Raw genomic sequence first — 57671 nt, 5'->3', positions numbered from 1 at the left:
ATTCCAATCCAAATTCTTTACTTCATATCCTTTTGCAAGCAGATCTTCCAAAAGGTTCGTTCCAATAAAACCCGATGCACCTGTCAATAATATTTTTTTACTCATTTTATTTACCAACTTTCCTCATAAACATATCAAATACAATATTAGAAATACGATGTAGCACATATCCGCTAACCACAGTAACGGAAACAATTAAAATCCAATTCAGCGGAAAGACATAATTCCTGAACAGATGAATCCATGGGAATTGAATATAATAAATTTCCAGTGAGCATGAACTCACGAGAAAGACCACCTGCTTTAGGATGTTATCTGGGAATTTTTGTACTTTTTCTTCCAATTCTCTTAAAAAGCAGAATACGCAATAAGCAAAGCCAACATAAATAACGGGAAGAGAAATCATCAAAACTGTTTCTGCTCCTCGCTTTTCAAAAAGCTTTACTACAAAAAAGGCAATCATAAAGATAAAAATACCGCCTATGTACAGCCATTTCTTTTTTCCTTTTTGCTTTGTTTTCAAACTGTCATACCGCTTTCTAAGTTGAAAACCTACCAGCATTGAAGTCAGCCAAATCGGGAGCGAGATAATATAAGGTGTTTCGATTCCAAACGAATCAGCAATTTGTAATGTTTCCAAGCTAAACATTCCAACTTTACTCTTCGTGACAAACATTACTAAAAAAGATATTGCAACGAATATATCGACAATCCAAATTGATGACATGCCCTTTTTTGCATATAAAAATTTGACAATCCAGTAATATACCAAATAGAGAATAATCATCGATGCACCAAACCAAGATGCTGGAAAAATAAACTCTCTAAAGAACTGCCCCACCGTTTCAATTTTCAGGTATCCAATAAGCATTTCAATCAATTTCAAAATAACTAACGGTATGTATAAACGAACGACTTTCTTTGTATACCAGGATGTCAGTTTTGCATTCGGTTTAATATTTGCCAATAGAAAACCGCTGATCATATAAAACAGTGCTAATCCAAAGCCACCACCAAACGACAACAGATCCGTTGGATAAACACCTTTAAAATGTGAGTTAGCAATAAGCATAGTAGCTATTGCCCTTACAACTTCTATAAATTGAATCATCTTAATCTCTATCTCCGAAATATACTAATTAGATTCCTCCAGCCCTTCTGTACTAACAATGGAACGACTCGAATCACAGCTTCAGAATTTCTTCTGCATACTTCTGTACACTTACGTTTCTGGTCAGATTCTTCTCCAGATTCTCACGGCCTCTGGCTCCCATCGCCTTCAACTCGCTGCTCCCTGCATTATCAATGAACCAGCGGATGTTTTCTTCTACCTTGTCATACTCACCCGGCTCACAGCATAGTCCGCCCTTTGTGTCCTCAATCAAGCATCGAACCTCTGAGCCTGACTCCAGAACCCCTAAAATGGGCTTCGAAGCGGCCATTATGCCGTATGCCTTTGACGGGCAACTCACGCCTTTAATGCCCTTTGCGTTCACGCACCAGTGGACATCACCGGCGTTCAAAGAATATATAAGGTCAGCCTTATCCTGATACGGGATAAAGACCACATTATCCATGTGATGCTCTTTTACATAAAGCACCAGCTTGTCCAGCACAGAACCAGCACCGACAAAAGCAAATACAACCTCTCGACCATCGGCAGTCTTAGTGCCCGGTTTGATTCTCTCCACAACCTTGATCAGATTTTCAAGGTCGTAGTACAGACCAATGTTGCCGGAATACATAATGACAAATTTGCCATCCAAACCGTATTTTTTCTTGAAGGCAAGAACCTTTTCATTATTCTCATCCAACGGATAAATTTCGTTTTCATCAATCCAGTTGTTGATCATAACGGTTTTCGGGACTTTCTTACCCTTGAAGCGATTTTCTACCGTTTCCACCAAATCGCGACCGACTGTAATTACAAGGTCACTGCGCTTGCAGCTGAACTTGTCGAACCACATCATGGCATCAGTGATAATCTTGCTCTTGGTATAGCCAACAGCCAATACCTGCTCTGGGTTAAAATCCTGAATGTTATAAATGTACTTGGCGTGTTTCACCCATTTACCCCAAACGCCCAACAGGCCGCCGAGGATCGGAGGCTGGGAAATGGAAAACACATAATCCATCTTTCCAACCTTGAAGGTTGCCCCCATTGCCCCAAAGAAATAGGAGACAATGTTCTTCACACGGCTCTTCTTATTGGTCTTGCTGAACTCCGGCACACGGATTCTCAGCACTTTCACGCCGTTGATTTCTTCTTCGTAATATTTCTGTGTCTTATATTTATCTTCAATAGTTCCCAAGTAACTCGGCACCACGCAGATGACTGTTATGTCGAATTTATCCAGCATACCCTCCGCCAGTTCACGGAGGATCTGCCCCGTTGACGCAGTATCTGGAACATAGTAATGAGCATAGATCAGGAGTTTTTTCTTATTTGACATTTCGCTATATTCCTCTCACAAGTTTTTATATCTAACCGCCGATGCAGAACACCGGCGGGCTTTATCTATATCAAGCAGTGTGTTCATCACACTGTAGTTATCATTTTTCTCACAGTGATCATCTTTTTTTTCGACCATCACTGAATCTTTTATGTAGACCTATCATGGTCTACTCGCCCAATTTGCTTCAACTGAAACTTTATGGTAGACACCTTCATACCAGCTCACCAACAAAGTGTCCGGTCTTATTGTCATAACTCGCTGTCGCACTTCTCCATTTTTCAAAGTGCTGACCCTTATTGTCATGACCTTCACATCAACTTACTTTGTTAAAATTGTACAAGTTCATACTGTTTCTTTGTTGCAACATGAACAATCATCTACCACCCTCTACCTCTAATTCCCCAGAAAAATGCAGTTATCATGTCCTTCTTCCGTCTGCAATAAACTTTTCCAGAAAAATAGATTTTGGGCTTTTCAGCACTTTCAACCTCCACCTCTAATTCTTCGGAAAAATGAAGGTATCATGTCCGTCCCTTGCTCCGCAATAAAACAGGCTCGCAGTAGGGGTATTTTGCATGAGTTTTATACGCCACCGTAGACCATCATGCCGCCACTGAAAGTTTGAGGTAGACATTCAAAGGCTTGTAATCCTTGCAGTCCGGCTACCAAGGCTCTGTGCCCTGACTGTCAAACACATAATCCGTGCTGATGTAGGTCATTTTGCAGTCCAGTTTCTTGCAGACATCTGCAATGTTCTGAGTGCCGCCAGCATTGATGGCACGGACTTTTGTGACTTATGGCCTATTAAAACAGCATTTAGCCTTAGTCCAATAATATCATGTACATTCTAGCTTATTTGCTCCAGTTTGTAAACATTATGAAGCAACTTTCTTCACAGAATGTCGAACTTTTTCCTATTTGTTTCTTTTATCATTACCATTGCTTTACATAATCTCTATTCGCACAAAAAAAGGATTAGCAACCTTTCGAAAATGACACGTTCCTAATCCCCTTTTATTTTCCTATCCTATTCCATTTCTTTCCTTCTCAAAATATCAAACCTATCCAATTCCACGCCAAGATCAATCCACAATTTCTGCTTCGGATGCGGCGCACTCTCCATCTGGTTCCCTTCATCATCCCAGATCCCCTTCACCGTAACGCAGACATTCTCCCCATCCGGTTTCATCACTTCAATCTCTTCCCCAACTGAAAACTTATTCCTCTGCTCAATCGCATATCTGCTTTTTTCATTCTTCTCCCCGACAATCCCCAGATACGTATACTCCTTCACATACGTATTACTATCATAAATCTGGCTCTCATGATCCGGCTTCCCATAGAAAAATCCCGTAGTAAACTGCCTGTACGTACAGTTCGAAATCTGATCCCGATACCACTCCATATTCTCCTCATACTTCTTAGGCTCTCCAGATAATCATCAATCGCCTTCCGATACGTCCTTGCCACCGTCGCCACATACAGCGCCGTCTTCATTCTTCCTTCAATCTTATAACTGTCAATTCCCGCATCCAGCAAATCCGGGATATGCTCAATCATACAAAGATCTTTCGAGTTAAAGATATACGTCCCTCTCTCATTCTCATACACCGGCAGATACTCCCCCGGTCTGGACTCTTCCACGACCGCATACTTCCACCGGCACGGATGTGTACAAGCCCCCTGGTTTGCATCTCTTCCCGTGAAATAATTGGACAGCAGACATCTCCCCGAGTACGAAATACACATCGCCCCATGAATAAACGTCTCGATCTCCATCTCCTCCGGAATATGCTCCCGGATCTCTTTGATTTCCGCCAGCGACAGCTCTCTTGCCGTCACAACGCGTTTCGCCCCCTGCTCATACCAGAACTGATACGTTCCGTAGTTCGTATTATTCGCCTGTGTACTGATATGCCGCTCAATCTCCGGGCACACTTCCATCGCAATCCGATACACTCCCGGATCCGAAATAATGAGCGCATCCGGCCCGATCTCTTTCAGCTCTGTAAAGTAAGCGCGCACACCCTCCAGATCCTGGTTATGCGCCAGAATATTCGCGGTCACATACACTTTTACACCATGCTCATGCGCAAACTCCACGCCTTCTTTCATATCTTCCATCGAAAAGTTCTTCGCCTTCGCCCTAAGTCCGAAGACTTCGCCTCCAATATATACGGCATCTGCGCCGAAGATCACTGCTACTTTTAATACTTCCAGACTGCTGGCTGGAACCAGTAATTCCGGTTTTCTCATGTTGTTTCCTCTCTCTTCTCATGGCTTTTCATCGTGATCGCGATTCCATCTCCCAGCGGCACGACCGATGTCAGCAGCCCTTCTTTGTGTGTCAGTTCAAATAAGTATTCCCGCATCCGTTTGTGGATCGTGCGGTTCCGGCGTTCCACGACGAAGCGGGATTCGATGACGTCGCCGTCCTGCAGCACATTGTCGGTGATCAGCACGCCTTTTTCGTCGAGCAGGCGCAAAACCTCCGGCAGAAAATGAATGTACTGTCCCTTAGCCGCATCCATAAAGATAAAGTCATACGGCCCGTCCAGGGTTTTAAGACTTCGGCGGCATCTCCCGGAATCAGGGTAATACGGTCGGCAAAGCCGGATTTTTCGAAGTTCTCCCGTGCGATCGGGATGCGTTTTTCGTAATTTTCTATTGTGGTAATCTCTGCGTCCGGTTCGCCGTACTGTGCCATGAAAACAGCAGAGAATCCTACGGCAGTTCCTACCTCCAGGATTCTCTTTGGCTGTTTCATCTTTAAGAATACTTTTAAAAAGCTCTGCATTTCACGGCGAATGATCGGCACTTTTGTCTGTTTGGCCGTCCGCTCCAGATTTTCCAGAAACGGGGTGTGGCCGGTGTCCAGAGAATTGATGTAGGTTACCATTCGTTCGTCTATTATCATGTAAGATTCCTCTTGTTTTGCAAACGTGCGTTATTCCGCAGACGGCTGTCCTTCGGTGTTGATGCCCGCCAGGATTTCCAGCATTTCATCGACGGTCTGTGCGGTGTTCAGCACGTAGGAACCGTCCTTGATGCCGCCGTAGTAGCCGGACAGGCGGTACTGGACTTCGAAAACCAGAAGGCTTTCGTCGATCAGTCCGTTGTCTTTCAGGAGTTCGCCAAGTTCTTTCGCCTCCATCCCGGAACGCACCTGTACGGTGACTTCCTTTCCTTTTCCTCTGGATGCGACTGGCTCCTCGGCAAACACGTCATGTCCAAACTGATATGAAGTTTTCGCTGCCAGAATGATCACAAGAATCACGCAGACGTAAATGAGCAGGCGCACGGTTCCTTTCGCACCTGTCAGCGCTGCGCGGTATCCGGCATCCCTTTTCTTTTCGGACATGGGCGCTCTCCTTTTGATTTTCGGTTTTAGATTTCCGGTACGCCGATGCGGATTTCTTCTGAAATACGGTCCTGCACCTTCTGTACCATCTTACAGACCTCAAGCTCCGCCTCAAGATAAGCGTTTGCCTTCTCGCTTTTGCGGAGTGCGTAGGAATCCCGCTCGAGGGAATCTACCGCATCGTAAAGGTCTACGTTTTCGGACTGCTGCAGTCGGTAGTTGCGGATTCGATAGTCGTCGACCCGGCTTTTTAAGTCCGGGTCTTTTTCAAGTTTCTCTTCCATCCACAAGTAATTCTGATATGCCCTGCTCTCCCTCATTTCTTCGATGAGCGCATCCAGACATTCTGTTACTTTGTCCATGGTATTTATGCCTCCATGATGATCGGAAGGATCATCGGTCTTCTCTTTGTTTTCTTCCATACATAATCGCCGAGGGCATCTTTGATCGTGGATTTGATCTTGCCCCAGTCGGAGATATTTTTGGAAAGGCAGCCATCCAGTGCCTCTTCTACAACTTCTCTTGCCTCGCCCATCAAATCCTCGGATTCGCGTACATAGACGAAACCGCGGGATACGATGTCCGGGCCGGCCAGAAGCTGGTTCGTTCTCTTTTCGAGAGTCAGTACAACGACCATGATTCCGTCCTCGGACAGATGCTGGCGGTCACGCAGGACGATATTTCCTACATCACCAACGCCGAGTCCATCGACCATGATGGCTCCGGTGTGGACTTTGCCAGTTACTGCTGCGCCGTCCTCATCGAGTTCCATGACATCACCGGAATACATGAGGAAGATGTTCTCTTTCGGGATACCGAGGCTCTGTGCTACTTCTGCGTGTGCTTTTAAGTGGCGGTATTCGCCGTGTACCGGGATCGCGTATTTCGGTTTTACCAGGGAGTAGATCAGCTTGATTTCCTCCTGGCAGGCATGTCCGGATACGTGAACGTCCTGGAATACGACGTTGGCACCCTGTGCAGACAGTTCGTTGATGACGTTTGAAACGGCTTTTTCATTTCCCGGGATTGGGTGGGAACTGAAGATCACGGTGTCGCCCGGCAGGATCGAGATCTTTTTGTGCAGGTGTGCCGCCATACGGGACAGTGCTGCCATGGACTCGCCCTGGCTTCCGGTGGTGATCAGGACAAGCTGCTCGCCGGTGTAGTTTTTCATCTGCTCCACATCGATCAGGGTATTTTCCGGGATATTGATGTAGCCCAGCTCCTGCGCGATGGAGATGATGTTGACCATACTGCGGCCTTCGATGACAACTTTACGGCCGTATTTATAAGCAGAGTTGATGATCTGCTGCACACGGTCGACGTTCGATGCGAAGGTTGCGATGATGATTCGGGAATTCTGATGCTCGGCAAACAGGCCGTCGATCGTCTTTCCTACGGTCCGCTCGGACATGGTAAAGCCAGGCCGCTCTGCATTGGTACTGTCGCACATCAGTGCCAGAACGCCTTTCTTTCCGATCTCTGCGAATCTCTGCAGGTCGATGACATCACCAAAGACTGGTGTGTAGTCGACTTTGAAGTCTCCGGTGTGGACGATGATGCCAGCCGGGGAGTAGATTGCCAGTGCTGCTGCATCTGCAATACTGTGGTTTGTTTTGATAAACTCAATGCGGAATGCGCCCAGGTTGATGGACTGTCCGTGTTTGATGATTTTCCGTTTTGTGGTACGGAGCAGGTTGTGCTCCTTTAATTTGTTTTCGATCAGGCCAATCGTCAGTTTGGTGGCGTAGACCGGCACGTTCACTTCTTTTAAGATGTAAGGCAGGGCTCCGATATGGTCCTCGTGGCCGTGGGTGATGACGAAGCCTTTGACTTTGTCGATGTTTTCTTTCAGATATGTTACATCCGGGATGACCAGGTCGATACCGAGCATGTCGTCTTCCGGGAATGCAAGTCCGCAGTCTACGACGATGATACTGTCCTCATACTCGAAAACGGTGATGTTCATACCGATCTGTTCCAGACCGCCAAGCGGTATAATTTTTAGTTTACTTCCATTATTCTTTTTCAAATAGCACCTCCGCGCATGTTTTCCAAACGATTCCGTTACCGGTACGGCTTCACGCACGCATCCCCTGAGCGTCACTTCAGGCTGATGGAGCATGTCCCGCACCTGCAGGATTTGCCCTTTAAAGCGCTGTCCCGGTCCCGCTTTGTCTGCGTCCCGGTATGGCTTCAAAACGGCTGGTTCAATAGGTGATGTCTGCCTCGTCATCCAACATGGAAGCAAATACGCCGGAAACGGCATCGAATTCGGTGTCGTCTTCTACCATAACATACTCTGCCTCTGCGTCGGTATCGGTGGAGATATCCTTCAGAATATAGGCATTTGCCTCATCGTCCTTTGAATCGGATACCAGAATATAGTTGACTCCGTTGATTCTGGTCTGCTCCTCCACGTAAAATTCTTCTTTGCCGCCATCATCTGTTACAAATGTTATTTTTTCCATACAATATTCCTTTGTTCAGTTTTCCTGTGATTCCTTCTGATGGGAAAGATAGTCCAGATATCCCTGCAGGATAAAAACAGCTGCAATCATATCTACGTACTCCTTGCGGTTTTCCCTGCGGATTCCGGTTTCCATCATGGTGCGGTCTGCTTCGACCGTTGTCAGCCGCTCGTCCCACATGACAACGGGCAGACCTGTCCGTCTCTCCAGCATTTCTTTGAACTCGAGAGATTTTTCGGCCCGCTCTCCGATGTCGTTGTTCATATGTTTCGGGAAGCCGAGTACGATTTTTTCCACGCCGTACTCTTTTGCTATCTCTTCAATCCGGGCCAGCGTCTGACGCAGCTTATTCTCCGATTTTCTGCGGACAATTTCGATTCCCTGCGCAGTAAGACCCAGGGTGTCGCTGACTGCCACCCCTACTGTTTTTGAGCCGTAATCTAATCCCATTATTCTCATAGTAATTACGCTCACTTCCAGGATTCATTTTTGATGTACTCTTTTAACAGTTCCTCTACCAGTTCATCACGCTCTACTTTCATGATCAGGCTTCTGGCCCCCTTGAAGCTTGTAATGTACGTCGGATCGCCTGACATGATATAGCCTACGATCTGGTTGACTGGATTATACCCTTTTTCTACCATGGCTTTGTAAACGGTTTCGAGTACCTCTTTTACCTGAATCTCCGGCTCTGTTTTTACTTTAAAATATTGTGTGTTACTTAATCCTGACATTTTTTTCACGTCCTCGTATTTATTGATATCATTTATATTCTAATACATGTTATGGGAAATTTCAATCGTGAAATTGCCCAACTATTTGAATGTTACAGTTCACTGCATCTCAGCGAACTGTAACATTCAAAGCCCGCATGGAAAATTTCGCTTTGCGAAGTGGCGGCAGCTATTTCTGATGTTATTTTATCCCTGAAAACGCCGCATTATTCATATGAATTGGAAGTAAAAATCATTTCCAGGATTCTCTGGGCACAGGCGGTCAGGTCTTTTTCCTCGAGATACTGGTCATTTTCGGCACTCAGCGCATCCAGGATTTCGCGGCGGTCGGTGTCGGTTCCCGGCATCACAAGATCGTTTCCGGCAGCGATGCATTTTGCGGCAGAGGAGCCTCCGTCAGCGTTTGTTGTGGTCCAGTCTGTCATGATGATGCCGGCAAAGCCCCATTCCTTTCTTGCAGCGGTTGTGCACAGATCGTAGCTGTTGGCGGTGTGGACACCGTTTACCTTGTTGTAGGAGGTCATGATCGCCTTTGGCTGGGATTCTTTGATTGCAATTTCGAAGCCCTTCAGATAGATCTCACGCAGAGCGCGCTCGGAGACGATGCTCGATACGCCGCGGCGGTTTTCTTCCTGATTGTTGCAGGCGTAATGTTTGATGGTCGTTCCGACCCCGTACCGGCTCTGGACGCCTCTTGTGAGGGCTGCCGCCATTTTTCCGCTGACAAGCGGATCCTCAGAATAATATTCGAAGTTGCGTCCGCAGAGCGGATTGCGGTGGATGTTCATGCCCGGTGCAAGCCAGAGGGTCACGCCGAACTCCTCCAGCTCTGCGCCGATCATGCGGCCTACTTCCTCGAGAAGCTCTGTGTCGAATGTCTGCGCCAGAAGCGTTCCGACCGGGATCGCACTGCAGTACTGATAATAATCTTCTCCGTCGGTGTGGAGGAATTCGGTTCCGAAAATACGGTTCTCGAGACGCTGATACATGTTCATTTTGTAAACACTGCCGTCCGACGGATTTTTCTGATAATGGGAGGTGATGCGGATGCCTGCCGGCCCGTCAGCCAGAATGACATTGGCAACACCGTATTTTTCCAGCAAGGAGGCGGTTGTCTCCCCGGCTGCACCCGGTACGGTAACGGCAGCGGCTCCGATGATTTCTTTGCTTCCGCTGCTGCGGCCGCAGACAAGAGCCGTTTTTTCTTCCGGTGTCAGCTTCCGAGCGAGTTCGGCGGCTTTTTCCATTGCCCTGCGCCGTCTTTCTTCCCATTTCGGCTGTTCTGCTCCACATTTGCAGTTTCCGGCGTCCTCTTTCGCTTCTGTTGTTTCTGCTTCAAATTCACAGCCGTTGGCATCGCATTCCTTTGCTTCTGCTGCATTTGTTTCTCCGAATTTCAGAATTTTATACATTTCTTCGGCACTCTTTCCATCGCGGATCAGACCTTTTTCATCCAGGAACAGCAGCGGGATTTCTGCTTTCTTTTCTTCCCACATCTGCTCCCGTTCTGCTCTCCAGCGCTCCTCTTTTTCCTCTTCCGGCTGAATTTCCTTTAATGCGTCGAGCAGCGGGCAGATGTTGGTCAGATGCTCGGTTTCCACGGTTTTATCAAGTGTCAGTCTCGCAGCCAGGGTTACATCCCGGCTTGAGGTTCCGACCAGAAAATCATAGTCTCCGGCCTCCATACAGTATACGGCTTTGCCTGTCCGGTAGGATTCCAGCAGGACAGTTGGTACCTTAAGGTGCAGTGTCTCGGATTCTCCCGGCTGCAGCAGTGCTGTTTTTCCAAAAGCGACCAGACGTTTTCTCTCTTTTTTCAGTTTTCCAAACGGGCAGGCAGCGTAAATCTGTACAACTTCTTTTCCGGCACAGGAGCCGGTGTTTGTTACTTTTACGGTTACTGTGATTGTTTTTGGCTCTGCATCCGGCTTCCACGCTGCATTTTCTGTTGCTACGTCAAAGGTCGTATAGGACATTCCATATCCGAACGGCTGACGACTCCCACGGGCAAGCCCGTGGGGTTCTTACTACCAAGTTTAGCTTGTAATCGTACATCATTCTCAGACTTTGGAATACAAGTGTAAGTCTATTTGAGTAAGGACTTTTATTGCCGGGCAGTCCTACGACCACATTGACGGCAAATTTCTATCTTTTGATAAGGAAGTATCGTCAATCTCCCTAACGTATTTCATTTATGCTGTTTTTATTCCACTATTTAAAATTTTAATCTGATTCGCCTGAATCCATTCAATTAAGGCTTTTTCCCTCTTGTAATGTTTTTCAAATTCTGTTCTACATTTTGTTTTATTTATCTCTTCTATTTTATCATCGTAACAGTATAGTAAAAATGAGGAATACCAGTCTCGCTGTACCAATGTTCCATCCACTAAATGATACATTCTATCCGACAACTTCTTTTTGACATAAGCATCTGCGGTATGGTCATATTGACTTGCTCTATAATTGCTCGCCACTTCTATATATCTGCCACCAGACACTTCAAATTTCTTTTCTATTGTCGTTTGAAATCCACCAGGGCATCGATTCTTTATTGATTTACCGAAACGCTTTTTCTTGTTAAACTTACCTTTATTGTTTTTCGTAGTCTCTTTCGCTCGTTTCATAAGTTTACTGGCATTTTTAGGCTCTGTAATCAACACATCTCCAAGGCTTCTTAGATAGTTGGCATCTTCATTTATCGCAAGCTGTCTGTTTCTTTCATTAATACGGCATAATTCTGCGTGTTTCGCTTTCAGTCTTTTATAATGATTCGAGTATTTCCAAATCTTTCGACCTTTTTTAATCGTACCATCCTTATTATAATTCTGTGGATTGGTCGCTCGTCTGCTTCTATCCATTGCACAATAATAAATTCTTTCTAATCGCTCGGATTTTTGAATACTGTTCCCTCTTTCGGATAAGTTTTTAAGACCAACCTCCGTATCCGATGTATAAGCAACGGTCTGCGTTCCAATATCCGCACCAATGATACCTTTTCCAAATTTATGCCTTGGATTCCCAAATCTGTCATATTTCGGTTTTGCTTTCCCCTCAATCGTTAAGTGCAAATACACTCTGTATTTCCCACGAATCAACTTTGGTACAAGCGTAGCATAGCAGGGTCTGTAAGTATTGATACAATACGCTTTCTCTGCAAATATCTGGATTGCTTTCTTATCTATTATTTCAGGTTCAGCAAGGTAATCCAAAACAGCGTGAATTTCATCCGATTGAAATCTATCTTTCAGTTGTATTCCAAACGTAGATTTACCAAATTTAAATTGCAATTGATTCTCTTTCACAGAAATTGGAATCCCACGATTCCTTTGTTTGGCTCGAATACAGGGCAACACTCCATATTTAGAAAAGTGGAGTGTCTTACCATTTGCATATAAGCATTTTTCTATCCCTCTCCAAACATCTTCGGCTTTTGTAAGTGCAAATATAGCATCAATCCCATATTTTTTACCGATTGGTATCATAGATGTTCTACAATCATCCCATGTAACATGATATTGCTTTTGCATTTCATTCAGCTGACGGGCAAGTACTTTTCGTTTCTTTTTCTCTTCTGTAGCACCATAAAGTTTCCGTACTTTCCGATACCTTTTCGTACGGATAAGCTGGTCGTAATTCTTTCTCATAAGACCAACCAGTTCATTTCCTGCTTTTCGAATCTTATCAGAAAGAGCTACCACCTTTTGTATATCAGAAAAAGACATATCGGTTTCTACGACCAGGATATGTCTGTCAGAATGTTTATGAAATTGTCTTAGGCTTTTCTTATATTCCTTCTCATTCATGACTTTTCTGTTCCTCTATATACTGCATTACTGTTGCTTCACTTATCTGTCCCACTGTAGATATAAAATATCCCCTCGACCATAAAACACCACATCTTGCATAAAACCGTTTCAGTGTTGGATATGCCTTAAATAATTCAATCGCACTTTTACTTTTGAGTGTTCTAACCACATCGCAGGGAGCGACTGTTTGTGGCACATCTACAAAAATATGGATATGGTCCGGCATTACTTCAAGTGCTTTAATTCTATATCCGTAATCCTCGCATATTTTTTGTAGTATCTGTTTGAGAGTCATATCTGCTTTCCCATGTAATACAGAAAATCTAAATTTTGGACACCAGATAATATGATATTGTATCAGATACTTGCAATGCGAAGCACTATGATAGGGTTTCCTGCTCATCATTCTGTTCTCCTAACTGATACTTTTCCTGAATTCCTCGACGCATTAAATCAAGGAATGTAATTGTTTTCCCTTCCTCAACAGAATAGATACGAGCAATATTTTCCAGTTCTTTTTTCCACTCCATAGGAATTGAAATGTTAATTTGTACATTGTTTGATTTCGGTCTTCCCATGCACTTAACCTCCTTTTTATCTATGCATATATTATACATCTATTCTATGTAAAAACCAAGTAAAAAATATGTGGCTTTCATCCCACAGGCAAACCTATGGGTTTTCGCCACTAATTTATAACCTCTCAGACACGTATACTGTTATCGAAAAGCTTGTAGATTGAATTTTTTCCGCCATTGCCCTATACTAATAACAAATATGTCAACAACGATTAGGAGGATTATAGTTTTATGCATATGCCAGAAATTCAATCTGTTTTAAACGAGAAGAACATCTCTTTTTCTTATGTCGAAGAGGACAACTGCGGAAGCATCGACTTTGAGCACCGCGGTCTGCGGTATCATATCTGGGAATTTGCAGACGATGTGGAGCCGGTCGGCGTGGAGACCAATCTGCGGTATGCAGGGCGCGATGAGGAAATCGAAGGCGATTACGATACGATTCTCGCAGAACATTTAAAGAAAGAATTTTAAGCGATTTCATTTCATTTTTGGGAAAAGATGTGTATTTTATGACGCCAGTTCTTCAACCACAGCTCGAAAAAGTCACGCTGGAACAGTATGAAATGCTTCCAGAAGAGAAACGCTTCGAAGTTTTTGACGGTGTCGTCTACGACATGGCAAGCCCTTCGCAGGTTCATCAGGCACTGTCCATGCAGCTTTCCACACTCATCAATACTTACATTCTTCGCAAAAAATCATATATTTTCTAACGCTGCCAGAAACAGCTCATAGAAGTCATCTTCCCCTTCAAGCGCCGGGGAATTTTCTCCGCCGCCATTGGTGCTGCGTTTGATTTCTGCGTAAAATTCTTCACCTGCCATGGCAAGATCCATTTCATAGATGGAAACGCCATAGGCATGGCAGATTTCGCAGAATGCGTGGATTGGATTCGGATTTTCCCTTGTCTGAAGCAGTTTTTCACGCAGAATGGGGTCTGCCTTTGCTTTTTTCTGCAGTTCGTCTAACAGTTCAACCAGTTCATTCATTTTGAAAACCTCCCTTTTTGCTAAAAAAACAGCACAGAAATCCCACGGTTTGCGTGCCTCTCTGTACTGCTTCTTTATTGTACGCTACTTTTCTTTTTTCTGTCAAGCTTTTGCCTGCACTGCAGGGAAGTTCTTTCATCGCCATGATTGCTGTTCTCAGACATCTGCGAGCCGTAACTTTTCTCAATCAGTTCGTTTTTTGTCAATAAATGATTTCTTGACGCTTTCAGATCTCTGTGATACAGTAATGGCAGAAACGAGGTGATTGCATGAAAAACACATTTGAGCAGCAGATTTATGAGATCTTTGGAACAACAGATCCAAAGGAGCTGCGCAGGCTTTCCAAGGACGCGGAACAATACCAGCAGTTAGCCCAAAAAGAAGCCCTGCGCCATGCAGCTGGAAGAAAACCTGCTTTTTCGCTGCCACAAATCATTCAGATGGCTGCCATGCAGCAGCAGGGAAAAAGTATTGCCGAGATCGCGCGCACCTTTCAGGTCAGCAGGCAGACGGTATACAATCAAATTGCCCGTGCTCACTGTTTCAGCACGGATCCCGATGTCAAAACGCGGATGTGTTTTCTTTACCGCGATCAGCTTTGCACAACGATTGATATCGACTTCCGTCATGAGAAAATTGCAATCCAGAATTACACAAAAAAAATTCCGCTTCGTGCCTTTGGCGTTGTGGAGCATCCGACCTGGGATGATTTTACCTGGTTTCTGGAAAGCCGCTGTTTTCCCAAAACACGCGATCATGCCAAAGATATTTTAAAAGAAATGGGACTTCCCTTTTATGATCCGCTGCTTATCATTGAAAAAACAGATGGGCGAATGGCCGGTGACGAGCAATGGATCCTGATTCTGAAGAATAAGGAGGCACGCCATGGAACAGATCCGTCTTGATCATCAGCTGCCTGTCAAAAAAACAGATCACACCTCAAAAGGGGACCAGCTCAAGTGGAAAATCGGTAATATCTGGTACAAATCCGACTATATGGGATATGAGGGACTCTCGGAGACACTGGTGTCTCATTTACTGCAAAAAAGCACTCTTTCCCACCCGTTTGTCCTGTATCAGCCTGTTCGGATTGCATACCGCGGCACTCTCCGCAGTGGCTGTTCCAGTCCTGATTTTCTAAAAGCAAATCAGATGCTGATCCCATTGGAAAAACTGTACCGTCAGAATACCGGAGACAGTCTGGCAATCTCACTTGCTGCTTTTTCAGAACCTGCGGAACGCATTCGTTTTCTGGCAGACCAGTTAGAAAACATGACGGGAATTCAGAACTTCGGCGCATATTTGACCGCTATGCTGGAAATTGATGCCTTCTTTCTGAATGAAGACCGGCACACCAACAACATCGCTGTTCTATATGATACAGAAACAGAGCAATATTCTCTAAGTCCTCTGTTCGATCAGGGTTTATGCCTGTTTGCAGACACCAGCAATGACTACCCTCTGGATCTGCCGATGGATGTTTGTATGGAACGCATCGAAGCCAAACCTTTCAGCTCTGATTTTGATACACAGCTGGATGCTGCGGAGGAATTATACGGTATCCAGCTTCACTTTTCCTTTACTACAAAAGATGTCTGCACGGAACTGGCTTCTCTGGCCGATTACTATCCTCTGGAAATCCGCCAGCGTGTTGAGCAAATCATACGCCGACAGATGCGCAAATATGGATATCTGATGCGCAGTTAGAGACAAAGTAAAAACAGTACAGAAAATTCCACACGCTGTGTGTTTTTTCTGTACTGTTTTCTTTTTTGACCTTTTTACACGATCTTATGCTATTTTCTTGAATACCGGAATCGAATCGATTGGTGCGGCGGCAAGAACGGTCTGTCCTCCTTCGTACACTTTTCCGTCTCTGGTATCTTCCCAGCGTCCTGCCGGAAGATATACTTCACGCTCGAACTCGTTCAGATGGAAAATCGGCGCTACCAGGTATTCGCTTCCGAACATATACTGATCCTGCAGCTCCCAGCATTTTTTGTCATCCGGGAACTCATAGAACATGGTACGGATCAGCGGAGAACCGTTTTCGGATGCCTCGTCATACAGCTGTTTGATGTAATCGTGCATGCTGATGCGGATGTCGTAATATTTCTTCATGATCCGGTAATTTTCTTCTCCATAGCTCCACAGTTCATTGGACTGGCCGGTATACAGGTAGCCGCCGCCAAAATCACGGTCATCGAGCGTTGGAATGTTGTGCGGTCCGCGGTCGCCGTGCATACGAAAAACAGCAGAGTAAACGGCAAACTCATACCAGCGGATCAGAAGCTGCTGAAAATCCGGGTCGTTGACATCATCTGTCATAAAGCCGCCGATATCGGTTGTCCACCACGGAATGCCGGCAAGACCCATATTAAGGCCGGCCTGGAGCTGATCATAGAAGGCTTCAAAGGTACTCGGCACATCGCCGGACCATACAACATTTCCGTATTTCTGACTTCCGGCCCAGGCGCAGCGAAGCAGGTTTACAATATTTTCTTCTCCTTCTGCTTTCATGCCGTCATAGAAGACACGGCTGTACAGCTGCGGATAGATGTTGCTGCAGGAAAGAGCCGGTCCGTCGATATAGCGGTAATGGTCGAAATCGTAAACGCCGAAATCCGGTTCTGAGTTGTCCAGCCAGAAGGCATCAATTCCCAAATCATAATAGTTTTTCTTGCAGACTTCCCAGACGTATTTTCTGGTCTCCGGGTTGAACACATCGATTTCCACACAGTCTCCCTGGAAATCATACGTCTGCAGGGCGCCGCGCTCTGTTTTAATCAGCAGGCCGCGGTCCAGCATCGGCCAGAAATTCTCGCTCTTCCGGTCTACGCTTGGCCATACGGAAACGATAACTTTGATTCCCATGGAATGCAGTTCGTCCACCATGGCTTTTGGATCCGGCCAGTATTTTTCATCGAATTTCCAGTCACCCTGCACGGTCCAGTGGAAGAAGTCAATGACAATCTGATCGATTTTGATGCCTTCCTTCTGGTAGCGGCGTGCCACTTCAAGCACTTCGTCCTGCGTACGGTAGCGCAGCTTGCACTGCCACAGGCCCATACGGTCCTCCGGGAATTTCGGCGCGCGGCCGGTCACTGCGGTGTAATTTTCCAGGATCTCTTTCGGTGTATCAGCTGCAGTCAGCCAGTAGTCCATATCTTTCGTCGAGCATGCGGTCCATTCGGTATAATTCTTTCCGAAGGTTACCTGTCCGACGGCCGGATTGTTCCACAGCATGCCATATCCTAAGCTGGATACGGCAAACGGTACACTGATCTGGGAGTTACGCTGCGCCAGCTCCAGGGTACATCCCTTCAGATCCATGTATTTCTGCTGATACTGACCCATTCCGAAAATCTTCTCTTCGTCGTTGCTCTCAAATTTCAGGTTCAGGCTGTATTCGCTTCCGCCGATCACACCTTTCCACTCACGGTTGACCGTTTTTAAGCAGCGGCTCTCTTTGCTGATCGTTCCGTCGTAGCACCGATGATATTCTCTTAAAATTTCCTGATCTTCTTTGTAGAAGGTGATAACTCCTGCAAAGTTGACCACAGCACGGATTTTTCCATTGGTGATCGATGCGCTGGTTCTTTTTCCCATGGATCCGTCGATTTCCAGATGATCGACTTCAAACTGCTCTGCTTTTGCCTCTGTTTTTTCCGGCACTTCGGTCAGTGCCCAGTCCTTTCCGAAAAATCCCGGAAGCATGGTTGCGCGGACACGTAAGGAATCTTTTCCCCACGGCTCAATCCGCAGTGTTTCTCCGTTTGCCTGTGCAATTAACACACCATTTTCTGTCTGAAAACGCATTGTTTTTTCCTCCTTTTTGTTTCAATCCACAGTCGGTAATTTCACAGAGTCTGACATGCCAGCAGAATGCTGACTGTGGTTTGCCTCATGTCAGTGGGGGATACCGATTTCTCTCCGCCCGCCACTGCTGTTAACTTTCTTATTTGCAATTCATCTCACCACCTATAGAGGTGGGAGAATCCTTGCTATTATTTGTTGAAAGGAGAGGTCACAGAAAAATTTGCTTTTCCGTGCCTCTCCCTCCCTATATTCTTACATTCCGATGCTTATGCAACAACAACTTCGCTTGCATCTGCTGCCAGAACAGCTTCTTTCTTCTCATTTCCGACGAAGACTTCTACTTTCAGTTCGGTATGTGCGCCTTCTACGGATACTTTCACTGTGTCGCCGTCTTTGACTGCTTTTACGGTGAATACATTGTTTCCGTGGATATCCGGAACTTTTGTCTCGGCTGCGTCTTTTAACTGATATACGCAAACAGTTGCGTGGTCAGCGTAGTCGTAATCCGGTTTGGTGTCGCAGTTTCCTCTTACTACGATGCTGTTCTCTCTTACATACAGCGGCATGGAGAAGTAGTCGTAGGTTCCCTGATACCATCTTCCGCCCTCTTTTGTCTCGCCGGTCAGAAGCTCAGTCCAGGCGCCTTCCGGCAGGTAGTACTGTGCAACTTTATCCTCGCGGAATACCGGTGCAACCATAAGGGCATCACCTAACATGTACTGCTGATCCAGATACGGAACGGCCGGGTCGTTCATGAACTCGAATACCATCGGGCGCATTACCGGGGTTCCTTCCTCGTGTGCCTCTACAGATTTCTGGAAAATGTACGGCATCAGCGAGCATTTCAGGTTGGTGAAGAATTTTACTACGTCGCAGGACTCTTCGTCGAACAGCCACGGCACACGGTAGCTTGTGGATCCGTGCAGACGGCTGTGGGTAGACATCAGTCCAAATGCGCACCATCTCTTGTACAGATCCGGTGTTGCGGTGCTCTCGAATCCGGAGATATCATGGCTCCAGAAGGAGAAGCCGCTCATGGCGAAGGAAAGGCCGCCGCGCAGCGTTTCTGCCATGGACGGATAGTTTGCAGAGCAGTCGCCGCCCCAGTGTACCGGGAATTTCTGGCTTCCTGCTGTTGCACTTCTTGCAAACAGAACTGCCTCGTTCTCACCTTTTACTTCTTTTAACAGGCTGAATACTGCCTGGTTGTACAGGTATGTATAGTAGTTGTGCATTGCCTGCGGATCGCTTCCGTCGTGGTAAACAACGTCAACCGGGATTCTCTCGCCGAAGTCGGTCTTAAAGCAGTCTACGCCGCAGTCCAGAACAGTTCTCAGTTTATCGGTATACCATTTAACCGCATCCGGGTTGGTAAAGTCCACAAGGCCCATACCTGCCTGCCAGTTGTCGGTCTGCCATACGCCTTTTCCGTCTGCTCTCTGCAGCAGATAGCCGTTTGCAGCGCCTTCTTTGAAGAATGCGGTTCCCTGTGCAATATACGGGTTGATCCATGCACAGATGTGAAGACCTTTGTCGTGATATTTCTTTAAGGTTGCGCGAATATCCGGGAAGCATTTCTTGTCCCACTCAAAATCGCACCAGTGGAATTCGTGCATCCAGAAGCAGTCGAAGTGGAAAACGCTCAGCGGAATATTTCTCTTTTCCATTCCCTCGATGAAGGATGTGGTAGTCTCTTCGTCGTAGTTTGTGGTAAAGGATGTGGACAGCCACAGACCAAAGGACCACGCCGGAGGAAGTGCCGGGCGTCCGGTCAGCGCGGTGTACTCGTTCATGATCTTCTTCGGTGACGGTCCGTGGAACAGATAGTATTTGATTCTTTCGCCCGGTACGGAGAAGCCGACATACTCTACTTTTTCACTTGCTACTTCGAAAGAAACGTTGTCGGTACTGTCAACGAGAATACCGTAGCCGTTGTTTGTCATGTAGAACGGTACGCATTTGTAGCCGATTTCGGATGCCGTACCGCCGTCCTCGTTCCAGGTGTCTACAACCTGTCCGTTTTTTACGAATGGAGTAAATCTCTCGCCAAGGCCGTATACGCACTCGCCGACGCCAAGGGAGAGCTCGCTTACCATATATGGCTGATATTTTTCGGTCATGTAATTCTGGGCTGGCAGCATGGTGCTCTGCTGACGGTCCCATCTGATATAGGAAAGGTTGCGGAAGCCGCTTCCGGTCAGAACTTTTCCATCTGCCTCGAAGGTGTAAGCAAAGACACCTTTTCTCTGTACGCGGACCTGTACGCTTCCGGTATCAAGAACTGCCTCATCCTCGTTGATCGTTACAGTTACGTCCTCGTATACGCTCTCTGTTTTGTCGAAGGACGGAACTTTGTTGTCGTAGGCTTCGTAGTGCCATGCCTCCATGGAGATGGTGTCCGGTGTATGTGCTACGAACTCAACGGTGATGGTCGGCAGGTTCAGGGTCATGCCTCTGTGCTCGATCGGACGTGTGGTAGCCAGGATACGCATACCGCCTGGAATCTGCTCTACTTCATAAGCCTGCATTGCATGGGATGCATTTGCTTTTTCACTCGGAAGCCAGTAACCTTCTGTGAATTTCATCTTTTCATTACCTCCTGATTTGATGCGCCCGAAACAGAGGATGAAAAGCACTCTCTTTTCATCATTTTTTACAGAATTCCTGTTTCAGGCTGACGTTTTTTGGTAATTTTATCCTACCACACTTTTCCTGTCGAAAACAGGGAGGATTCTGTGAAAAAATACGGCGATATTATCTTTTTTCCGGTTTGAACCTTTTTCTGGTTCCAATATGCAAAACGGGAGTGTGTCCCGCAAAAGTATCCTGTTGCATTTCCAGTTACTTTTGCCGGGACACACTCCCATCTCTCTTCTTTTGTTTTTTCTTTATGCCACAATCAGATAGGCAACAACTGCCAGCAGGATCTGCAGGATCACAAAGCGGATCACAACCTGACTGTCGGACCATTTGTATTTCAGGCGGACATGGTCATGCAGCGGTGTTCTTGTATTTTTGAGGATCGCGATTTTCAGGAAACGGAGTAAAAATACTTTGACAAGGCCGATTCCTCCGTCGACGATCATCACGCCTGCCATCAGCAGATATAAGAACGGATGGCGGGACTGCATGGCAAGGATGGCGATGTAGAAGCCAAGTGCTCTCGAACCGGCGTCTCCCATCAGCATGCTACTCGGCGAGGTGTTGAAATACAGGTACGCGAGAAGCGCTGCCACGAACAGGTAATTGGCTACGGTGAAGCTTCCAAGGACATCGTGGAAAATCATACTGAACGCGAAGATAACCACACAGGAAAGGCTCGCGCAGAGTCCGTCGACACCGTCGGAACAGTTTGTAACGTTGATCGAAATCCAGATCAGGATGATGCCGAGGATTATGTAGACCACTTTCGGAATGGTAAGGGACATGCTTCCGAAGTAGATCGTGGTGGAATTGTAATTCACAAAGGTGATGACGGTCACAATGGAGATGACGAGGTCAATCGCGCCTTTTTTGTAATCGCTCCACGGGGTTTCGGATGCATCATCGAGGTAGCCGCTCAGCATGATGCAGACGAGCAGGATCGCGTAGATCGCATACTCGGCGCCAAGAGGCAGGAACAATACGCTTCCGATCAGGAAACAGATGACGATCACAAGGCCGACGCCGCGCAGTTTTCCGCGGGAGAGGCCGCCGTTTACGGCAAATTCTCTGCCGTGATCGCTCGGCAGAAAGGAAAATGGATGCTTTAACGCCAGAAAGGTCAGCAGAAAGGTGACCACGATTCCCAGCATGGCGATCTGGCCGGGATTTAAAAAGTTACTCCATACTTGATACATACGTTTTCTTCCTTCACTTTTCTTTAGATTGAGTTTGCACGAAGCCGTATGTGACGTGGCTTTGTGTTCATTTATTATAACAACTTCATGCAAAAATTGCTATACCCAATTCGGGGGTTTCGTGATAAGATAGTGATACACTAAGTTGAACAAAAAAGGAGTTTTTTATGCCACGCAAAGATCATCTGCCGCGCCAGACACGCCAGGAACACATCACGCTGCAGCCGAACCGCAGCATCGAATTTCGCGTAACCGACGATTTCGGCAGTTTTTCGCCGCCGCACTGGCACGACGCGCTGGAAATTATTTATATTCTGGAGGGTTCCTCCATTGTCACGCTCTCGGACCGCACCAAGACCGTCCTTCCGGGTCAATTTCTGCTGATCAATTCCGGGCGTATCCACACGGCGCGCTGTCCGTCCACGGGAAACCGCTCGATTCTGATGCAGATTCCGGATGCGTTCCTTGCGAACTATCTGCCTGATCCGTCACAGCTCTGGTTCTCGATTGACTACGACAGTACGAATCCGGAAGTGCAGAAAAATATCAGCCAGTTCCGGCGTCTTCTGCTTTCGATGATGCAGCTTCATGAGGAAATGCCCGACGGCTATCTTCTGACGTTCCAGCGGGAGCTTTTTACGTTTCTCGATCTGCTCTACACGAAATTTTCCGAGAAGAGCCCGCTTGCGCACCACCCGATGAGCTCCCGGACGCAGACACGGCTCGATACGATTCTGACGTACACGCAGGAAAATTACCAGCGGCCGATTACGCTGAAGGAGGCTGCCGATGTTGTCTCGCTGCAGCCGGAATATTTCTGCCGGTTCTTCCGCCAGAACATGGAAACGACGTATCTGGAATACTTGAATTCCTACCGTCTTTCCCGCATCTACCGCGACCTGATCGCCACGGATCTGCCGGTCGGCACGCTCGCGGAAAAGCATGGTTTTACAAACGATAAGCTGTTTCACCGCCTCTTCCGCGAGCGGTTTCACACGACGCCGCTGCAGCTTCGGAAGGCAGCACGCGAGAAAGGATCCTGATAGCTTTCGCTGTTTTAATATCTTTGAGAATGGGAGTTTAACACGATGACAAAAGAAGAACTGGCGCTTGCCGTCATTGAACGTTTGAAACAAGAATATCCTGACGCCGACTGTACGCTTGACTATGACCAGGCGTGGAAGCTGCTCGTCAGTGTCCGCCTGGCCGCACAGTGCACCGATGCGCGGGTCAATGTTGTGGTGGAGGATCTCTACGCAAAGTATCCTGATATCGATGCGCTGGCAAACGCGACACCGGAGGAAATCGAGGAAATTGTGCGGCCGTGCGGTCTTGGAAAGAGCAAGGCACGCGACATCAACGCCTGCATGCGCATGCTGCGCGACGAGTACCACAGCCAGGTGCCGGATGACTTTAACGCACTTTTGAAGCTCCCGGGCGTGGGACGGAAAAGTGCGAACCTGATTATGGGCGATGTATTCAAAAAGCCTGCGATTGTGACGGATACGCACTGCATCCGGCTGTGCAACCGCATCGGGCTCGTGCATGACTGCAAGGATCCGAAGAAGGTGGAGATGGCACTCTGGAAAATTGTGCCGCCGGAAGAAGGAAGCTCGCTCTGCCACCGGTTTGTGGAGCACGGACGCGAGGTCTGTACTGCGCGGACGACACCGCACTGTGAACGGTGTGTGCTCGCGGATATCTGTGAGAAGAACGGCGTAGAAAAATAGCATTTTTTTATGCGTTTCCATGCGAAAAAGGCTTTTGCATACCGGACAGATTTTTCTGATTCTGTCCCGGCTGCAAAAGCCTTTTTGTTTCTATTTTTTATATGACCGAAAGAAGTCCGTCAGCGCTTTCAGCGTTTTCCCGAGCACCTGCACTTCCTCTTCTCCGAGTTCCGCCATCACGGCATCCGTCATCTGCTCGTGGAATTTTGCGTGATGATGGAATGCCTGCCGTCCCTTTCCGGTCAGGTGGATGTAGACGATCCGGCGGTCCTTCTCGCTGCGCTCCCGCTCGGTGTAGCCTTTTTTCACCAGACTGTTCATTGACGTTGTCAGCGATCCGACCGTGATGTCGAGCTTTGCCGCGATCGATGACATATTGCCGCCCTCCAGGCCGACGGCCTCGATGATGTGCATATCGTTGTTCGTCAGATCCTTGAAATCCTCGGTAATGATCGCCTCTTCTTCCAGTTTTTGTATCTCGTGAAACAGATGGACCAGTGTCTCATTGATGATTTCTCTGTTATCCACTCCTCTTCCCCTTTCCGTCTGTTCTGTCCCTTCTGAACAGGGTTCCGCTCTTTCTGTCTGTATTGTATCAAAAAAGTTCCGGACAAACAATACCAAAAACTGCCTGGGAAACGGCGGATCGCTCCGTGCCGTTTCCCAGGCAGTTCTGTTATGTTTGATTCAATTACATCTGCCCTTTTTTCTTTAACCGTGCAAAGCAGATCATGAAAAAGCAGATGCCGTATACGGTTGTGATCGGGGTGGACATGCCGACGAAGGTCAGGTTCGTATTCGGCAGGTGTGAGAAGAACAGCGCCAGCGGAATACGGATCAGGCAGGCGGAGGTGATTCCCTGGATCATAACCGGGATGCTGATGCCGCGGCCGTTGAAGTATCCGATGCTGCTGAACAGCACACAGGTCAGAATACATTCCGGTGCGAAACCGCGCAGGTAAGCGGCGCTCTGCTCGATAACGGCCGGATCGCTCGTGAAGATTCTGGAGATGACACTTCCACCGAAGAAACCGATGCAGAAAATCACAACTCCAAGAGAGCAGCCCGTTGCGATTGCGGTGAGGAAGCCCTTCCACGCGCGGTCTTTCTTTCCGGCTCCGGTGTTCTGTGCCACGAATGCTGACACAGACTGCATCACAGAGGACGGGATCAGCATGATGAATGAGGTCAGCTTCTGCGCCACACCGTATCCGGCGGACGGCATCAGACCCATGCCGTTGATGATCGAGTTGATCACAAGGAAGGAAATCTGTACGGTCGTCTCCTGCAGCGCGATCGGCACACCGACGTTCAGGACTTTCTTCAGCTCGTCATGGTCGATGCGGCAGTCTTCTTTTTTGAATTCAATCGGCAGATTGCCTTTTTTCAACACACCCATGGAGGCGATGACAGAAATCAGCTGCGCCAGAACCGTCGCAAGCGCTGCTCCCGCAACGTCCAGTTTCAGCACACCGACGAAGAACAGATCTCCGGCAATATTGGCTGCGCAGGCGATGCCGACGAATAAAAGCGGCAGATTTGCATTACCGATTCCGCGAAGCACGCTGCTGATGACGTTGTACGCGATGATGATCAGAATACCGCCGGAACAGATCCGCAGGTAGAGGACGGTTTTGTCAAAAGACTCCGCCGGGACCTGTAAAATATTGGCGATCGGGCCTGCGAACAGCTCCAGAATCACCGTCATGACGACACCGATGATGGCGAACAGAACAATCGAGGTTCCCACGGTTTTGCCGGCCTTATCCGGCTTGCCCTCGCCGATGTGCTGGCCGATCATAACGGTCGAACCCATCGCAAGGCTGGTGATGATAAATGTTACCATCTGCATGAAGCTGCTTCCGGTTCCGACAGCGGAAATACTCGACGCATCGCCGAACCAGCCGACCACGAGAAGGTCGACCGCACCGTAAGCCGCCTGCAGAATCAGCGCGCCGAGCACCGGCAGCGCAAAACGGATCAGGGACTGGAAAATCGGTCCCTCTACAAACGATACTTCTTTCTTATTTTCTTTTGCCATTGTTTTTCACTCCTTTTATTCCCGGCATCGTTTCCTGCATCCGTGTGATTGCATGCACAAATTCGTCCACCACCGCGTCGTCCAGATCTGGCAGGCGGGATGCCCATTCCCCGTGAAAGTGCGTCACGCGGAGTTCCACAAACTCTTTTCCCTCTTCGGTCAGTGTCAGGTTGATCACGCGCTTATCTTTTTCATCCGCCTGTTTCACGAGAAGATTTCTCTCCTCCAGTTCCTGCACCAGCTTGGTGATGCTCGGCAGCGTTGTGTTCATATAGCTGCTGATGTCGCTGACGCGGCAGAAGCCCTGCTTTTTCTGAATCTCATTCACCGCATCCAGCACATGCACCTGCCGCGGCTTCATACCGTCCGGCAGGTCCGGGAGTTTCTCGATCAGACGCTTTGCATCAAAACACGCATCCAGGAACTGCTTTAATTTTTCCTGTGTCATGGAAAATGGTCCTTTCTTCTTAAAATTTAGTTATCTTTAGTAATTATCTTTGATAAGTATAGCAGGAAATGAAAAAATGTCAAGAGGGAACTGATGCTAAAAAAGAGCTGATTGAAAGTTCTGGCAATGCCAGATTCTTTCATCAGCTCTTTTCCATATCCATTTGTCACTGTTCAATGAGCTGCATTTCGGTGCCCCCCGCCGGATTTTATGCTTCTGATCGTCTTTTCCAGTACCTTCATCTCAACCGGTTTTGAAACATGGGCATTCATACCGGCTGCCAGAGAATGCTGAATATCCTCAGAAAACGCATTGGCGGTCATAGCAATGATTGGAATTGTCTTTGCCAGTTCATGGGAGCTTCTTCGGATTGCTTTTGTTGCCTCATAACCATTCATAACCGGCATCTGTACATCCATCAGGATCATGTCATAATCCCCCGGAGCAGACTGCTCAAATGCCTCTAAGACCCTTTTACCATTTTCACAGATTGTACACTCTGCACCCTCAATCTTTAACAATTCCATCAGGATTTCTGCATTCAGCTCATTGTCCTCTGCACACAGAAACCTCATTCCTTTCAGGACATTGCCAGCCGGTTCATCCTTTTCTGCCTGTTCTGCTGAAGAAACAAATCTATCTTCTGCTATTCTCAGATCTATAAGAACCTCAAAACAGCTTCCCTGGCCCAGTTCACTCTCCACATCAATGGTGCCTCCCATTGCTTCAACCAGATTTTTGGTAATAGCCATTCCAAGACCAGTTCCCTGTATCTTATTCGTCATAGAACTTTCAGCACGAGTAAAAGCATCAAAAATTGTATCTTTGAAATCTGCCGACATTCCCATGCCATTATCGCTGACCAAGAAACGGTACTTTGCGTAGACAGATGACTTTGTCTCACATTCTTCTACCAGAAACTGAATTTTTCCACCTTCCTGCGTGTACTTCACTGCATTAGAAACCAAGTTGCTGAAAATCTGCATCAGATGAACCTGATCTCCGTTCACCCACTCGTGCCGGATGTTTTCTTTTATGATTGTAAGAGTCTGATTTTTTTCGTCTATCTGTGAATGGAATATGGTATTGAGTTCTGTAATAAAATCCAAGATGGAAAAATCGGTATACTTAAAAACTGTTTTTCCTGCCTCAATTTTGCTCATATCCAGAACATTATTAATGATTCCTAACAGATGCTGTGATGAAATGTCTATTTTATCTGCATACTCTATTACTTTCGCTTTATTACCGGCATCATGTCTGATCAATGATGTCATGCCGATAATTGCATTCATTGGTGTACGAATATCATGTGACATATTGGACAGGAAATCTGTTTTCGCCTTATTTGCATTTTCAGCGGTCTGCAAGGCTTCCGTTGTAATGTCCTTTGCTTTTTTCAGTTTTTTATTGGACTCCTCCATTTCCTTCATTGCCTGCGTCTGAATCTCATTATTTCTTTTTTCGTATTCAGCTTTTTGCTCAGCAAGACTGCGTCTGGAAATACTGTAGAACAATCCGGCAAAAAGCAAAAGTATAAAGCCTGCCATGAGTATTGTTTCAAACACTATTGTTTTCTGATAATCTCTTAGTACATTATCTACAACACTCTTTTCTACAATACAGATCAGCATGGTGTTATTATTTTCTATTGGACAGTATCCCAGATAGTAAGGTTTGTCACTTTCCACAAGTTCTACCCCCTGTTCTCTGCCATCCAGCTTTTTTTGAAGAGAATCAGCCTCTTCCTCAGTGATAGCCTGATCTCCTTTTAAATGCTTTAACAAGAAATAGTTCCTGAAAAATTTATCTTCTTTCTGATTTGTATAAGTAATATTTCCGTCGTTATCCAGCATAAACAGATACGCATTCCCGTTATAGCTTTTCACACTTAACATGGAATCTAATTTTGAATGATCATACAAGGTTCCAATTGCCGTATAAGTTTCCCCCTTAATCGTATATTCCTGACATGGAATTGCAACCAGATAACCATCTTTTTTCTTCTGGTTGTAATCAAGAGAAACCAATTTTCCAATATTATATCCGTTCCTCAAATCCAACAAAAGTTTACTTGGCATGTCAACCCGAAGTTTTGTTCCATCAGTGGTTATTGCCTTTCCATTTTCCTGGAGAAATATAAGTGTACTTTCAGATTCTTTCTGCCATGCCTCAAAGAACTTCTTGTTTCTATCCAGTTCAATAGATCTCACTCCCTCTTGAGTAAGAAAATCCTCAAGCATATGCAGCCGACTGTAGTATCCATTCACCTGCAGATCATAGGTCTGCTGTATCTGTTCAACAACTGCTCCCATACTGCTTTTCCCGTTTTCTGCGATATAGCTGTTCATCCTGTTCAAAAGGAGCTTTACAAAAATTAAGTTTAAAAAGATAAGAATTAAAAAGAACAATGGTACTATCATCTTTTTTCTTTTTGTTTTCGCCTGTTCTGTTCCCACTTTTATTTTTCAACCTCTATATAATCTTCCGGTGCTGACGGCTGCTGTCCGTTTGCCATCGCTGCGGTCCATGCACTTGATAATGTTGTGTTTCCAAGCTGCCTGATCTCACATTCCGGATTTATTTTTTTCAAAACAGACATTGTGGTTTCTGTAAGAAGAATAGAGCACTCCTTGTCTTTGTCTATTTTTTTCTTATTTACTTCTATGTCCTTTAATGAGAATCCGTTTTCCTCCTGCCTGACGATTATTTTCATACCGGATGCAATTGGTAATTCATATTTATTGGTTATATGGAATTTCTCATCAGAATCAGCAAGATATTTCTCCGCAAGTTCATAAATCTCTTTGCCATTGATTTTTGCCAGGTATAATGGTGTATCTAAACTCTTTGCTGTCATCAGACCAACCCGGCTGCAGGTACACTCCCCTTTGTAAATGGAGGAAGTAAAATAATAATATGGTGCCAAAGCCAGCTGAGCATTATTTTCTTCTTTAATCGTAGTTAAAATAGAAGATGCCGCATCACGACCGTTTTTATCATTTAGCGAAATGGTATATTCATTTTCAAAATTTATTGTGTTTTTTTCTTTTGAATCCTTACTGTTCATTGTGCTGCGAAAAGCATCATAAGCCTGTGTTTCATCCATTTCCCCTGACAATAATCCGTGAACAGCCTTAAGACTGGCATCAAATGATTTTTGAGCAGAATATCGGATATAAACAGAATTATTATTAATTTCATCTTCAAGGCCAGGTACATCTTCCATCATGTTTGGAACATCTACATTTAATGAAATTACACCCTTTCCATCTGCGATCAATGTTTGTCCTTCTTTTGAAATCATACACTCCAGGACATCGAATGCCAGGTCCAGTTTTTCCTGATCTTTTTCCAGTTCTTTGTTAAATGCAATATTCAGAGAAGGGGTCATATTTATAAAAGCTTCATCCGAAATCTGTGAAAAAAACGGTATACGAGTTAATTCTGCATCCATCTGTTCCTGAAATTCCTGCATAAGTGCCGGATAACCATGAAACATTGCTGCTTTTCCCTCAAGGAACATCTGCGTTGCAGTATTAATATCGACGCTGATATCATCACTTGTAAAATGTGAGTCCTTCAAAAATGTATTGGTTTCTGAAAAAATACGTTTCCATAACGCATCATCAAACGCGATATCCCCTGATGCACTTTCAGCTGAGCTTCTCCATTCGATTCCATCCAGACTCATGAATTCCCCAATTGCACCTGTCTGAATCACCTCATGAGCAGACCAGTCTTCTGCAAGATCCAGGGAATACGGTTTTATACCATTATCATAAAATTGCCGGCATGCCTGTGCATATTCCTTATAGTTTTTCGGTATCTTGATTCCATACTGTTCAAACAATGTCTTGTTGGCAATAATCGTCTGCGGTATACCGCAGATAGGAAGCCACTGAATCTCATTTTTTGAATTTTTGTAATATTGCAATGCATAGGAGTAATACCTGGAAACCACGTCATAAGAAGCAAAATCCATTAGATATGGCTCCAGATCCTGTGCATCTTTTCCAGAAAATCGACGTACGGTTATGATATCCGGCAGTTCACCATGTTCCTCAAAATAGCTATATAAATCGGTATCATTGTTACCGGTAATAAACTCAATATCCTGATCTGGAAACTGCTCATGGATATAGGGTACAATATTTTTCATTAAACGATTTTCCCACAGATACACGGTAAGGTGATCGTCATTTTTAGATACTGCTTTTTGAGATTGTCCACAGCCAGACAAAACAGTAATTGCTAAAAGCACACCTGACAGTAATGCTGTCAGACATTGTTTTGCCTTTTTCATCCTCGTATTTTCCTCATTCTTTCCTGATAAAATCATTAATTCAATAATTGGGAAACAATTACAGCCAGTTTTCCAGAACATCATTCAGCTTATTCATATCCAGCGGTTTCGCGATATGTCCATTCATGCCTGTATTTTTTGCCAGCTGTACATCTTCTGCAAAAGCATTTGCTGTCATGGCAACAATCGGTAGTTTTCCCTGTTCACCCGGAAGGCTCCTGATTGCTGCGGTTGCCTCATAACCATTCATGACAGGCATTTGGATATCCATAAAAATAAGGTCATACAAGCCTTTCGGAGAAGCTTCTACTTTTTCAACTGCAATTTTTCCATTTTCTGCCGTTTCCACTTCCGCCCCGGTCATCTGCAGAATTTCAACAGCAATTTCTCTGTTTAACTCATTATCCTCGACCAGCAGAATTCTTTTTCCTGTGTAATCTGCTTCAGACAGCTCATCCAGATAATTTCTTGCTGTTTTTTCTTTTCTGCCAGAAGTAAACTGCCGCAATGTAGCCGTCAAACGGGAACGGAACAGCGGTTTTGCAATAAAAGCATCTACGCCTGCAGCCTTTGCTTCTTCTTCGATCTCACTGAATTCATAAGATGTCAGTACAATAATGGTAATCTCTTTCCCTATCCGTTTCCGGATCTGTCTGGCTGTTTCAATTCCGTCCATATCCGGCATTTTCCAATCTAAAATAACAGCAAAGTAATCATTTTTTAGCTCATGATGTGCATAACAGCGCTCAACGGCTTCTCTGCCGGAGAGAACCCATTCGCCTGTAATTCCAATCTCCTTCAATGTGGCAACTGTACTTTCACAACATGTCTTATCATCATCCACAACCAGAACAGGTAGATTCATCAGATTTCTGTCCTGTTCTTTTTCTTTTTCCTGAAGTTCCAGATAAATTGTTACTGTAATTTTAGTTCCCTTATGTAAGGTGCTTTCCACTTTAATATTACCATTCATCAGGTTCACAATATTTCTGCTGATTGCCATTCCCAGACCTGTTCCCTGGACTCTGGTTGTCCGATGGTCATCTGCGCGGCTGAAAGGATCAAACATGATTTTCTGGAATTCCGGTGACATACCGATCCCATTATCCTCAATCGTAAATTCATAGCATCCAAGTTCCGAAAATCCATTTGGCTTTTCCTCTATGGAAAAAGTAATATTCCCGCCATCCGGTGTATACTTGACCGCATTACTCATCAGATTCACAAATACCTGCTGGATTCTCAGGCTGTCACCACAGACACTCTCATGTTCAATGTGATTAATGTGTATATCTAAATTGTGTTTATGTTCATCAATCACCGGTTTTGTGAGTGTTATAAGATTATCCACCAGATCTGGCAGATTGAAATCCTCCTGTGCCAGCGTCATTTTTCCACTTTCAATACGTGCCATATCCAGCACTTCATTAATCAGCCCCAGCAGATGACGGCTTGATTTTGTAATTTTACTGAGACATTCAATGACTCTGTCCTGGCTCTCAATATTTGCTCCTGCAATTGCTGTCAGGCCGACAATGGCATTCATCGGTGTCCGGATATCGTGTGACATATTGGAAAGGAATTCTGTTTTCGCACGGTTTGCATTTTCTGCAGACCGGTAAGCCTCTTTCAGTGCCTGACGGGATTCAATCTCTGCTTTCTTCTCCTGTGTCACATCCATGGATGCCAGCAATACCTTTTCCAGCTTTCCATTCTTCCATTCCAAAGGAATATAAGAAGCGATTTTATAAGTCTTTTCATCCAGGCTGCAATACTCAAACTTATAAATATCATTTTCACTTTTCAGTTTTTTCCGAATATTATCCGGGGCTGTCAGGATATCTATAGCTTCCAATGGTTCCAGTGTCTTATATTTTTCAAGAACCTGCATCTGAAAATCATGATAAAATCCCAGAGGTTTATATATCATCTGTCCATTCAGATTGTAGAATTCATATCTGTCATTTTCCAGATCACAGACAACAAAGCGGTCAACCAGACGCACAATACTCTGAATTATCTGCTCCATGGAAGCATTATCCGCTGCCATCTGCAGATGCCGTGCGCTCTCTACCTTTGTCTCTGTGATATCACGCAGAAAGATCATGGCATATTCTGAATCCTCTATTTCGCCACGTATGACCACATTGCGGACCCATCGTTCTTCTCCATTCAGAGTGATACGGCACTCTAAAGCCAATTCGGTTTCCAGACCCTTCAGCCTTTCTGCAATATAACCACGGTCGTAAAAAGAGGATACCGCCTTCTTATCTGTCTCCACAACATAGGAATCCACAAAATGACGGATCAGTTCATCCCATGTATGACTCTGTTCAAAGACTGTCATCAGGGACGGTTCAACCTTAAAGGTATCAAAAGTATTCGCTTCCAGATTTACATAATACTCACACAGGTCTGCTTTCGTAAAAGCCCGGTGGAAAGCAGCAGATTTTTGTGCCTGCATGGCCTCTTTTTTTTCCGCATCAATATTAATAAAAATCCCGGCAATCCTGCTGGCAGAACCATCCAGACGGCGTATTACTTCTGCCGATGCCCGAAACCACTGGTATTGATTATCCTTCATTCTCATACGATACTCTACCTGGTATTTTATCTGGTTCGTCTTATCCTTAATTGCCGCCTGAAGCTGCACCATTACTCTTTCTTTATCCTGTGGATGCAGAAGATCTGACCAGGATTCCAGTTTATTCGGAAAGTCCAGAGTGTCATGATAGACAAGCATTTTTCGGAATTCATGACTCCAGTTTGCATTCACAATCTCACTGTTTTCGTCACAGTCAAAATACCAGAAGCCGGAACAGATAGCCTCATTGAGCAGTGTCAAATTTACATGATCCCAGTTGACCTGTACGGACATAACCCAGATCTGTCTGCCCGCCTCATCTGTCGCATCCTCTTTACAAAGCCGTACATTTTTCACTGTACCGTCTGCTGTAAGGATCTGTGCTTCCCCTGTTCCGTGAAGCTGCAAAAAATGGTCTCGCTCCTGTCTATCTTCCTCGTCATAAAAGAAGTTTCTCAATGAGCCTTTTGTCTGTTCCATGAAAGTATCGAATGTATATCCTGTACTATGCAACAGCAGATTATTCACAGACAAAATAGACAGGTTTTGGTCATAAGATCCTGTCATTATACCTACCCCGCCATTATTTTCCAGTGTTTTCTGTACGGCCTGTGACATAGCCTGTGTCTGTCCCGTTACAGCCTCACCTAAAGAATATATTTTGTCTTCATACTTTTCCATTTTATAAAAATCCTCTCTCTGTTTTATACTTCATTATCCTGCTTTTATCTGTATACAGAGAACCTGTCCCTGCCAGTTTTACATTTACGTTATAATATCCTACAAAACGTGAAAAACAGGTATACGGATTTGAGAAGTTGCAGCCACTACACACAATATTCATACAAAATTCTCTTTATGTTTTCAATTTTTATAGGCTTTGCCAAGTGAGCATTCATTCCTGCTGCCAGACACTTACTCCGATCGTTCCTGCTGTAAAACGGTATCTGAGGCTTTTTTTATTTATCTGATTTTTTTCTGTTTCCATGGAACTTCTGAACGCTCACCTCCTGGTATCATTACAAATATACATAAAAACTCATTTTTATATTACCATGAAATTTTTTACTTTGCAATGCACATACCTTTTCAGACGCTGCTTTTCTTGTTTCCTTTTTCAGAAAATTGCAACCAAAGGGGCGCACCTGAAAATTTCTTTTCAAATGCGCCCCTTCGCTTTCTTTTTTTCTGTCAGATCAATCCGTAATGCTCCATCGCCTTTGCCACGCCGTCCCGCTCGACGGTATCGGTTACGTACTCTGTGTACGGATCCAGAATCTCATCATGTTTTCCAAGCGCAATGGTGTGTGCGCCGCACCGGAACATGGTAAGGTCGTTGCTGCTGTCGCCAAATACGTATGCATCTTCTTTCTCCAGCTGAAACTGTTTCAGCGCATAGTCCACAGCTGTTCCTTTGCTGCAGCCGTGCGGAACGATTTCGTATACACCGCCGCGCGGTCCATGATATCAAACTCCTGCTCAAATTCACGGTACATACGTTCTATATCAGACTGTGCATCGGTTACGATACAAAATTTATCGTAAATGATTCCTTTTGTCTCCGCTGTCTCCGCGAGTCCGATTCCGACAGCAGCGAAATAGGCACGGGTCTGCTCGACCTCCCGAAAACGGGATACCTCCGACGAAAAATAAACATTATCCGTTCCCTCCAGAATCATGCCGATCCTGCACTCCTTTAAAATAACCGGGATTTCCTCACAGCGCTTTTTCGGAATCGTCTGATGCATCAGGATTTCGCCGTCCCGGCGCAGATAGGTCCCGCAGCCGCACAGAAATCCGGAAAACGGAAGCTTTTTCAGCTCCTCGGGCAGCTCCGACCAGGTGCGGCCGGTATTAATAAACGTAAGATTTCCTTTTTCCGCTGTCTTTTTCAATGCATCGAGCGCGCTCTGCGGAATTTCTTTTGTAATCTCACTCAGTAACGTTCCATCAATATCAAAAAATAATGCTTTCACAAAAATTTCCTCCTCGTGTACTGTTTCCTGTTCTCTTTCTGACATACGAAAAAATGCCGAAGCTCTTGATTGTCAAGGCTTTCGGCATTTTCATTCCAGTCGAAGCGACGGGATTCGAACCCACGACCTCTGCGTCCCGAACGCAGCGCTCTACCAAACTGAGCCACGCTTCGATTTTATTTGTTTTCTGAACTCTCGTCCGTCAACAATAGCTATTATATATGATGTCTATAGGAATGTCAACACCTTTTTTGAAATTTTTTTAATTTTTTTTATTATTGCTTCAAAAGGTACATTTCACACGGGTTTGCGGCCTTTTTGGTGTTCTTTTAGAATGACAGTTTCTGAGAAAGTCAAAAAAAGAGATATGCCGGAAGTTCTGTTCCGGCATATCTCTTATCTTTGTTTCTCAGCTCAGCTGATATACATCTGCATACTGCACGCCGAAGCTCAGCGCCTCGGAATGGCTGCTGCAGAAGATGTCTACGTGGCCGTAAGCGGTTCCGCGGTCTTCTACCGTGTAAACCTGGCCGTTGATCATCAGTTTTGTGCCAAATGGTACACCGCCCATGGCAATCGTTCTGCCGGCGGTCGGTGTGGTTCCGCTCGCGGTGGATCCGCCGGACCACTGTCCGGTACAGATGGAACAGGAGCAATATCCTGTCAGTTTAAATCTTCCAAGGTATGTTCCGCTGGAGGAGCTGCTGGAAGTATCTGACGCGGATGGACTCCCCGTTGTCGTGGAGGATGCGCTGCTGTCCGAAGAACTGCTTCCGGAGCTGCTGCTTGTATCGGTATCTGCTTTCGCTGCGGCATTTGCTGCTTCTGCGGCTGCGACTCTTGCGGCCTCGGCCTCGGCTGCCTGTTTTCTGGCGGCCTCTGCCTCAGCTTCTGCGGCAGCCTGCTGTGCGGCGGCTGCTTCCTCTTCTGCTTTCTTCTGCGCTGCAATCTCCTCTTCTTTCGCCTGACGGATCAGGTCGTTGATTGCATCTGCTTTGCTGTTGATTTCATCTACCAGTGCACTCTCGCTGGATTTTGCATCGTCCAGCTCTGCGGAGTAGGTACGGAGTTCCTGATAAGCTGCTGCGTACAGCTCCTGGATGGCTTCCTGCTGATCGCTGCTCTGCTGCTGCAGTTCTACGATCGCTGCCTGCTCTTCCTGCACCTGTGTTTCTTTTTCTTTTACCTGGTCTACCGTGTCTTCATACTCCTGCATAAGATCGCGGTCGAAATCGGAAATTTTCTGTATGTATTCTGCCCGGCTGATCAGCTCTGAAATGCTTTTGGAAGAAAAGAGCATTGCCATGTATCCGTTTCCGGAAGAATTTTCATACATATACTGGATACGGAGCTTCATCGCTTCGTACTGCTCTTCTTCTTTTGCTTTTGCATCTTCCAGATCTGCCTGAATCTGTACCAGTTCGTTCTGCTTCGCATCATACTGATCCTGAAGCTCCTGCAGACGGTTCTGCAGATCGTCCAGCTGCTGGTTCAGTTCGGAAAGATATTCTTCTGATTGTCCCTTTTTGGAATTGAGTTCGTCAATCCTGCTCTGTATGCTGTCAAGCTGAGACTGTGCGGCAGCCTGTTCTGCCTGAGCATTTGAAATTTTCTCCTTTGTACTGGCACCATAGCATGGCAGAACGGTTGCTGCCGTAAGCACTGTGGCCAAAACCAGGCTGAATAATTTCTTTTTTTTCATGTCGTACACCTCATACTTATTACGTTCTGTTGCTGATTGTCACTCCAAGTTACTGCGGAAAATGGGCCTTTTTTCCCGCCGTACTTTGCCATTATAACACAAGTATGTCTGAAATGAAAGTCTTTTTTAATTTCTGTTAATAACTTTGTAATATTTCGACGTTTTTCCTGCAAAAACTGGCATGATTTTTCTACTTTCTCCATCCAACAGGGTACTTATTTTTCAAGGTTCCATTGACCAGTTTGCCCCATCCAAGGCCGAATCCATCGACGCAGACCAGCTTCCAGCCCGACGGCGATGCGGTCTCTCCCGGCTCTACGGAAATTGTCTCACCGTGGAGATATTTTTCGGTACGCTCGTCATCTGCCTTTAAATTCATGTAATCTTTGAACTTGTCCGCGGAGAGTGTCACGGCAAACGGCTGTGACGGCTCGAAACGGTCTTTTTTCAGTTCACCGAGATACAGACCGTTCCGCAGGAAATGAAGATTCCGCACGCCATCCGGCAGGGACGGGGAATGGTATACTTTTCCGGCACGGACTTCCAGTTCCTCCACCGGGATCGGTGCTGTCATCCGGGACAGGAAATCGGAAAGGATCTGTTTTTCTGCTTTCGACGGACCCGGTGCTTCCGTTCCGCGGTCTTTTTTCCGGTTTTTCTGTTTTTTGTTTTTCTTTTCGATCGGTTTTTCTTCTGTCTCATAAGGAATGGCTTCGCCTTTTTTGCGGAACAGGGCAAGGTAATGGCCCTCGCCGTTCATTTTATGCGGCCAGATGCGCACGGTCTTTTCGATCTCCGGATCGCCGTTTCCCCAGACTGGATTGCCTTTTGAAAAACCTTCGTAGCCTTCCATCTCGATCAGTTCCATTTCCGGGAAGTTTTCCAGAAGGAAAGAAACGGTTCCCTCGTCCTCCTGCGGGGCGAAGGTACACGTCGAATACATCATGAGGCCGCCCGGACGCAGCATTTTGACAGCATTCGAGGTGATCTCGCGCTGCAGATCCGCAAAGAAATCCGGCCGCTCCGGGGTCCAGGTGCCGATGACTGCCTCGTCTTTCCGGAACATGCCCTCGCCGGAGCACGGTGCATCCACGAGGATTTTATCGAAGAAGCCCGGGAAGACGTCTGCAAGGCCTGCCGGTGTCTCATTGGTGACAAGCACGTTTTCACTTCCGAACAGCTCCAGATTGCGCAGCAGTGCTTTGGCGCGGGCGTTGCTGATGTCATTGGCGACGAGAAGGCCGGTTCCTTTCAGGCGCGCATTCAGCTCGGTTGCCTTGCCGCCCGGTGCGGCGCAGAGATCGAGCACACGCTCACCCGGTTCGATTGGGAGGCGGGACGCCGGGGTCATGGCGCTTGGCTCCTGCAGATAGAAGACGCCTGCCGCATACAGTGGAGACTGCCCCATGCGCATGCCGTCCGGCACGAAATAGCCGTTTGGAATCCACGGAATTTTCTTCCACGTTCCCGGAACAAGCGGCGGGAAATCTTCGGTCCGGCATTTTTTTGTATTCACACGCAGCCCGGCTGTGCGGGGTGCGTCGTAGGAAGTTAAAAATGCATCAAATTCATCGCCCAGCATGTCCTGCATGCGGGTCAGAAATTCCTGTGGTAACTGCGCCATGTATTGTCTCTCCTTTTTATTTTGCTTTGTTGTGCATCGGTCCCTTTTCGTGAACTGGTGATGCTTTTTCTGTCTTTGTTTCTTTTGTTTTGCATCTGTTTCATAATTTCTCACAGAAAAAGAGACAGCTTTTTCGATTTTTCAATCTTTTTGCTGTCTCTTTTTTGCATAGCGGAGAAGAAGGGATTTGAACCCTTGCGCCGTTTCCGACCTACTGGTGTTCGAAGCCAGACCCTTCAGCCTCTTGGGTACTTCTCCGTATTTTGTCAAATACATCATATATTATAGTGCTTTTTTCGGGATTCGTCAATGATTTTTTCGATGGTTTCCGATGGAAATACGGGGATTGTATTTTTTACGGAAATATTCGAAAGTGCAACTTACTCAAACAAATAATCTTCCTCAGGCAGCATCCCATCCCGATGCTGCCTCTTCTTTTATTCTTTCCCTTCTTCCGCCCTCTTCCTCTCTTCTTTTTTCTTCTTTTTCACCACCCGCAGTCTCCTGAAAAACGCACTCAGCATCTCCGAGCACTCTTCTTTCAGCACGCCGCGCTCGACCTTCACCTGATGGTTAAACTCGTGCATTTCCAGCATATTTAAGATCGATCCCGCGCAGCCCGCCTTCGGGTTCATGCTGCCGATGACGACTTCGCTGACTCTCGCCTGTACGATCGCACCGGCGCACATCTGGCACGGTTCCAGGGTGACATACAACGTACAGCCCTCCAGCCGCCAGTCGCCGAGCTTTTTGCTGGCTTTCCGGATCGCATTCAGTTCCGCGTGGGACAGCGTATTTTTATCCGTATTTCTGCGGTTATACCCCCGCGCAATCACCTTTCCCTCGTACACAATCACACAGCCGATCGGCACTTCCATCAGCTTTTCTGCTTTCTTCGCCTGCGTAATCGCCTGGCGCATGAAGCGTTCCCGTTCTTTCCGGTGCGCTTTTTCCTCCGGCGTTTCCAGCTTTGTTTCTTCTTCCATTGTGCACTTCCTTTCTTCTCTGCGTATATTTTCTGTCCTTCCCGCATATCGTGAACTGTAGCGCAGTATCTTTTTCTACTCTTTTTACTTCTATGCAGGAGGTTTTTATGTCTGATTACCGGCGTTTCATTGCCTATCTATACGAATACCCGAACAACCGCAAGGGCGGATGCTGCGGCTTTGTCCGCGTGGAGTCGCAGAACGGTTTCTGCCGCATGGACTTCCAGATCAAATCGCCGTCGCTTCCGCCGGAGACCTCGGTCACGGTCTACGGTTTTATCCGCCGGTCAGGGCGGATGTACGGCATTCCGCTCGGAAATCTCCTTGCGGGGCGCTCTTCTACGAGTGGAAAACTCTTCACGCACTCCGATGCCATTGGGCAGACGGATGTCACGCTCGACGAGCTTGGCGGTCTGATCCTGCTCTGCCGCCAGACCGGCGTCATCGCCACCCAGTGGGACGATCTTCCGATTCAGCCGGAGTTTTTCGCTCCCACGCTCCCGCAGGAGCCCAAAACCTCCGCAGACAATGGTGCCAGACCGACCGAAGAGAAAACTGCCGAAACACCCGAACCTCTGGATCCCGCCGTACCTGCGCAGTCCCTGCCATCATCAGACGCTTCAAAAGCACAGTTCGATGAACTTTCCACAGAATTCAGCAGCAATTCCGAACCTTATCCACAAAATTCCAGCCCGGAATCCACCGTCTCCACAGAATCCACATCAACTGACACGGTAAACACCGTTCCTGCAGACCGGATCACGCAATCATCCGCCAACACACTCCATCCCGCATCCGCGGAATCTGTGAAAACCGCAGAAAGCTATCCCTCTGCCAACCCGGAACCGCCGCAGCCCATCCCGGATTCTGCCGCCCAGCCGCTACATATGACTTCTGCCGATTTTCCCGCCGCAGCAGCCGTGCCGCCGTCCCGCGCTGCTCTCTATCTCCAGCTTCAGGACCAGTTCCCGGAGTTCCACCCGTTCCCAGATGATGATCTGACCGACTGCCTGCGCCTCTCACTCGACGATCTTCCACAGCTCCGCGCCGCCGGTCTTTCGGTGGATGCGAACCGCTTCGTCCTCCATGCTCCTCGTCCTATCGCCATCTGCTCCTCGCCCGGAACCGCGACCAGCAGGAACTCTGGTATTTCGGTGTCCCCGGCGTCTACACGCCGAATGAGCAGTTCATGGCAAGCCTCTTCGGCTTTTTCCACTTCAGGCAGGCGATGCGCCCCTCCGAGCTCGCGCCCGATGCCCGCTTCGGCTACTGGTACCGCACGCTTTAAAGCGTTTTTTAATCCACGCCGCGGATCTCCACCGTCTCAATCTTTCCGCGCAGAATCTCGCAGAACCGCTCGAGCTGCTCCCTCGCATACCCCGAGAACCTCGGATCAATCACATAATCCGATTCCCGGTAATTCTGCAGGAAGTACCGTTTTGCCCCGGAAAGCCACTTTCCGATCGCTTCGATCTCTTCCCTTCCATGCAGCTCTTTGCAGAGCGTTGTCCGGAACTCATAGTCCACCACGCCGCTCTTTAAAAACTCGACCGACTCATTGATCCGCATCACATCGATCTTTTTCACGCCCGCCGTCTCGCCGTACCGGGACGGCGCGTTTTTGATGTCCATGGCGACGTAATCGATTTTCTTCTCTTCCACCAGCTTTTTCAAAATCTCCGGCCGGTATCCATTCGTATCGAGCTTCACAAGATATCCCAGTTCCTTAATTTTCGTCACGAACCGCTCCAGATCCGGATCCAGCGTCGGCTCACCGCCCGTCACGCAGACGCCGTCCAGCACGCCGCACCGCTTTTCGAGCACTGCAAAAATCTCCTCCTCCGGAATCACCGGCTCCCATTCGGGATGCTGCACGAGATTTCCGTTCTGGCAGAACGGGCAGCGGAAATTACATCCGCCCGAAAACAATGTGCACGCCACCTTGCCCGGGTAATCCAGCAGCGTCAGCTTTTGAAATCCATGTATGACCATATGCTATCCTCTCTGACCGCAGGACTCCGAACTTTCGTCCGCCCTGCAACAGAAAAAGCGGAACCATAATGTCCGCTTTTTCCATTTATCTTCTATTGGTAATTATTTGCCGTAACGCTCTGCCTGGGAACGGATCAGGTCCAGATCATCAAAATAGTTGATTTTCATGGCTGCTTTGACATCCGCCAGTGTCTGAGCGGCAACTTTTTCTGCCTCTTCGCTGCCTTTTTTCAGCATCTCGTAGATCGCCGGAATGTCTTTTTCCAGCTCTTTTCTGCGGTTGCGGATCGGCTCTAAGGTCTCCTGCAGTACATTGTTCAGGAACTTCTTCACTTTGACATCGCCAAGGCCGCCTCTCTGGTAATGTGCTTTCAGCTCGTCGAGATTTGCGTAATCCGGCAGATAGCGCTCGAAGTGCTCCGGCTGGCAGAATGCATCGAGATAGGTAAATACGGTATTTCCCTCGATCTTGCCCGGGTCGGTGATCTTGATGTGATCCGGGTCGGTGTACATGCTCATGACTTTTTTCTTGATCTCATCCGGCTCCTCGGACAGGTAAATGCAGTTTCCGAGCGATTTGCTCATCTTCGCTTTTCCATCGATACCCGGCAGACGTCTGCAGGAATCATTCTCCGGCAGCATAATCTTCGGCTGCACAAGTGCCTCGCCATAAACCGTATTGAATTTGTGGACGATCTCCTGTGTCTGCTCGATCATCGGCATCTGATCCTCTCCAACCGGAACGGTCGTTGCCTTGAATGCAGTGATATCGGCTGCCTGGCTGATCGGGTAGGTGAAGAATCCAACCGGGATGCTCGCCTCAAAGTTTCTCATCTGGATCTCCGATTTTACGGTTGGGTTTCTCTGCAGTCTGGAAACCGTAACGAGATTCATATAATAGAAAGAAAGCTCGCACAGTTCCGGAATCTGAGACTGAATAAAGATGGTGCTCTTTTCCGGATCAAGTCCGCAGGAAAGGTAATCCAGTGCTACCTCCAGAATGTTCTGGCGCACCTTCTCCGGGTTGTCCGCATTGTCGGTCAGCGCCTGTGCGTCTGCAATCATGATGTAAATTTTATCGAATTCACCGGAGTTCTGCAGCTCTACGCGGCGGCGCAGTGAACCAACGTAATGTCCTACATGCAGCTTGCCGGTCGGTCTGTCACCGGTCAGTATAATTTTTCCCATTTTTCTTCCTGCCTTCCTGATACGTAATCTTCGCAGTCCGCTTCTGTATGAAAAATTTCATGAAAATTCTCATAACCGCGGACCTTCTACATACCCTCTATAATACCGTCTTTTTACAAACACTGTCAATGGTCTTTTCCTGTAAAATCCCTCAAAATATCTATTATGAGACAAATCGTTCAACAGCCACGTACAGCCTTCCCTTTTTTGTCTGATTCTGCACGCCAACATAGCGGAATTTTCCCATATGGCGCACGGTCACGAGATCGTCCTCTTTTAATGACGCGCTCGGCGACGTCACCAGTTTTCCATTAATAAACACCTGGCCGCCCTCGATCAGCGGCACCATTTTGCTCCGCGAACTGCTGAACGCCAGCGACAGCACCGCATCGAGCCGCACGGAAGCGACGGAGCCTTCTTTCCGCTCGGTTTTCGGCTCCGTCAGCTCCTCCGGCAGTCCCGCCTCGACTTCACAGTACACGCTCGTATGGCGCACTTTTTTCAGCTCCGCACAGATGTAGTCCGCCATATCCGCCATACAGATCAGATACGCCTGGTTTCCATCGATCAGAATGTCTCCCAGCTTATACCGCTCCACGCCGAGATTCATCAGTGATCCTAAGAAATCACGGTGTGACAGCGCATCCGCAAATTTTTCATTCAGCGGGCTGATGCGCACGACTGCGATCGGAAGCATCGACGCATCACCGTCCTCTGCATAGGATGGCAGAAACAGCGCCGCTTTCCGCTCTGCCGACTCGTATCCGCCGGACAGCACGTAACGCACGCCCGGGATTTTATTTACCGTACGGTAGAACAGATCCTGCTCCGCCAGCGTCAGAAACTCCGTATGTGACGGAACATCCCTGTGATAACACTGCTCTGCCAGATCCTGAATCCGTCCGACCAGCACTTCTTCCTCATTCATGGTAATCCCCCTTTGATACACCGCGGGCTGCCCCTGTTTTCTTTCGGGCAGCCCACGTATCACACTTTATTTATCCAGCAGCATCGACAGCCCGATCCGCTTCTTCGCCAGATCAAGGCTGATGACCTTCACTTCCACGATATCGCCGACGCTCACAGCCTCCAGCGGATGCTTGATGAAGCGTTTCGTCATCTGGGAAATGTGGACGAGTCCGTCCTGATGCACGCCGATATCGACGAATGCACCGAAGTCAATGACGTTACGCACGGTTCCCTTTAAGATCATGCCGACCTTCAGGTCCTTCATATCGAGCACGTCGGTGCGCAGGATCGGGCGCGGCATCTCGTCACGCGGGTCACGGCCAGGCTTCTGCAGCTCTTTGATGATATCGCGCAGCGTAATCTCGCCGACACCGATCTCCTCTGCCATCTTTTTGTAATCTTTGATGAAGAACGCCGTCGGTCCATCGCTGATCTGCTCTGTCTTCATATTTAACTTTGCAAACAGCTTCTCGACTGCCTCGTAGCTCTCCGGATGAACGCTTGTGCCGTCCAGCGGATTTTTGCCGCCGGTGATGCGCATAAAGCCCGCGCACTGCTCAAACGCCTTCGGTCCGAGTTTTGCCACTTTCAGGAGCTCTTTTCTGCTCTCGAAACGGCCGTTCTCCTCGCGGTATGCCACGATGTTTTTTGCTATCACCTTGCTGACACCGGAAATGTATTCCAGCAGCGACGCAGATGCCGTGTTCAGATCGACACCGACTTTATTCACGCAGTCCTCAACGACACCGCCGAGCGCCTCGCCGAGCTTCTTCTGGTTCATATCGTGCTGATACTGGCCCACACCGATGGATTTCGGATCGATTTTGACAAGCTCTGCCAGCGGATCCTGCACGCGGCGTGCGATGGAAGCGGCGCTTCGCTGTCCGACATCAAAGTTCGGGAATTCCTCGGTTGCCAGCTTGCTTGCGGAGTAAACGGACGCTCCCGCCTCGTTGGTGATCACATACGCAACCTTCTCCGGGATCTCTTTTAAGATCTCGACGATGATCTGCTCGGACTCACGGCTTGCAGTTCCGTTTCCGACAGAAATCAGGGTGACGCCGTATTTGTGGATCAGATCTTTTACGGTCGCTTTTGCTGCTGCAATCTTCTTCTCGTTCGTCGGCGCGGTCGGATAAACCACGGTGGTGTCGAGCACTTTTCCGGTCGCATCGACAACGGCCAGCTTGCATCCCGTACGAAACGCCGGGTCCCATCCAAGGACAACCTGGCCTGCAATCGGCGGCTGCATCAGAAGCTGCTCAAGATTCTTTCCAAAGACCTTGATCGCACCGTCCTCTGCCTTTTCGGTGAGCTGGTTTCTGACCTCACGCTCGATGGCCGGAGCGATCAGACGGTTGTAGGCATCCTCGATGGTCGCCTGCAGAACCGGCTTTGTCTGCGGATTCTCTTTGGTGATGATTTTTTTCTCGAGATAACGCAGGATTTCTTCCGTCGGCGCCTCAATTTTGACGTTCAGGAATTTTTCTTTCTCACCGCGGTTCAGTGCCAGCACACGGTGTCCGGCAATTTTCGATACCGGCTCGGAAAACTCATAGTAATTCTCGTAAACGGACTCTGCTTTCTCATCCTTTGCTGTCGAGACGATCAGGCCCTTCGCCTCGGTTCTGCGGCGGATCTCCATACGGTAATCGGCCTCATCGGAAATGCTCTCGGCGATGATGTCGCAGGCACCAGCAATGGCGTCTTTTGCCGTTTTGACTTCCTTTTCTTCTGAAACAAAAACCTCTGCCTCTTTTTCGAGCGGCTCTTTTGTCATCTGCAGAAGAATGATATTCGCCAGCGGCTCCAGTCCTTTTTCTTTTGCGATCGTCGCACGCGTCCGGCGTTTCGGGCGGTACGGGCGATATAAATCCTCTACAACCACGAGAGTTGCGGCCTCTTCGATGGATTTTTTCAGTTCTGCGGTCAGCTTGCCCTGCTCCTCGATGCTCGCCAGGACAACGGCCTTGCGGTCATTTAAACTGCGCAGGTACATCAGACGGTCATACAGATTTCGCAGTACCTCATCGTTTAAGGAACCCGTTGCTTCTTTTCGATATCGTGAAATAAAAGGGATCGTGTTTCCCTCGTCAATCAGTTTCACTGCAGCTTCTACCTGCCACGGTTTCACGTTCAGCTCGGCTGCCAATACCTGATTCATATCCATAGGTAAATTCCTCCTGTTGTCTCTTCCAAAACACGCTGTTCCTTCTCTGTTTTTCCCGCATAAAAAGCGGGACCCTTGGCGGAACAGCCACTCTATTACCTTATCAATAGGTCTTGTTTTTGTCAACCTTACATGATAAAATCTTTACTATAGCTTTTTTGACAGACTGCGTGTGAAACCGCGCTTTTTTGCAGAAGAAAGGACATTTTATGACACCAGAAAATTACGATCCAAACACCAATGAGTCCGGAGATTCCTATCAGTCCTCCCATCCGTACGGCGTGCCTGAGGGCCAGCGTCCCGGACCGTATCAGCATTACCAGCAGCAGCCTCCCGTACAGCCGCCGCGCAGGACGGGTTCGCAGGCCCTTGCGGCCGCTTCGATGGTCATGGCGATCTGCTCCTTTTTGTTCATGCTCAACATGGGTTCCCTGTTTTTCGGCTCGCTCGGCGTGATCTTCGCCCTTTTAAGCCGCGGCGCAGGACGCATGAGCGGCACGGCAAAAGCCGGTCTGGCGGGCTGTACCATCGGCATAATTGTCGGTATCTGCATGTATGCTTTCCTGCTTTTCAACATGGTCAGCGGCGGCAGCACCAACCTGCTTGAGCGGTATTACAATCAGTACATGCAGGAATACCAGATGACACCGGATAACGGAACAACCACCGACGGAAATACCATCTAGGTACCAGAAAGGATTTTTCATGAACGGACAAAAACAGAAATTTTCAGAACTGAAAAAGCAGGCCCGTGAGGCCATGGCAGGCCGATGCGGCACGCTGGTGGGCGCAACCGCGATCAACCTGTTTCTCACCTTCTCCTGCTCCCTCATCCCGACGCTGATTTTTTCAGGCACAACGCTGTACGATATCATTTTCCTGAATCTGACGCTGTTCCTGTTTTCCCTGCTCCTCAGCCTCTTTCAGGCGGGCTACTTAAAGATCTGCCTCTCAACGCTGCGCGGGGAACCGATTTCCGTCGGTGATATGCTCTACGCTTTCTATCACCACCCGGACCAGTACGTGCTGATGTTCCTTATCATCAACGGCATCAGCTCCGTGATCGCCCTGATTTCCAGCATTCCGGGCTTCCAGTATCTTTCCTCCCCGAGTGCGGATCTGACGCTTGGAACAGCACTTTCCATCGAAGCCGAGCTTTCTTCTCTGATGAACGTTTACGTTTACAAGCTGATCGGCTCTCTCGTTTCCACGCTGGTGCTGGTTCCGTTTTCCCTTTCCACCTTTGTGATGAACGACGCTCCCGGTATCGGCCCGATCCAGGCGATCCGTCAGAGCTTTGCGATGATGAAGAAGAACTTTTTCCGCTACATTCTGCTTCTCTTAAGTTTCTTAGGGCTTGAGATTCTCGCATCCTGTTCCTGTGCCATCGGCTTTTTGTGGGTAATGCCCTATATGCAGATCACGATGGCTGCGTTCTATCAGGAACGGAAAGATGTCCTGTATCCGGCATCGGAACCGGTGGGATATGATACGGATTCCTTTGGATCCGGCACAGATCTTTAAAAATAAATTTTAAGATAACTAAAAAGACGTTTCACACCCCTTGCTTTACGGCTGTGAAACGTCTTTTTAGTTATGTCTATTTCGAGATCTTAAATTCTCGCGCGGATTCTGCTCTGGATTCCGTCGAGTTTCTCTGCTTTTTCTCTGTACTCCTGCTCTGTGATTTCGCCTGTGATGAATGCGAACTCCTCGGACAGACTTGGAACTGCTACGATTTCTACTTTTCCGAACAGCTCCTCGATCTCATTCTGGCGCTCTGCGGCGTGGCCGGATACGCGGACGAAGAAGCGGCTCTTTACATCATCGATCTGCAGCAGGTCCAGTTTTTCCTCACTCCAGCTCATCATGATGTTTCTGCCTTTGTTCTTTGCGCAGTCTACGACATCGGCTACAACGGCACTTGCGGTCGGAAGCTTTCCTGCTCCGCTTCCGTAGAACATGGCATCACCCAGTACATTTCCGTGGATGAAGATGGCGTTGAAGACACCGTTTACGCTGTACAGCGGGTTTTTCGCGTCAATCATCACCGGGCTTACCATGGCGTAATACTGATTACCCACCTTGCGGCTTGTTGCGAGCAGTTTGATTGCGGTTCCCATCGAGGTCGCATATTTGATATCCTCTGCGGTGATCTTTGTGATTCCCTCGGTGTAAACCTCTTCGTAATTGACTTCTTTTCCATAGGCAAGAGAAGAAAGAATCGCAATTTTACGGCAGGCATCGTAGCCTTCTACGTCTGCTTCCGGGTTGCGCTCTGCGTAGCCAAGGCGCTGTGCCTCTTTTAACACATCGGCAAAATCGGAACCGTCGCTTGCCATTTTGCTTAAGATGTAGTTTGTCGTACCGTTTAAGATACCCGTTACTTCATCGATCTCATCTGCAGTCAGGGAGGAGTTTAACGGACGGATGATCGGGATACCGCCGCCGCAGCTTGCCTCAAACAGATAGTTTGCGCCGTGCTCTTTTGCAATTGCAAGAAGCTCGGTACCGTGTCTTGCCACCAGCTCTTTGTTGGATGTGCAGACGCTCTTTCCAGCCTCCAGCGCACGTTTTGTGAAGGTGTAAGCCGGCTCAACGCCGCCCATGACCTCGACAACAATATCAACCTCCGGATCGTTTGCGATCACTTCGTAATCATGTACCAGCACTTTTTCCACTGGATCTCCCGGGAAATCTCTTAAATCCAGAACGTATTTGATATTAATCTCGTTCTCTGCTCTCTTGTTGATGCTGTCATGGTTCGTGTTGATGACTTCTACCACGCCGGAACCAACGGTGCCATATCCTAATACTGCAATCTGAATCATCTCTTTTGTCCCTCTCTTGCTTTTTCTTTTTCAGGACTCCTGTCCTAAGATTTTAAAATAATGAACTCCCTGTCTGGACTCAATCTCATTGATCATCTCCGAGGCATCTCCCCGGTCTTCCGCGATATCCACGCTGATTGTCAGTGACGCCACGCCGTTTAACGGAATCGTCTGATGAATGGTCAGAATGTTTCCGTGAAACTCGGCGATAATCTTCAGCACATCGGAAAGCAGTCCCGGCTCATCGTCCATCTGCAGAATAAACGTAATCGTTTTTCCTTTTGCATTGTCATGAAAAGGAAGAATATCATCTTTGTATTTATAGAAAGAGCTTCTGCTGATTCCCGCTTTTTCCGTTGCCTGCTGCACGGTAAGCTCCTGCATATCCATCAACCGTTTGGCCTCGATGACCTTCAAAAGGACCTCGGGAACCGCTTTTTCTTTGATTACATAGTACTTTGTTTTTTCTTCTCTCATGGCAATCCTCTACCTTTATACTCTTTCCAGGAAATACATTTGTTTTCACAGGAAAGATCGTACCATATTCCGACACAATACGCAAGGAATTTTTTCGAATCGCTTTTCAGAAGCCAATGCTTCCGCCGCCGTGGCTGTTTCCGCTTGACGAAGTGTGAACGGTGCTTCCACCGCCACCTCCGCCGCCAGAAACGCCTCCGCCGTGGTTTCCATCATCCTTCTGGATTTTGTGCATCGATACATGACGGTCGATCAGCGCATCCCTGCGGTCTCTAATGTTTACACGTTTCAGATCCGCATAGCTCTTTGCACCACGGTTTTTCTTTCGTCGATAGCTTTTCCAAATTCCAAAATAAACAAGAATTCCTGTCGCAGCAGCTGCGATAACAGCAATAAGAGCCTCCGTGCTGTTGATCTTACGGTAATGAATAATGGAACCATCTTCTGTAATCAGATAGTCCGCATCGGAAACGCCGCGGTCGAAGCATTCCTGCGTCATCGTAATCATTTTTGCAAAAGTTCCCGCATAGTCGCCGTCTTTCGCGTACCCCTGCGCCGCCTGCAGAATATCGTCAATTTCCGTGTCCGACATATAATACTGCATAATACCGGACGTCGAAATCACGATCTGGCGCTGTCCCATGTCGATGAGGAAGCAGACACCGTTTGGCTCTTTCGGATACTTTTTGTCATAAAAATCATCTGCAATCGCCTGACAGTCCTCGGAACCGCTGCTGCGCTCGGTCAGGATGACCATATGAATTTCCGTATTGTTCTCGAACTCCGCGCAGGATCTCTCGAGGTCCTGCTCCTCCGCATCAGAAAGAAGCGATGCATTGTCGTAGATATGCTGGGATTCGGCTTTTACGGTATTCACAGAAAAAATCCCGCACAGCAGAAGGGCCGCAAAAATCCCGAGCAGATATTGTCCTGCTTTTTTCATTCTTCTCATGCGAAATACCCTCCTATCAGCATCACAATCAGAACCAGAAGAGCACTCACAGCCGACGTCAGAAGGGCTCTCTTCCGCTCATAGGGAAAATCGCCGTTGATCGTTCCGGTCTGGCCGTTCATCGCATAGTAGTAAACCTTCCCGTCTTTTCCCGGATACGTCAGTGTCCAGACCGGAAACAGTACGTAACGCCAGTCCTCCCGCTTTGGAGAAAGCTTCATTTTCTCCTGCTCGAGGGAGAGATACTCGTTCGCCTCGTTCCGCATTGCGCCGCGCGCCATCGTCTCCAGTTCTTTTTTCAGTTCCGGTGCGATCTGCGCCTGTTCGATATCACGTTTTTCCGCCTGAAATCCGGAAAGATAGCCCATAGAAAACGGCTGCATCTCCTCCAGACGATAGGGCTGCACGCATTCGATCAGATCGCGGTCGGCCTTGTTCAGTGCATTGCGCGACAGACCGTCCACGCGGACCTCGCCCTCCCGGCGGACATCGTAGATGCTGGTCTCTTTGTACTCCACATCACCGGTCTGCCAGACTCTCACCTTCCGGCCGTGTGCTATGTAATCCGTCTCAAAGTCTCCGCCGTAAATCCAGTATGGGAAATAGACACCCGTCATCTTCTGTACCTGGTTTTTCTCGAAAAAGTCCTTCGGAATAAAGCGTTTCTTCCGCGCAAATGACAAAAATTTCTCGATTGCCTGCTCCTTGCTGATCTTAAACGGCAGCACGAAATCCGGCATATATTCTCCCGAGAGCCGGCCGGAAAGCACCACCGGGTTGTGGCAGTAGAAACAGTATGTCGCTGCCGTCGTCGCATCGGTCACAATCTCAGCGCCGCAGTTCGGACAGGTGTAGACAACTGCTTCGCCCTGCTCTGTTTCCCCTTTTGTTTCCTCCGTACTGCTTTCCTTCTGTGCATCGGATGCTTCCTGTGCACCGGCAGCATCGTCCTCCCCGTTCAGCGCTTCCGCTGCTTTCGGGTTCGCCTTTTCGGCTTCTTCCTGTGTAAACGAGGACAGGCAGTACTCGCATTTATACTTTCCGCTTGCCGGATCGAAGGTCAGATCGCCTCCGCAGTTCGGGCATTTGTATGTAATAACCTCCATATTCTATCCCTCCTTCCCCGGAGCCGCTGTTGTATTGGATGGTTATCTGTTTTCTTTTACTGTCTTGGTTTTCCGCAGTTCGAGCAGAACTTGCCGGTATTCTCCGTTCCGCATGCGCAGACCCATTTTCCTGCCGCTTCCGGTTTCGGGCTGCCACAGTTCGAACAGAATTTACCGCTGTTCTCGGTTCCACACTTGCCGCAGATCCACACCATCGGCTTTGCACTTCCGCAGTTTGAGCAGAAATTGCCGGTGTTCTCCGTTCCGCAGGAGCATTTCCATACGCCTTTTGCAGCTTCCTGCTGTGCCTTGGCTGCCGCCTGCTGCTGCATCTGCTGCTGATTCGAAGCGGACGCCGATGCAAACGAGGAACCGAAGGCATTCATGCCCATCTGAACACCCATAAAGCCGTTCATGGCTCCGTTTGGGTTGGCTGCTGCTTTCTCCATACTGCGTGCCATCGCTCCCTGTACATAGCCCTCACGGATCGATGGATCAGACATCATCGCACCTTCGTTGCGCATCTGGATCAGTTTCTGGGAAGCTTCATCGTAGGAAAGGCTTGCGATTGCCACGGACTGGATCTCCATGCCGCGCATTGCCCGCCAGCTCTCATCCATCGCATCTGCCATGTAACGGGACAGCTCGGCGCTCTTGGATGCTGCGAACGAAATGCGGATGCCGTCGGCTGCCATCTGATTGATCGAGGACTGCAGGCCCTCTAAAAATTCGTTCATATACTGCTCGTTGATATCCTCGATCTCTACGCGGGATGCGTTTCTCGGCACAGCCTCTGCGTAGAAGCGGAGCGGATCGACGATGCGGATGGAATAGGAACCGTGTGCCCGAAGGAACAGCTCGGCATTGTAGAACTGGTCGAAATAGTTGACCGGATTTCTCGTTCCGAATTTGATTCCCTTGATTTCCTGCAGATTAATATAGAAAACTCTCTGCTCATGCGGGGTCTGGCCGCCGAATTTCAGGCGCTCAAACGTATCTTTTACGGCTGCGTCAAGCGATCCGCTGAACATCGACGGAGACGATGACTGGTCTACGGTAAAGTAGCCCGGCTCTGCGGTGTAATCAATGATCTTTCCGCCGTCCACCAGCATCATAAACTGATTGTCATAGACATGGATCACAGAACCGTTTGAAATCGTCTGGCTTCCCTTTTTATTCTGGCCTTTTCTTACCAGAATTCCCTCTGTAAATACCGTATGTTCCCCCATCTCATACGGTTCCACGGTCTCCAGCCACTGATCGGCGAAACTGCCGTGTACTGCATTGACTGCTGCTCTGATAATACCCATACTTTTACCTCCTGTTTGCCTTTGGCTTCAAAACAGAAAGGAGCATTTCCGTCCTCTGTTGGTGAAAATGCTCCTTATTTTACTTGTCACTGTGCTCTGCCCACAGCCGAATTATGCTTCTTCCTCTTTCGCTCCGGTTCCGAGGGCAATCCACTTCAGATATGCGTTGATAAACAGATCAATTCCGCCGTCCATGACTGCATCGACGTTTCCGGTCTCTGCGTTGGTACGGTGGTCTTTGACCATGGTGTATGGCTGCATAACGTAAGAACGGATCTGGTTGCCCCAGCCGATCTCGGTTACTTCGCCGCGGATGTCGCTCAGCTTATCTGCCTGCTCCTGGAGTTTCAGCATATACAATTTTGCTTTCAGCATCTGCATTGCCTTGTCCTTGTTCTGGAACTGGGAACGCTCATTCTGGCACGTAACCACGATGCCGGTCGGCATATGCGTGATTCGGATCGCCGATGACGTCTTGTTGATGTGCTGTCCGCCGGCACCGCTGGAACGGTACGTATCGATACGAATATCCTCATCACGAACCTCAACATCGATCTCTTTGTCGATATCCGGCATAACATCGCACGATACGAACGATGTCTGGCGTTTTCCTGCCGCGTTGAACGGAGAAATACGGACGAGACGGTGAACGCCTTTTTCGGATTTCAGATAACCGTAAGCATTTTCGCCGTTGACCTGGAATGTCACGGACTTCACACCGGCCTCATCACCGTCCAGAAAGTCGAGTTCCTCGATCGTAAAGCCTTTGCGTTCTGCCCATCTGGTGTACATACGGTACAGCATGCCGCACCAGTCGCACGCCTCGGTTCCGCCTGCACCTGCGTTCAGTTTGATGATCGCATTGTCCTTGTCAAATTCGCCGGACAGCAGGGTTTTGATGCGGATGGCATCGAAGGATGCCTTGAACTCTTCCATCATTTCCGCGATTTCCGGAACAACGGAATCGTCATCCTCCTCCTGTCCCATCTCGATCAGAGTTTCCATATCTTCTTTGGCGGATACCAGTTTCTGATACGTATCTCTGTCCTCTTTCATGCTGCTCAGCTGTTTCATCTGCTCCTGCGCTTCTTCGGGGTTGTCCCAGAAATTGGGTTCCTCCATTTTACGCTCTAATTCTTCGATCCTCTGCTCTTTGTTAGCGAGGTCAAAGTGAATCCCTCACTTCCACTAATGGTTTATCGTATGTGCCAAGTTCCATTTTGAACTGGTCTAATTCAACTACCACAAGCTTCACCTGCTTTCTGTTTTATATTTTGTATGACACGCAGCTTCTGGTAGGGAAGCTGCGTGCTTTGTCAAACGGATCGTGCTCATCCGTCTCACTGCTGTTCTGCTTTTATCAAACCGGTTTTCTTCCGCAGCACTGTTTGTACTTCTTGCCGCTTCCGCACGGGCATGGATCGTTTGGATAGATCTTACGCTCTGCGCGCTGTACCGGTTTTCTCGGGCCGGACTCGTCTTTGTTGGTTCCGGTCACTTTGGCTACCTGCTCACGTTCTACTTTCTGCTCAACACGTACATGGAACAGGAGACGGACGGTATCCTGCTGGATGGACTCGAGCATTTCGTTAAACATGTCGTAAGCTGCCATCTTGTACTCAACCTTCGGGTCTCTCTGGCCGTATGCCTGCAGGCCGATACCCTCGCGGAGCTGATCCATATCATCGATATGATCCATCCACTTCTGGTCGATAACCTTCAGAAGAACGACACGCTCAAGCTCACGAATCTGCTCCTCCTCCGGGAATTCTGCTTCTTTCTCCTCGTAGAGTTTAACAGCTTCCTCTTTTAACTGCTGTTTCAGCTCGTTTTTGGAAATCTTCTCTACGCGCTCTTTTGTCACTGCCTTCACCGGCATGATGGAGAGCAACATCTCATTTAACTCGGTCAGATCCCACTCGGACTGCTCGGTGTTCTCGCCGATGCAGAGATCCACAGTATTGTCGATGGTGTCGGCAATCATCTTGAAGATGGTGTCTCTCATGCTCTCGCCGTCCAGAACGCGGCGTCTCTCTTTGTAGATGATCTCACGCTGCTCGTTGTTGACCTGGTCATAGTCGAGCAGGTTTTTACGGATTCCGTAGTTGTTGCCCTCGATCTTCTTCTGCGCTTTTTCGATGGCGGAAGAAAGCATCTTGTGCTCGATCTGCTCATTTTCCGGTACGCCGAGGGATTTGAAAATGCCCATCAGTTTTTCGGAACCGAAGAGTCTCATCAGATCGTCTTCCAGGGAAATGTAGAAACGGGACTCACCCGGGTCTCCCTGACGGCCGGAACGACCGCGGAGCTGATTGTCGATACGGCGGGACTCATGACGCTCGGTGCCGATGATCTTTAAGCCGCCGGCAGCTTTTGCCACATCATCCAGCTTGATATCGGTACCACGCCGGCCATGTTGGTCGCGATGGTAACGGCTCCTGCCTCACCGGCATGGGCTACGATTTCTGCCTCGAGCTCATGGAACTTCGCATTTAAGACCTGATGCGGAATTCCCTCGCGGCGCAGCATTTTGCTGATCAGCTCGGAAGTCTCGATGGTGATGGTACCAACCAGAACCGGCTGGTTCACGGCATGTGCCTCTTTGACTTCCTCTACGACTGCGTGGAATTTCTCTTTTTTCGTCATGTATACGGCATCGTCCATATCCACACGGATGACCGGGCGGTTGGTCGGGATCTCGATAACGTCCATGCCGTAGATGTCACGGAACTCCTGCTCCTCGGTGAGGGCAGTACCGGTCATGCCGGCTTTTTTCTCGTATTTGTTAAAGAAGTTCTGGAACGTGATGGTTGCCAGAGTCTTGCTCTCTCTTCTTACTTTTACGTGCTCTTTTGCCTCGATTGCCTGATGCAGACCATCGGAATAACGGCGGCCCGGCATGATACGGCCGGTGAACTCATCGACGATCAGAACCTCGTCGTCTTTGACTACATAGTCCTTGTCGCGGTGCATCAGATAATTGGCACGCAGCGCCAGGATCACGTTGTGCTGGATCTCCAGGTTCTCCGGATCGGAGAGGTTCTCAATATGGAAGAAGTTCTCGACTTTCTTCACACCGTCATCGGTCAGGGTAACGAATTTGTCCTTCTCGTTGACGATGAAGTCTCCGGTCTCCTCGATCTCCTCGCCCATGATCGCGGTCATCTTGGTCATCTCGCCGCTTGCCTCGCCGCGCTGCATCTGGTGTGCCAGAATATCTGCGGTCTCGTACAGCTTGGTGGATTTGCTGCTCTGTCCTGAAATAATCAGAGGTGTTCTTGCCTCGTCGATCAGGACGGAGTCGACCTCGTCGATGATACAGTAAGCAAGCTCTCTCTGTACGAGCTGCTCTTTGTAGATCACCATGTTGTCACGCAGGTAATCGAAACCAAGTTCGTTGTTGGTGATGTAGGTGATGTCGCATGCATACTGCTGGCGGCGCTCATCGTTCTTCATATCGTTCAGAACGACACCGACGGTCAAACCGAGGAATCTGTGGACTTTGCCCATCCACTCAGCATCTCGGTTTGCCAGGTAATCGTTGACGGTAACGATGTGGACACCGCGTCCGGTCAGTGCATTCAGGTAAGCCGGAAGGGTGGAAACGAGGGTTTTTCCTTCACCGGTTTTCATCTCGGCGATACGGCCCTGATGAAGGATAATACCACCGATCAGCTGTACGCGGTGGTGCTCCATACCGAGGGAACGTTTTGCTGCCTCGCGGACGGTTGCGAATGCTTCCGGGAGAATGGAATCCAGGGATTCGCCTCCGTTGTAGCGGTCTTTATATTCCTTTGTCTTGGCACGCAGCTCTTCATCGGTCAGCGCCTGCATGGTCGGGCGGAGAGCTTCGATTTTGTCTACGATTGGATAGATTCGTTTCAACTCGCGCTCACTGTGCGTACCAAAAAGTTTTTCTGTGAATTTCATAGAATGTTTGCTCCTGCTTTCTCTATTAATTGCCATATTAACATATGGTACTATTCTACCACTTCTGGCACAAGATAACAATGAATTTTTCGTAAACATTTGGTGCCGTTCCCCGGTTTTCCGCTGTTTTTACGGCTTTTCCCGGACTTTCCGGCCCTTTCCGCGAAAAAGTCACCCTGTTTCACAGCTTTTCTAAACTGGAAACAGGGTGACTGTTCATTCTTTATTTACTTTTCAGCACTCCGGCTCGATCAGACCGTAGGTGTTGTTCTTTCTCTTGTAAACGACGTTTACTTCGTCGGTCTCTGCATTGCGGAATACGAAGAAGGTGTGTCCAAGAAGTTCCATCTGTACGCAGGCATCTTCCGGATACATTGGTTTCATGCCGAATTTTTTCGTACGGATGATCTGGATGTCTTCGTCCTCCAGATAGTCATGCTCCAGATATTCTTTCTGGAAGTTTCCTGCTTCCTGCTGTTTGTCGGCAATTTTGTTTTTGTATTTGCGAAGCTGGCGTTCGATGACTTCCTCTACCAGATCGATGGATACGTACATATCGTTGCTTACCTGCTCGGAACGGATGATATTTCCTTTTACCGGAATGGTAACCTCAATTTTCTGTCTTTCTTTCTCTACACTTAAGGTTACAATGACATTTGTGTCAGGCGTAAAATATTTCTCCAGTTTGCCAAGTTTTTCATTGACCGCGGCTTTTAATCCCTCTGTCACGTCAATATTTTTTCCGCTGATGGTAATTTTCATTATGCCCAACCCCTTTGCTCTCAAATTTTACAGGTTTTTCACTTCCCCTGTAAGTATCTCTAATTATAGCAATAGTTGTCTTTATTTGCAATAGTATTTAGAAAATTCATGAATATTTTAGAGTTTTTTCTGTTACAGTTCACTTGCATCTTATTTTTGACAGATTTCATGCTCGCATGAAATCTGTCGAGAATAAGATACAAAGGGAGCGCCTGGTTATGAGCAAAAAGGAGCTGCGCAGCAGCGGAGAGCGCTGAAAGCGCGGTTTTGCGAATGGCGCGGGTGAACGTCCGTTTCCGCTTACCGGCGGCATACTGCCAGCACGTCTTCAAACTTCATTTTGCCGCCGAACAGATCCAGTGCGCTGCCAATTGTCACATCGACGTGGTTGTTTCCCAGTTTTTTGAGCAGCTCCAGGTCTTCAAAACTTCCCACGCCGCCGGCGTACGTCACCGGAAAATCTTTCATCTTCGCAAGCAGTTCCACCAGCTCCGTCTCAATGCCGGAAGCCTTTCCCTCGACATCCACGGCATG

49 protein-coding genes, 2 tRNA genes and 4 pseudogenes (2 of these 55 running past the window's edge) are annotated in these 57671 nt (G+C 47.8%); 8 read left to right on the top strand and 47 right to left on the bottom strand.

All coding sequences use genetic code 11. The features are described from left to right. From DXA55_RS03700 to DXA55_RS03625, 16 genes and pseudogenes are all read right to left on the bottom strand, one after another. Positions 1–105, bottom strand: partial view of an NAD-dependent epimerase/dehydratase family protein gene (locus DXA55_RS03700; RefSeq protein WP_117813052.1) — the 5' portion only. 873 nt of this gene lie to the left of the window's left edge; the window shows 105 of its 978 coding nt (coding positions 1–105); the start codon lies at positions 103–105; the stop codon falls past the left edge of the window. A gap of 1 nt (position 106) precedes the next feature. Then, a complete protein-coding gene (locus DXA55_RS03695; protein WP_117813051.1) occupies positions 107–1111 on the bottom strand; it encodes an acyltransferase family protein in 1005 nt (334 codons plus the stop codon). Positions 1112–1184: 73 nt separating this feature from the next. After that, complete coding sequence (locus DXA55_RS03690) at positions 1185–2453, bottom strand: glycosyltransferase family 4 protein (RefSeq protein ID WP_117813050.1); 1269 nt, start codon at positions 2451–2453, stop codon at positions 1185–1187. A gap of 668 nt (positions 2454–3121) precedes the next feature. Then, positions 3122–3244 (bottom strand): annotated as a pseudogene (locus DXA55_RS19150) (sugar nucleotide-binding protein); the annotation flags it as partial. A gap of 239 nt (positions 3245–3483) precedes the next feature. Beyond that, positions 3484–4712: pseudogene (locus tag DXA55_RS03680) on the bottom strand (peptidase U32 family protein). Then, positions 4709–5373 (bottom strand): annotated as a pseudogene (locus tag DXA55_RS03675) (O-methyltransferase). The pseudogenes DXA55_RS03680 and DXA55_RS03675 overlap by 4 nt, the downstream one beginning before the upstream one ends. Positions 5374–5403: 30 nt before the next feature. Next, entirely contained in the window at positions 5404–5817 is a 414-nt protein-coding gene (locus DXA55_RS03670; RefSeq protein WP_117761676.1) for a solute-binding protein, read from the bottom strand. 26 nt (positions 5818–5843) lie between these two features. Further along, the gene (locus tag DXA55_RS03665) at positions 5844–6179 is read right to left on the bottom strand and encodes a YlbF family regulator (protein ID WP_158565025.1); all 336 of its coding nucleotides are present in this window, start codon (positions 6177–6179) and stop codon (positions 5844–5846) included. A gap of 5 nt (positions 6180–6184) precedes the next feature. Continuing rightward, on the bottom strand, positions 6185–7849 hold the full coding sequence (locus DXA55_RS03660; protein WP_055218756.1) for a ribonuclease J: 1665 nt from the start codon (positions 7847–7849) through the stop codon (positions 6185–6187). Positions 7850–8027: 178 nt separating this feature from the next. Further along, positions 8028–8288, bottom strand: coding sequence for a DUF1292 domain-containing protein (locus DXA55_RS03655; RefSeq protein WP_022461718.1), 261 nt, complete (start codon positions 8286–8288; stop codon positions 8028–8030). A gap of 15 nt (positions 8289–8303) precedes the next feature. Further along, complete coding sequence (ruvX, locus tag DXA55_RS03650; RefSeq protein WP_117813049.1) at positions 8304–8747, bottom strand: Holliday junction resolvase RuvX; 444 nt, start codon at positions 8745–8747, stop codon at positions 8304–8306. A gap of 11 nt (positions 8748–8758) precedes the next feature. Continuing rightward, positions 8759–9022, bottom strand: a complete 264-nt coding sequence (locus tag DXA55_RS03645; RefSeq protein WP_117813048.1) for an IreB family regulatory phosphoprotein — start codon at positions 9020–9022, stop codon at positions 8759–8761. Between the two features lie 206 nt (positions 9023–9228). Continuing rightward, entirely contained in the window at positions 9229–10998 is a 1770-nt protein-coding gene (locus DXA55_RS03640; protein ID WP_055228326.1) for a glycoside hydrolase family 3 N-terminal domain-containing protein, read from the bottom strand. Positions 10999–11214: 216 nt separating this feature from the next. Then, complete coding sequence (locus DXA55_RS03635; RefSeq protein ID WP_055228325.1) at positions 11215–12825, bottom strand: hypothetical protein; 1611 nt, start codon at positions 12823–12825, stop codon at positions 11215–11217. Beyond that, a complete protein-coding gene (gene tnpA, locus DXA55_RS03630) occupies positions 12818–13231 on the bottom strand; it encodes an IS200/IS605 family transposase (RefSeq protein ID WP_055228324.1) in 414 nt (137 codons plus the stop codon). Before tnpA ends, DXA55_RS03635 begins: the two co-directional genes overlap by 8 nt. Next, positions 13209–13406: a hypothetical protein gene (locus DXA55_RS03625; protein ID WP_055228323.1), complete on the bottom strand. Its 198-nt coding sequence runs from the start codon at positions 13404–13406 to the stop codon at positions 13209–13211. Before DXA55_RS03625 ends, tnpA begins: the two co-directional genes overlap by 23 nt. Before the next feature lie 231 nt (positions 13407–13637). Between DXA55_RS03625 and DXA55_RS03620 the strand changes: the two genes are divergently transcribed. Both DXA55_RS03620 and DXA55_RS03615 read left to right on the top strand, forming a co-directional pair. Then, a complete protein-coding gene (locus tag DXA55_RS03620) occupies positions 13638–13880 on the top strand; it encodes a hypothetical protein (RefSeq protein WP_022463041.1) in 243 nt (80 codons plus the stop codon). A gap of 38 nt (positions 13881–13918) precedes the next feature. After that, complete coding sequence (locus DXA55_RS03615; protein WP_117804669.1) at positions 13919–14119, top strand: Uma2 family endonuclease; 201 nt, start codon at positions 13919–13921, stop codon at positions 14117–14119. Here the strand turns inward: DXA55_RS03615 and DXA55_RS03610 are convergent. Beyond that, positions 14105–14395, bottom strand: a complete 291-nt coding sequence (locus DXA55_RS03610; protein WP_055228321.1) for a hypothetical protein — start codon at positions 14393–14395, stop codon at positions 14105–14107. The genes DXA55_RS03615 and DXA55_RS03610 overlap by 15 nt on opposite strands. A 269-nt stretch (positions 14396–14664) precedes the next feature. On the opposite strand from DXA55_RS03610, the gene DXA55_RS03605 reads away from it, so the two are divergent. Both DXA55_RS03605 and DXA55_RS03600 read left to right on the top strand, forming a co-directional pair. After that, a complete protein-coding gene (locus DXA55_RS03605) occupies positions 14665–15300 on the top strand; it encodes a helix-turn-helix domain-containing protein (protein WP_117813047.1) in 636 nt (211 codons plus the stop codon). Then, on the top strand, positions 15281–16102 hold the full coding sequence (locus DXA55_RS03600; protein ID WP_117813046.1) for a hypothetical protein: 822 nt from the start codon (positions 15281–15283) through the stop codon (positions 16100–16102). The genes DXA55_RS03605 and DXA55_RS03600 overlap by 20 nt, the downstream gene beginning before the upstream one ends. 84 nt (positions 16103–16186) lie before the next feature. Here DXA55_RS03600 and DXA55_RS03595 read toward each other — a convergent pair whose 3' ends face one another. The 3 genes from DXA55_RS03595 to DXA55_RS03580 all read right to left on the bottom strand — a co-directional run bounded on the left by DXA55_RS03595 (position 16187) and on the right by DXA55_RS03580 (position 22053). Continuing rightward, entirely contained in the window at positions 16187–18214 is a 2028-nt protein-coding gene (locus DXA55_RS03595) for a glycoside hydrolase family 31 protein (protein ID WP_117813045.1), read from the bottom strand. 266 nt (positions 18215–18480) lie between these two features. Further along, entirely contained in the window at positions 18481–20799 is a 2319-nt protein-coding gene (yicI, locus tag DXA55_RS03590) for an alpha-xylosidase (RefSeq protein ID WP_022463037.1), read from the bottom strand. A gap of 303 nt (positions 20800–21102) precedes the next feature. After that, positions 21103–22053 carry a phospho-N-acetylmuramoyl-pentapeptide-transferase gene (locus DXA55_RS03580; RefSeq protein ID WP_117813043.1) on the bottom strand — a complete coding sequence of 317 codons (951 nt, stop codon included), beginning with the start codon at positions 22051–22053 and terminating at the stop codon, positions 21103–21105. A gap of 167 nt (positions 22054–22220) precedes the next feature. Here DXA55_RS03580 and DXA55_RS03575 point away from each other — a divergent pair, with 167 nt between their 5' ends. Continuing rightward, the gene (locus tag DXA55_RS03575; protein ID WP_022463035.1) at positions 22221–23096 is read left to right on the top strand and encodes an AraC family transcriptional regulator; all 876 of its coding nucleotides are present in this window, start codon (positions 22221–22223) and stop codon (positions 23094–23096) included. 45 nt (positions 23097–23141) lie between these two features. After that, entirely contained in the window at positions 23142–23783 is a 642-nt protein-coding gene (locus DXA55_RS03570) for an endonuclease III domain-containing protein (RefSeq protein ID WP_022463034.1), read from the top strand. Positions 23784–23873: 90 nt separating this feature from the next. Here the strand turns inward: DXA55_RS03570 and DXA55_RS03565 are convergent, their stop codons facing one another. The 18 genes from DXA55_RS03565 to DXA55_RS03485 all read right to left on the bottom strand — a co-directional run bounded on the left by DXA55_RS03565 (position 23874) and on the right by DXA55_RS03485 (position 45769). Further along, entirely contained in the window at positions 23874–24311 is a 438-nt protein-coding gene (locus DXA55_RS03565) for a MarR family winged helix-turn-helix transcriptional regulator (RefSeq protein ID WP_022463033.1), read from the bottom strand. Positions 24312–24474: 163 nt separating this feature from the next. Next, positions 24475–25824 (bottom strand): MATE family efflux transporter, encoded by a 1350-nt coding sequence (locus DXA55_RS03560; RefSeq protein WP_117813042.1) that lies wholly within the window; start codon positions 25822–25824, stop codon positions 24475–24477. Further along, positions 25808–26272 (bottom strand): MarR family winged helix-turn-helix transcriptional regulator, encoded by a 465-nt coding sequence (locus DXA55_RS03555; protein ID WP_022463031.1) that lies wholly within the window; start codon positions 26270–26272, stop codon positions 25808–25810. The genes DXA55_RS03560 and DXA55_RS03555 overlap by 17 nt, the downstream gene beginning before the upstream one ends. Before the next feature lie 173 nt (positions 26273–26445). Continuing rightward, positions 26446–28587 carry an ATP-binding protein gene (locus DXA55_RS03550; protein ID WP_117813068.1) on the bottom strand — a complete coding sequence of 714 codons (2142 nt, stop codon included), beginning with the start codon at positions 28585–28587 and terminating at the stop codon, positions 26446–26448. A gap of 146 nt (positions 28588–28733) precedes the next feature. Continuing rightward, the gene (locus tag DXA55_RS03545; protein WP_117813041.1) at positions 28734–30578 is read right to left on the bottom strand and encodes an ABC transporter substrate-binding protein; all 1845 of its coding nucleotides are present in this window, start codon (positions 30576–30578) and stop codon (positions 28734–28736) included. A 58-nt stretch (positions 30579–30636) separates the two neighbouring features. Continuing rightward, positions 30637–33843: a response regulator gene (locus DXA55_RS03540; protein WP_117813040.1), complete on the bottom strand. Its 3207-nt coding sequence runs from the start codon at positions 33841–33843 to the stop codon at positions 30637–30639. Positions 33844–34353: 510 nt separating this feature from the next. Further along, positions 34354–34566, bottom strand: coding sequence for an HAD family hydrolase (locus DXA55_RS18050; protein ID WP_278309006.1), 213 nt, complete (start codon positions 34564–34566; stop codon positions 34354–34356). Beyond that, complete coding sequence (locus DXA55_RS03535) at positions 34551–35138, bottom strand: HAD hydrolase family protein (RefSeq protein ID WP_278309005.1); 588 nt, start codon at positions 35136–35138, stop codon at positions 34551–34553. Before DXA55_RS03535 ends, DXA55_RS18050 begins: the two co-directional genes overlap by 16 nt. Positions 35139–35237: 99 nt before the next feature. Further along, positions 35238–35311 (bottom strand) — tRNA-Pro (locus DXA55_RS03530). A gap of 236 nt (positions 35312–35547) precedes the next feature. Continuing rightward, positions 35548–36840 (bottom strand): PcsB-like coiled-coil domain-containing protein, encoded by a 1293-nt coding sequence (locus DXA55_RS03525; RefSeq protein ID WP_022461307.1) that lies wholly within the window; start codon positions 36838–36840, stop codon positions 35548–35550. A 190-nt stretch (positions 36841–37030) separates the two neighbouring features. Continuing rightward, positions 37031–38464 carry an RsmF rRNA methyltransferase first C-terminal domain-containing protein gene (locus DXA55_RS03520; RefSeq protein ID WP_117509592.1) on the bottom strand — a complete coding sequence of 478 codons (1434 nt, stop codon included), beginning with the start codon at positions 38462–38464 and terminating at the stop codon, positions 37031–37033. 172 nt (positions 38465–38636) lie between these two features. Beyond that, a tRNA-Ser gene (locus DXA55_RS03515) sits at positions 38637–38722 on the bottom strand. 179 nt (positions 38723–38901) lie between these two features. After that, the gene (gene tadA, locus DXA55_RS03510) at positions 38902–39450 is read right to left on the bottom strand and encodes a tRNA adenosine(34) deaminase TadA (RefSeq protein ID WP_117509593.1); all 549 of its coding nucleotides are present in this window, start codon (positions 39448–39450) and stop codon (positions 38902–38904) included. Positions 39451–40209: 759 nt separating this feature from the next. After that, positions 40210–40488 (bottom strand): hypothetical protein, encoded by a 279-nt coding sequence (locus DXA55_RS03505; protein ID WP_147341989.1) that lies wholly within the window; start codon positions 40486–40488, stop codon positions 40210–40212. 258 nt (positions 40489–40746) lie between these two features. Next, positions 40747–41442 (bottom strand): anaerobic ribonucleoside-triphosphate reductase activating protein, encoded by a 696-nt coding sequence (locus DXA55_RS03500; protein WP_117813038.1) that lies wholly within the window; start codon positions 41440–41442, stop codon positions 40747–40749. Positions 41443–41544: 102 nt separating this feature from the next. Further along, positions 41545–42630, bottom strand: a complete 1086-nt coding sequence (gene trpS / locus DXA55_RS03495; protein WP_022461312.1) for a tryptophan--tRNA ligase — start codon at positions 42628–42630, stop codon at positions 41545–41547. Between the two features lie 163 nt (positions 42631–42793). Next, positions 42794–43558: a YlmH family RNA-binding protein gene (locus DXA55_RS03490; RefSeq protein WP_117813037.1), complete on the bottom strand. Its 765-nt coding sequence runs from the start codon at positions 43556–43558 to the stop codon at positions 42794–42796. Positions 43559–43624: 66 nt separating this feature from the next. Beyond that, the gene (locus tag DXA55_RS03485; RefSeq protein WP_117813036.1) at positions 43625–45769 is read right to left on the bottom strand and encodes a Tex family protein; all 2145 of its coding nucleotides are present in this window, start codon (positions 45767–45769) and stop codon (positions 43625–43627) included. Between the two features lie 209 nt (positions 45770–45978). Between DXA55_RS03485 and DXA55_RS03480 the strand changes: the two genes are divergently transcribed. After that, positions 45979–46455: a DUF4190 domain-containing protein gene (locus DXA55_RS03480; protein WP_022461315.1), complete on the top strand. Its 477-nt coding sequence runs from the start codon at positions 45979–45981 to the stop codon at positions 46453–46455. Positions 46456–46474: 19 nt separating this feature from the next. Next, a complete protein-coding gene (locus tag DXA55_RS03475) occupies positions 46475–47293 on the top strand; it encodes a DUF975 family protein (protein ID WP_117813035.1) in 819 nt (272 codons plus the stop codon). Between the two features lie 89 nt (positions 47294–47382). Here the strand turns inward: DXA55_RS03475 and DXA55_RS03470 are convergent, their stop codons facing one another. From DXA55_RS03470 to hisA, 9 genes and pseudogenes are all read right to left on the bottom strand, one after another. Then, positions 47383–48600, bottom strand: coding sequence for a homoserine dehydrogenase (locus DXA55_RS03470; protein ID WP_117813034.1), 1218 nt, complete (start codon positions 48598–48600; stop codon positions 47383–47385). A gap of 30 nt (positions 48601–48630) precedes the next feature. Beyond that, complete coding sequence (locus DXA55_RS03465; RefSeq protein WP_022461318.1) at positions 48631–49077, bottom strand: ACT domain-containing protein; 447 nt, start codon at positions 49075–49077, stop codon at positions 48631–48633. Positions 49078–49183: 106 nt separating this feature from the next. Further along, the gene (locus DXA55_RS03460; RefSeq protein ID WP_117813033.1) at positions 49184–50029 is read right to left on the bottom strand and encodes a TPM domain-containing protein; all 846 of its coding nucleotides are present in this window, start codon (positions 50027–50029) and stop codon (positions 49184–49186) included. Then, on the bottom strand, positions 50026–51135 hold the full coding sequence (locus tag DXA55_RS03455; RefSeq protein ID WP_117813032.1) for a TFIIB-type zinc ribbon-containing protein: 1110 nt from the start codon (positions 51133–51135) through the stop codon (positions 50026–50028). Before DXA55_RS03455 ends, DXA55_RS03460 begins: the two co-directional genes overlap by 4 nt. A gap of 56 nt (positions 51136–51191) precedes the next feature. After that, positions 51192–52445, bottom strand: coding sequence for an SPFH domain-containing protein (locus DXA55_RS03450; protein ID WP_117813031.1), 1254 nt, complete (start codon positions 52443–52445; stop codon positions 51192–51194). A gap of 111 nt (positions 52446–52556) precedes the next feature. Then, positions 52557–53664, bottom strand: a protein-coding gene (gene prfB / locus DXA55_RS03445; RefSeq protein WP_117509617.1) for a peptide chain release factor 2 whose coding sequence is annotated in 2 segments (ribosomal slippage) — positions 52557–53612 and positions 53614–53664 — 1107 coding nt in all. Because the reading frame shifts where the segments join, the coding sequence is not laid out codon by codon here. Positions 53665–53805: 141 nt separating this feature from the next. Further along, a pseudogene (gene secA, locus DXA55_RS19145) lies at positions 53806–56375 on the bottom strand (preprotein translocase subunit SecA). Positions 56376–56609: 234 nt separating this feature from the next. Beyond that, positions 56610–57137: a ribosome hibernation-promoting factor, HPF/YfiA family gene (gene hpf / locus DXA55_RS03435; protein WP_055218411.1), complete on the bottom strand. Its 528-nt coding sequence runs from the start codon at positions 57135–57137 to the stop codon at positions 56610–56612. A gap of 300 nt (positions 57138–57437) precedes the next feature. Beyond that, positions 57438–57671, bottom strand: the end of a protein-coding gene (gene hisA, locus DXA55_RS03430) for a phosphoribosylformimino-5-aminoimidazole carboxamide ribotide isomerase (protein ID WP_117813030.1). Its footprint extends 543 nt past the window's final position; the window shows 234 of its 777 coding nt (coding positions 544–777); its start codon lies beyond the right edge, outside the window; it ends in the stop codon at positions 57438–57440.

It is taken from the genome of Blautia sp. OF03-13 (genome assembly GCF_003460685.1).
GTDB classification, from domain to species: Bacteria; Bacillota; Clostridia; order Lachnospirales; family Lachnospiraceae; genus Fusicatenibacter; species Fusicatenibacter saccharivorans.
The sequence above is the reverse complement of the archived record's forward strand: the minus strand, read 5'-3'. Positions and strand labels throughout refer to the sequence as shown.

Excerpts from the sequence above, each read along its gene's own strand:
- DXA55_RS03580 (WP_117813043.1), bottom strand. The coding sequence starts at position 22,053 with ATGTATCAAGTATGGAGTAACTTTTTAAATCCCGGCCAGATCGCCATG.
- DXA55_RS03470 (WP_117813034.1), bottom strand. The coding sequence starts at position 48,600 with ATGATTCAGATTGCAGTATTAGGATATGGCACCGTTGGTTCCGGCGTG.
- DXA55_RS03665 (WP_158565025.1), bottom strand. The coding sequence starts at position 6,179 with ATGGACAAAGTAACAGAATGTCTGGATGCGCTCATCGAAGAAATGAGG.
- DXA55_RS03555 (WP_022463031.1), bottom strand. The coding sequence starts at position 26,272 with ATGACACAGGAAAAATTAAAGCAGTTCCTGGATGCGTGTTTTGATGCA.
- DXA55_RS03545 (WP_117813041.1), bottom strand. The coding sequence starts at position 30,578 with ATGAAAAAGGCAAAACAATGTCTGACAGCATTACTGTCAGGTGTGCTT.
- DXA55_RS03465 (WP_022461318.1), bottom strand. The coding sequence starts at position 49,077 with ATGAGAGAAGAAAAAACAAAGTACTATGTAATCAAAGAAAAAGCGGTT.
- tadA (WP_117509593.1), bottom strand. The coding sequence starts at position 39,450 with ATGGAAGAAGAAACAAAGCTGGAAACGCCGGAGGAAAAAGCGCACCGG.
- DXA55_RS03490 (WP_117813037.1), bottom strand. The coding sequence starts at position 43,558 with ATGAATGAGGAAGAAGTGCTGGTCGGACGGATTCAGGATCTGGCAGAG.
- DXA55_RS03500 (WP_117813038.1), bottom strand. The coding sequence starts at position 41,442 with ATGGTCATACATGGATTTCAAAAGCTGACGCTGCTGGATTACCCGGGC.
- DXA55_RS03525 (WP_022461307.1), bottom strand. The coding sequence starts at position 36,840 with ATGAAAAAAAAGAAATTATTCAGCCTGGTTTTGGCCACAGTGCTTACG.
- DXA55_RS03600 (WP_117813046.1), top strand. The coding sequence starts at position 15,281 with ATGGAACAGATCCGTCTTGATCATCAGCTGCCTGTCAAAAAAACAGAT.
- DXA55_RS03455 (WP_117813032.1), bottom strand. The coding sequence starts at position 51,135 with ATGGAGGTTATTACATACAAATGCCCGAACTGCGGAGGCGATCTGACC.
- DXA55_RS03475 (WP_117813035.1), top strand. The coding sequence starts at position 46,475 with ATGAACGGACAAAAACAGAAATTTTCAGAACTGAAAAAGCAGGCCCGT.
- DXA55_RS03620 (WP_022463041.1), top strand. The coding sequence starts at position 13,638 with ATGCATATGCCAGAAATTCAATCTGTTTTAAACGAGAAGAACATCTCT.
- DXA55_RS03570 (WP_022463034.1), top strand. The coding sequence starts at position 23,142 with ATGACAAAAGAAGAACTGGCGCTTGCCGTCATTGAACGTTTGAAACAA.
- DXA55_RS03695 (WP_117813051.1), bottom strand. The coding sequence starts at position 1,111 with ATGATTCAATTTATAGAAGTTGTAAGGGCAATAGCTACTATGCTTATT.
- DXA55_RS03670 (WP_117761676.1), bottom strand. The coding sequence starts at position 5,817 with ATGTCCGAAAAGAAAAGGGATGCCGGATACCGCGCAGCGCTGACAGGT.
- DXA55_RS03480 (WP_022461315.1), top strand. The coding sequence starts at position 45,979 with ATGACACCAGAAAATTACGATCCAAACACCAATGAGTCCGGAGATTCC.
- hpf (WP_055218411.1), bottom strand. The coding sequence starts at position 57,137 with ATGAAAATTACCATCAGCGGAAAAAATATTGACGTGACAGAGGGATTA.
- DXA55_RS03560 (WP_117813042.1), bottom strand. The coding sequence starts at position 25,824 with ATGGCAAAAGAAAATAAGAAAGAAGTATCGTTTGTAGAGGGACCGATT.
- ruvX (WP_117813049.1), bottom strand. The coding sequence starts at position 8,747 with ATGAGAATAATGGGATTAGATTACGGCTCAAAAACAGTAGGGGTGGCA.
- DXA55_RS03690 (WP_117813050.1), bottom strand. The coding sequence starts at position 2,453 with ATGTCAAATAAGAAAAAACTCCTGATCTATGCTCATTACTATGTTCCA.
- DXA55_RS03645 (WP_117813048.1), bottom strand. The coding sequence starts at position 9,022 with ATGTCAGGATTAAGTAACACACAATATTTTAAAGTAAAAACAGAGCCG.
- DXA55_RS03610 (WP_055228321.1), bottom strand. The coding sequence starts at position 14,395 with ATGAATGAACTGGTTGAACTGTTAGACGAACTGCAGAAAAAAGCAAAG.
- DXA55_RS03595 (WP_117813045.1), bottom strand. The coding sequence starts at position 18,214 with ATGCGTTTTCAGACAGAAAATGGTGTGTTAATTGCACAGGCAAACGGA.
- DXA55_RS03635 (WP_055228325.1), bottom strand. The coding sequence starts at position 12,825 with ATGAATGAGAAGGAATATAAGAAAAGCCTAAGACAATTTCATAAACAT.
- DXA55_RS03605 (WP_117813047.1), top strand. The coding sequence starts at position 14,665 with ATGAAAAACACATTTGAGCAGCAGATTTATGAGATCTTTGGAACAACA.
- tnpA (WP_055228324.1), bottom strand. The coding sequence starts at position 13,231 with ATGAGCAGGAAACCCTATCATAGTGCTTCGCATTGCAAGTATCTGATA.
- DXA55_RS03550 (WP_117813068.1), bottom strand. The coding sequence starts at position 28,587 with ATGGGAGCAGTTGTTGAACAGATACAGCAGACCTATGATCTGCAGGTG.
- DXA55_RS03625 (WP_055228323.1), bottom strand. The coding sequence starts at position 13,406 with ATGGGAAGACCGAAATCAAACAATGTACAAATTAACATTTCAATTCCT.
- DXA55_RS03640 (WP_055228326.1), bottom strand. The coding sequence starts at position 10,998 with ATGTCCTATACGACCTTTGACGTAGCAACAGAAAATGCAGCGTGGAAG.
- DXA55_RS03615 (WP_117804669.1), top strand. The coding sequence starts at position 13,919 with ATGACGCCAGTTCTTCAACCACAGCTCGAAAAAGTCACGCTGGAACAG.
- DXA55_RS03460 (WP_117813033.1), bottom strand. The coding sequence starts at position 50,029 with ATGAGAAGAATGAAAAAAGCAGGACAATATCTGCTCGGGATTTTTGCG.
- trpS (WP_022461312.1), bottom strand. The coding sequence starts at position 42,630 with ATGGGAAAAATTATACTGACCGGTGACAGACCGACCGGCAAGCTGCAT.
- DXA55_RS03450 (WP_117813031.1), bottom strand. The coding sequence starts at position 52,445 with ATGGGTATTATCAGAGCAGCAGTCAATGCAGTACACGGCAGTTTCGCC.
- yicI (WP_022463037.1), bottom strand. The coding sequence starts at position 20,799 with ATGAAATTCACAGAAGGTTACTGGCTTCCGAGTGAAAAAGCAAATGCA.
- DXA55_RS03540 (WP_117813040.1), bottom strand. The coding sequence starts at position 33,843 with ATGGAAAAGTATGAAGACAAAATATATTCTTTAGGTGAGGCTGTAACG.
- DXA55_RS03655 (WP_022461718.1), bottom strand. The coding sequence starts at position 8,288 with ATGGAAAAAATAACATTTGTAACAGATGATGGCGGCAAAGAAGAATTT.
- DXA55_RS03520 (WP_117509592.1), bottom strand. The coding sequence starts at position 38,464 with ATGGCGCAGTTACCACAGGAATTTCTGACCCGCATGCAGGACATGCTG.
- DXA55_RS03485 (WP_117813036.1), bottom strand. The coding sequence starts at position 45,769 with ATGGATATGAATCAGGTATTGGCAGCCGAGCTGAACGTGAAACCGTGG.
- DXA55_RS03575 (WP_022463035.1), top strand. The coding sequence starts at position 22,221 with ATGCCACGCAAAGATCATCTGCCGCGCCAGACACGCCAGGAACACATC.